The sequence below is a fragment of the Burkholderia sp. PAMC 26561 genome, assembly GCF_001557535.2.
Taxonomy (GTDB): domain Bacteria; phylum Pseudomonadota; class Gammaproteobacteria; order Burkholderiales; family Burkholderiaceae; genus Caballeronia.
Window position 1 is genome coordinate 628577 of record NZ_CP014306.1, and the last position, 55044, is coordinate 683620.

Consider the following 55044-nt stretch of genomic DNA (forward strand, 5'->3'; position numbering starts at 1 on the left):
ACATGATGTCGCGCGCGAATCCGGACGCGCTCTTCATGCATTGCCTGCCGGCCCATCGCGGGGAAGAAGTGAGCGCCGAAGTGATCGACGGTCCGCAAAGCGTGGTCTGGGACGAAGCCGAAAACCGTCTGCACGTTCAAAAGGCGTTGATGGAGTATCTGCTGCTCGGCAAACTCAATCATTGAAACGCCGCATCGTCCCGAAAATGCGGAATGACCGCCATTTAGTGTCAAAATAGCGGTTTTCCGCGCGCTGAAAGCCCGGCGCACACCGTTTTCCAGCCATACGAGTTCACCATGAGCGATATCAAAAAAGTCGTGCTCGCCTACTCGGGCGGCCTCGATACCTCCGTCATCCTGAAGTGGTTGCAAGACAACTACGACGCCGAAGTCGTGACGTTCACCGCTGACATCGGTCAGGGCGAAGAACTCGAACCGGCGCGCAAGAAAGCGCTGCAGCTCGGCATCAAGCAGGACAACATTTTCATTGAAGATCTGCGTGAGGAATTCGTCCGCGACTTCGTGTTCCCGATGTTCCGCGCCAACACGGTCTACGAAGGCGAATATCTGCTCGGAACGTCGATTGCACGTCCGCTGATCGCGAAACGTCAGATCGAAATCGCCCGTGCCGTGGGCGCGCAATCCGTTTCGCACGGCGCGACCGGCAAGGGTAACGATCAGGTGCGTTTCGAACTGGGTTATTACTCGCTCGAGCCAAGCATCAAGGTGATCGCGCCGTGGCGTGAATGGGATCTGCTGTCGCGCGAAAAGCTTTTGGCTTACGCGGAAAAGGCCGGCATTCCTATCGAAATGAAGCATAAGCAAGGCGGCGCGCCCTACTCCATGGACGCCAACCTGCTGCATATTTCATTCGAAGGCCGTCACCTGGAAGATCCGAAGGCCGAAGCCGAAGCCGACATGTGGCGCTGGACGGTCGCGCCGGAAGATGCGCCGGACCAGCCGGAGTATCTGGATATCGAATACGAGAAGGGTGATCCGGTTGCGTTGAACGGCAAGCGTTTGTCGCCGGCGGACATGCTCACCGAACTGAACGCGATTGGCGGCAAGCATGGAATCGGCCGGCTGGATCTGGTCGAGAACCGTTATGTCGGCATGAAGTCGCGCGGTTGCTACGAGACGCCGGGCGGCACGATCATGCTCAAGGCGCACCGCGGGATCGAGTCGATCACGCTGGATCGTGAAGTCGCGCATCTGAAAGACGACCTGATGCCGCGTTATGCCGCGCTGATTTACAACGGCTACTGGTGGAGCCCGGAGCGTCGCGCGCTGCAAGTGCTGATCGATCACACGCAGGACAAGGTGAACGGCTGGACGCGCGTGAAGCTTTACAAGGGCAGTGTGACGGTGGTCGCGCGTGATTCGAAGGAAACACTGTTCGACAAGAACATCGCCACGTTTGACGACGACGGCGGCGCCTACGATCAGGCCGATGCCGGCGGGTTTATCAAGCTGAATGCGCTGCGGATGCGGATTGCGGAAAATGCGCGCCGCAAGCGTGGTGGTTGAGCGGTATCGAAAATGTGAAAAAACCCGCTTCGGCGGGTTTTTTTATGGGGCATCAGTGCCGCGTCAAAGGCATACCGGTTCTGCTTCCAGCTCGACGCCGAAACGCGCGTGGATGTCGCGTTTGATCGCATCGGCGAGTTCGAGGATTTGCGCGCCCGATGCCCCGCCGCGATTGACCAGCACCAACGCCTGCCGGTCGTGCACGGCGGCCGCGCCGATTGAACGGCCTTTCCAGCCGCATCGGTCGATGAGCCAGCCCGCTGCCAGCTTGAATTGCCCGTTCGGCTGTTTGTACGAGACGAGTTCCGGCTCGCGCGCCTTGAGCGCATCGAACTCGGCCGCGCTGATCACCGGGTTCTTGAAAAAGCTTCCGGCGTTTCCAAGCACGCGCCAGTCGGGCAGCTTCGCCTGACGCACGGCGACGACTGCATTGAAGATCGCTTGCGGATTGTCCGACGCGCCGCTTTCCAGCACGCGCGCAATGTCTGCGTATTCCGCACGCGGCGTCCACTTTTTCGGCAGACGAAACGTCACCGAAACGATCACAAAACGTCCGCGCCCTTCCCGCTTGAAATAACTGTCGCGATAACCGAACGCGCACGCGTTGCGATCGAATTCGCGCGTTTCGCCCGTCGATAACTCGATAGCCCGCAAGCGTTCGAAGCGCTCGCCCATTTCCAGCCCATATGCGCCGATGTTCTGGATCGGCGCCGCGCCCACCGTTCCGGGAATCAGCGCGAGGTTTTCGAGTCCCGGGAAGCCTTGCGACAAGGTCCATGCAACGAATTCGTGCCAGTTTTCTCCTGCAGCGGCTTCGACATACACCGCTTCGCCGTCTTGATCGATGACATGACGTCCGCGCAATTCCATCAGCAATGCAACGCCATCGAAATCCTTCGTCAGCACCACATTGCTGCCACCGCCAAGAATTAGCCGTGCCCTGTCTTTGAGACGTTCGTCGTGAGCAAGCGCCACAATCTGTGCTTCTTGCGTCAGCCGAAGCGCGAGTCTGGCGCGGATATCGAAACCGAAGGTGTTGTGCGCGAGCAGCGGGTAGTCGGAGAGGAGTTCGTACTCGGGCATTGAGGCAGCACTAAGGGAGTGGTCTTGGGCAAACCGGGACGGCATCGGTAGAATGACGTTGGTTAGTGATTATAGCGAGTGCGTGCAGGCAGCCTGGCGCCTCGCCTCAACGAAGGGGAATACAAATGCCATCGTTTGACGTCGTCAGCGAAGCAAACATGATCGAGGTGAAAAACGCCATCGAACAGTCGAACAAGGAGATTTCCACGCGCTTTGACTTCAAGGGTTCGGATTCGCGCATCGAGCAAAAGGATCGCGACCTGACGCTTTTTGCCGACGATGATTTCAAGCTCGGCCAGGTCAAGGACGTGATGTTGTCGAAGCTGGCAAAGCGCAATGTGGACGTGCGATTCCTGGATTACGGCAAGATCGAGAAGATCGGCGGCGACAAGCTGAAGCAAGTCGTCGAGATCAAGAAAGGCGTGACCGGCGACCTTGCAAAGAAGATCGTCAAGATGGTCAAGGACAGCAAGATCAAGGTCCAGGCCAGCATTCAGGGCGACGCGGTGCGCATCAACGGCACGAAGCGCGACGATCTGCAAAGCGCGATCGCCATGTTGAAGAAAGACGTGACGGACGCGCCACTTGACTTCAACAACTTCCGGGATTGATGGACCGGTTTCGCAAAGCTTGACGCGTAGAGAAAGAAAGCCGCCTTTCAGGCGGCTTTCTTGTTTTAGCGCGGCCTCTATTGAGGCGTTTGAATCGCCGCCTTCTTCTGCCCGATGCGGCTTTCCTTTCCGTCGAGCAACTTCTTGATATTCGCGCGATGCCGCCAGATCAAAAGCGCGCTCATGGCGGCGACGGCGAGCGATATCCGGCTCGGACCAAACAGGAACACATCGAAGAACGGTGCGAATACCGCCGATACCAACGCGGCCAGTGACGAATACCGGAAGAACACCGCAATGATCACCCACGTCAGCAACGTAGTCAGCCCGAGCACCGGATGAATTGCGAGCAACACGCCCGCCGCCGTTGCAACGCCCTTGCCGCCCTGGAACTTGAAGAATATCGGGTACAGGTGACCGAGAAATACGGCGATGGCCGCAAGCGCGATCGCCGTTGAGTCCAGTCCGAAGCGTGCGCCGAAATGCACCGTGAGCCATACGGCGAGCCAGCCCTTGAAGGCATCGCCAAGCAGTGTCAGAACCGCGGCCAGCTTGTTGCCCGTGCGCAGGACGTTCGTCGCGCCCGGGTTGCCGGAGCCGTACGAGCGCGGATCGGCAAGACCCATGGCCGAACTCACGACGACCGCAAACGAGATCGAGCCGATCAGATAAGCCACCACAGCGACAATCACATTGTTCATTGATTTCTTCTTGTCTTCGGAAACGGAAAGCGGGATTTCAAGACGCGCATTCTAATCGACGCTCGCGCAATTCACGGGCGTGGCCTTCAACAACCCGGTCAATATCTGCGGCCTGATACTCACCAGATACCCGCGCCGCCCGCCGTTCAGATAAATTGTGCCGAGATCGAAAATGCTGGACTCTACGTACACGGGCATCGCCTTTCGGGTACCAAATGGCGACGTGCCGCCAATCAGGAAACCCGAATGCCGGTTCGCCACTTCAGGCTTGCACGGCTCGACGCGCTTGGCTCCGATCTGCCGCGCGAGGTTCTTGGTCGAGACGGTTTTGTCGCCATGCATGAGCACGATCAACGGCTTCGCGTGCTCGTCTTCCATCACGAGCGTCTTGACGACCGAATGCTCGTCTACACCGAGCTGACGCGCCGATTCCTCCGTGCCGCCATGCTCGACATATTCATAAGGATGCTCGCCGAACTCGACTTTGTGCCGGCGCAAAAACTGCGTCGCCGGCGTTTCCGAAATGTGTTTTACCTTGGACATGTCGGCATTGTAGCGGCGCGAAAGCGGGGCCACCATCGGCCAAACGGCCAATTGTGCGAGCCGATTTACTGTGGCACGATCGTTCGGAAATATCGATCAGACCTGCATCACCCGGAGATTCAAAACGTGATTCGCGATTCAGAAACCCAGACGCTGCTCGAGGACGCTATCCGCCGTTTTGTGCGCGAGACGCTCGTGCCGCGCGAAGCCGAGGTCGATGAAACCGACCAGATTCCCGCCGATGTCCTCGCCGCCATGCGCGAGATCGGCCTGTTCGGCTTGACGATACCCGAAGCCTACGGCGGCCTCGGCCTCACCATGGAGGAAGAGGTGCGCGTGGCGTTCGAACTCGGCCAGACATCGCCGGCATTCAGGTCGGTGATCGGGACCAACAACGGGATTGGTTCCATCGGAATCCTGCTCGACGGCAGCGAGGAGCAGAAGCGTCACTATCTGCCGAAGCTTGCCGCGGGCGACTTGATCGGCTCGTTTTGCCTGACGGAGCCGGATTCGGGATCGGATGCGGCATCGCTGAAAACCACTGCAAAAAAGGACGGCGATCATTACGTGCTGAACGGCACGAAGCGCTACATCACGAATGCGCCGGAGGCCGGCATTTATACGGTCATGGCGCGCACGAGCGACGCGAAAGGCGCGAGCGGCATTTCGGCGTTTATCGTGGAGCGCGAATCGCCGGGCGTGTCGCTTGGAAGGCCCGATAAAAAGATGGGCCAGCGCGGCGCACATACATGCGACGTGATCTTCGAAAATTGCCGCATTCCGGCAGGACAGTTGATTGGCGGCGTTGAAGGCGTCGGCTTCAAGACGGCCATGAAAGTGCTCGACAAGGGACGTTTGCACATCGCCGCCGTGGCGATTGGTGCGGCGAAACGAATGCTGCGCGACGCCCTCGCCTACGCAACCGAGCGCAAGCAGTTCGGCCAGCCGATTGTCGAATTCCAGCTCGTCCAGGGCATGCTCGCCGACAGCAAGACCGAGATCTACGCGGCCGAATGCATGGTGCTCGACGCCGCGCGCCGCCGTGACGAAGGCCGCGACGTATCGGTGGAGGCGTCGTGCGCGAAATACTTTGCGACCGAAATGTGCGGGCGCGTAGCGGATCGCGCGGTGCAGATTCACGGTGGCGCGGGATACATCTCGGAGTACGGGATCGAGCGGTTTTATCGCGATGTGCGATTGTTCCGGCTTTACGAAGGCACGTCGCAGATTCAGCAAGTCATCATCGCGCGCGGTTTGATGCGCGGCACGGAGATTTGAGATGGATATCGATGTCGATGCATTGCTTCGCGCGCTGCCCAGGCGCATTTCGGACATCCCCGAACGTCTCGCCGCGCGGGACCCGCAACACGTCGTGCTTATCGAGGACGGTCGGCGTCTGAACGCGGCGGAGTTGCTGCAAGCAGTTGATAAAACCGCTCGTCAGCTCGCCGAACTTCGTGTGAAAGGCGGCGATCGCGTGATGATCGTGAGTGAAAACTGTATCGCGCAGGTCGTACTGATGTTCGCGGCGGCGAAACTCGACGCATGGTGTGTGCTGACCAACGCGCGACTTTCGGCAAGTGAAGTCGATGCCATTCGCGATCACGCAAAACCGCGCGTGGTGGCGCTCACTGTGGAGGCATCGAAGGACGCGGCGAATCATGCAGAACGATTGAACGCGGCGCCGGGCGCTGATGCGTGGCAATTCGTAGTGGACGCGTCAGTCACGCCTGAACCCGTTCACACCGATCCCGCCCGTCAATGCGCCGCGCTGATCTACACCACGGGCACGACGGGTGCGCCGAAAGGCGTGATGCTTTCGCATCGCAATGTGTTGTTCATCGCGGCGATTTCCAGCACGTTGCGGCGCGTGACGCACGAGGACGTGGTTTATGCCGTCTTGCCGATTACGCACGTGTACGGGCTGGCCTCGGTGTGCCTTGGCAGCTTGTATGCGGGCGCCACGCTGAGGCTTGCCCCGCGCTTCGCGCCCGATGCCGTCCGCCACGCGCTGGCCGAAGAAAACATCTCGATCTTCCAGGGCGTGCCGGCCATGCACGCGAAGCTGGTCGAGCACGTGCAGACAAGCAATCAACCCTGGCGCGCACCCCAGTTGCGCTTTGCCTATTCGGGCGGCTCTCCACTCGATCCCGCGTTGAAAGCGCGCGTAGAAGCGCTTTACAACGTACCGCTGCACAACGGCTACGGCATGACGGAAAGCAGCCCGACCATTGCGCAGACCATGCTCGATGCGCCGCGCGAAGACTGCGCGGCCGGACATCCGATACCGGGCATCGAACTGCGTTTTGTCGGGATGGACGGCGTCGATGTGCCGTCGGGCGAAGTCGGCGAATTGTGGGTGCGAGGACCGAACGTGATGCTCGGCTATTACCGCAACGATGCCCAGACGCGCTCGACGGTCACCGAAGACGGCTGGCTTCGAACTGGCGATCTCGCGCGGCTGGAGGCGGATGGCGCGCTGGTAATTGCGGGGAGGAGCAAGGAGCTGATCATCCGCTCGGGCTTCAACGTCTATCCGGCGGAAGTCGAGAACGTGCTGAATGCGCATCCTGGCGTGCTGCAGTCGGCGGTGATCGGGCGAACGGTCGAAGGCAACGAGGAAGTGGTCGCGTTCGTTGAATTGCTGCCGTCGGTGCATGCGCTGCCCGATGACATTGTCCAGTGGTGCGCCGCGCGGCTTGCGCCTTATAAGCGTCCGGCGGAGATCCGCGTGCTCGCGGCGTTACCGGCGGCATCGACGGGAAAGGTGTTGAAGCACAAGCTCAGGGATGAGCTTTAGCTCTTAAGTGAAACATCAACCCCGCGGATGATGCTCCTTGTGCAGCGTCCTCAAGCGTTCACGCGCGACGTGCGTGTAGATCTGCGTGGTCGAGATATCCGTATGCCCGAGCAGCAACTGCACCACGCGCAAGTCCGCGCCGTGATTCAGCAAATGCGTGGCGAACGCGTGCCGCAAGGTATGCGGCGAAAGCGGCGCGCGAACATCGCCAGTCAGTGCGTGGCGCTTGATGATGTTCCAGAATTGCTGACGCGTCATGCCTTCGCCGCGCGTGGTCACGAAAAGCGCATCGGCGGCGCGGGCGCCAAGCAGCGCCGGACGCGATTCCCGCAAATACCGCTCGATCCAGTCATGAGCCACCGCGCCGAACGGGATCAGGCGCTCTTTCGACCCCTTGCCCATCACGCGCACCACACCTTCGTTCAAGCCGACTTCAACGGTCTTCAAGGTCACGAGTTCGGTCACGCGCAATCCGCTTGCGTACATGAGTTCGAGCATCGTGCGATCGCGCAAGCCGAGCGCGGTTTCCACGTCGGGCGCATTCAGCAGGGCTTCGACTTGCGCCTCGTTCAGCGTTTTCGGAAAACGCGGCGCCTGTTTGGCGGAGCGCAGCTTCAGGGTGGGATCGGCCAGCGCGCGATGTTCACGCAGCGCCCACGCGTAGTATCGGCGGAATACGGACAGGCGGCGATTCGCCGATGTCGCCTTGTCTGCACGTCGCGCGGCAAGGTAGCCGTTCATGTCGATTTCGGTGGCGGTATCGATACCACCGCCGCGCGTCTTCGATAACCACTCGGCAAACAACCTCAGGTCGCGCCGGTACGCTTCCAGCGAGTTCTTGGCGAGCCCGTGTTCGAGCCAGAGCGCATCGCAAAACAGGTCGATGGACGCGCTGCTCGACACCATTTCCTGCGCTCGTTCCACCTCGGTCACGTCCATTGATGCTTCCTTTAAGCGTTGCGTCATGCTGCCTGCCGTAGCGCCCATTGCACGTGTTCGCGCACGAGCTCCGATGCATCGCCGGCGCGGGCATGCAACGCGTTGCGTATTTCCGAGCGCGAATCCGCATCGAGCGACGTGGAGCGTAACGCGTTGCCCATGCCCACGGCAATATTGCGCAGCCATCGTTCATGGCCAATACGGCGAATCGCGCTGCCTTGCATGCGCTCATCGAATTCGGCTGCGCTCCAGCCGAACAGCGTCACGAGCGACGCGCGATCGAGCCCATGCCGGACATCGAAATCCGCGACGGGCGCGGCTTGCGCGAATTTGTTCCACGGACACACGAGCTGGCAATCGTCGCAACCATAGACCCGATTGCCGATCAGCGGCCGCATCTCCTCCGGAATACTGCCCTTCAATTCGATGGTGAGATACGAAATGCAGCGCCGCGCATCGAGCCTGTACGGCGCGATGATCGCCTGCGTCGGACATACATCGATACACTTCGTACAGCTTCCGCAATGCGAACCTTCGTGCTCGGGCGCGTGTTCGGGATGGGTCTCGGCGTCGGCAGGAAGCGGAATATCGACCAGAATCTCACCGATAAAAAACAGCGACCCTGCGTCACGTTGCAGCAGCAGCGTGTGTTTGCCGCGCCAGCCGTTCCCGGCTTTCTGCGCCAGCTCAACCTCCAGAACCGGTGCGGAATCCGTGAACACGCGGTACCCGAACGGCCCGATTTCCGCTTCGATGCGATCCGCCAGATGCTGCAAACGGCTGCGCATGACCTTGTGATAATCGCGGCCGCGGGCATAAACGGACACGACAGCCGCGGCCGGATCATCGATACGCGCCCACTCGGCAGCGCGCCAGTCGAGCGGCTCCTCGCCGGCTGTCGAGGTACTTTCGCGCGCCTTGCCATCGAGTGTCGATGCCGGCAGATAGGCCATCCGAACTGTAATAACACGTCGCGTACCGGCCACAAGCTCGGCCGGCCTTGCGCGTTTCATCGCATGTTTGGCCATATAATCCATCTCGCCGTGATAGCCTGCTTCGAGCCACGATGCGAGGCCTTCTTCGGCATCCGTCAAGTCGGCGTCGCTGACGCCGACCGCACCGAACCCCAACTCGCGCCCCCACGCCTTGATGCGCAGCGCGAGTTCAGCCAGCGCAGCTTTGTCATCAATTCTGAAGTGGCGCGGGTTTTCGGCGGCGTCGTCCGACGTGCGCTCGTGTTCCACAGGGTGTTCCGGCAAACGGTTCATCACGACATTTTACGAGAATGCCCGACAGCCTCACTCGATCGATTGCAAATCTGCCCGCCGCGCTCCTCGAACGCCGCTTCGACCTGCCCGGCGAGGACGCAACGCTTGCGTTCGGCGGACAATTCGCACGGGCGATTCTCGCGTTGCTCAGCACGAGCGGCGAACGTTTTCCCGGTTTGCAGGTCCAGTTGATCGGCGACCTGGGTGCCGGAAAAACCACGCTGGTGCGCGCAACGTTGCGCGCACTCGGTCACGCGGGCCGCGTGCGCAGTCCAACTTACACGCTCGTCGAACCGTACTCGCTTGCCACGCAAACAACGCAAACGGGCGCGCTGGAGCTTTATCACTTCGATCTTTATCGCTTCACCGATCCAGCCGAATGGATCGATGCCGGCTTTCGCGAGTACTTCGACTCGGGCGCGATCTGCCTGATCGAATGGCCGCAACGCGCCGGCGGATTGCTGGGTGTGCCGGATCTCGAATTCAAGCTGGAACAGGAAGGCGAAGGCCGCGTGCTGACCGCGCGCGCGTTTAGCGAAACAGGAAAGTCATGTCTCGAAAGTTGTTGATCAAGCCGTTTCATTCGATCGAATCGACCGCCACCGCGTCGCACAACTGGCGCCGGCGCCAGGTGCTGCGCGCAGGGGCATCGACCATTGCGCTTGCATTGCTTGGGCCAAAGCTCGCATACGCGAGTTCGGTGCTCGGCGTGCGCGTGTGGCCCGCTCGCGATTACACCCGCGTGACGATCGAGTCGGATCAACCGCTGCAAAACAATCAGCAATTGCTGCAGGGGCCGGACCGGCTCGTGGTCGACCTGAACGGACTGGATCTCGATCAGGAACTGAAAGACCTGGTCTCGAAGATCACGCCGAACGATCCGCAGATCCAGTCGGTGCGTATCGGGCAATATCAGCCGCATGTCGTGCGCATGGTGTTCGACCTGAAGGGCGCGGTGAAACCGCAGGTGTTCACGCTGACGCCTATTGGCAGCTATAAGTATCGGCTGGTCTTCGATTTGTATCCGGCTGTCGCGCCCGATCCGCTGATGGATCTGCTCGCGCAGTCCGAGCACAAGCAGCAGGCTATCGACCAGAGCAACCCGAATCCAACTCAGCCGCCCGCTACGCTGAGCGGTCCGGCAACGGCGCCCAAGTCGAACGCGCCGGACAACACCGACGAGTTTTTCCAGAAGTACGCGCAGGCCAATGACTTGCCGCGTGCGCCATCGCCCGCGCCGGTCGTGCCCTCAGCGCCGGCCGTCCCTCTCGCCAGGCCGCGACCGACGATCAAACCCGCGCCGCCGACGGCCATCGCCAAAGATGACTCGTCCGACAGCACTACCAGCGACGACTACGGCTTCGCCAATCCGAAAAGCAGCAAAGGCGGCACGACGCGCCTGCTCACGGTTGCGATCGACCCGGGTCATGGCGGCGAGGATCCGGGCGCAATCGGCGGCGGCGGCACGTACGAAAAACATATCGCGCTCGATATCGCCAAGAAACTGCGCGCCAAGATCGATGCCCAGCCGAACATGCGCGCCATGATGACGCGCGACAACGACTTCTTCGTGCCGCTCAACGTGCGTGTGCAGAAGGCGCGCCGCGTGGGCGCGGACCTGTTTGTATCGATTCACGCCGATGCGTTCACCACGCCATCCGCGCGTGGGTCGTCCGTGTTTGCGTTATCCGATCATGGCGCATCGAGCGCGGCTGCACGATGGATGGCGAACAAGGAGAACTCGTCGGATTCCATTGGCGGCATCAACGTGACAACCCAGGATGCAAGCGTCAACCGCGCGCTCTTCGACATGTCCACGACTGCCCAGATCCGCGATTCCATGCGCTATGGCAATTTCGTGCTCAACGAGATCGGCGATATCAACAAGCTGCACAAGGGCTCGGTGGAGCAAGCCGGCTTCGCCGTACTGAAGGCGCCGGATATTCCGTCCATTCTTGTGGAAACCGCGTTCATCAGTAACCCGGAAGAAGAGCAGCGCCTGAACGACGACGCGTATCGCGACAAGATGGCCAACGCGATCATGAAAGGCATCAAGCGATATTTCGCGGCGAACCCGCCCTTGGCGAAGAGCCGGATGACCTGAAGCAATGCACCATGCCGGCGTCTCAGCGCGCCGGCATCAACCGTTGCCTCAACCATCCACCGAACACATTCACGACCAGCCCGGCCATAACCAGGACCGCGCCGACAAACTGCATGGAGCTCAGTCCTTCGTCGAGCAGCAGTGCGGCCGACGCCAGTCCCACAATGGGCACGAGCAGCGAGAACGGCGCCACCTGACTCGCCGGATAACGCCCCAGCAGCTTTCCCCACAGCGTGTAGCCGAGCATCGTCGCGATAAACGCCAGATACACGATCGCGAGAACCGACGTCGTGGAAATGGCCGCGAGGCTTGCCTTGATGCGCGCCGGCCCTTCCATCACCAATGACAAGGCCAGGAACGGCAGCGGCGGCACGAGGCTCGCCCACACGACAAGCGACAGCAAGTCGACCTTGCCCATGCGCTTGGTAATCACGTTTCCGATTCCCCACATTGCCGATGCCGCCACCGTCAGCAGAAAGCCCGCGACGGTCATGGCGTGACCCGCCTGCATGCCGATCACGGCGAGCCCGCACGCGGCAATCAGCAAGCCCAATATGTTCGGCCCGCGAACCTGCTCGCCCAGGATCATGGCCGCGAAGATCAGCGTGAAAAACGCCTGCGCCTGCAAGACGAGCGAGGCGAGACCCGCAGGCATGCCCACGGACATTGCGTAGAAGAGCAGCACGAACTGACCAAGCGAGATGGTCGCGCCGTATGCGAATACCCATAGAAAGGGAACGGCCGGGCGCTTGACGAAAAACACCGCCGGCACCGCCACCAGCGAGAATCGCAACGCCCCAAGCAGCATGGGCGGCACGCCGTGCAAACCGACCTTGATCACGACGAAATTCACGCCCCAGGCAAGAATCACGATCAGCGCGGACAACAAATCCCTTGGCGACACAGCCATCTCCGTTAGTTGTATTCGATCTTCGCCGATCGTCTGGATCGCACGTGAATCGATACTTTAGCGGACGTTTTTGCAACTGCGTTGTACAAACTCACGGCATGGCCCATTCGGACAAGGCCACGCTAACAGTTTTGAACAAAGAAAAAGCGCGTGTACCGGGACCGGCACACGCGCTTCTCAAGATCCCGGGGATTTACTTGCCCTGGCCGTTTTCCACTGCGGCGCTGGCGCCCGTTTCGACCGCCGGCGTTTTGCTCTTGTTAGCCGACAAGCCATTCGACGACTTGTTGGTCCCGTGGCGTTGCATACGATGTTTTTTCATCGGCGCAGAGGCGCCCGACATCGGTGCGGCGGTGGAGTCACCGGCCGTCGAGTTGTCGCTCGATGTCTGCGCGAAAGCGCTGCCGGTAGCAAGAAGTCCAGCCGTAAGGGCGATCAAAAGCGTATTTTTGGTCATTATCAAAACTCCTGTCTTATGCAAAAGGGACGTTCAAGTGCTGCGGTTTTCAGGGATTGCGGTAACCATCGGCGTAACCACGAACCATAGGCCTTACGGCCTATCGCCGGATAACGCATGCATGCTTGAACCCGGCGCCCAGTAGAATTGCAGTTCCGAGCACGCAACCGAGCGTTCACATGTCTTCCACAATCGAAGCGTTTCTCAAGCCACACCAGCACGACGTCGGCAACCTTACAGTGCGGCGCGTGTTGCCCGCGCTAGCTGTCCGCACGGTCGGGCCGTTCATCTTCTTCGACCATATTGGTCCCGCAACGCTCGTGCCCGGCGTGGGGCTCGACGTCCGGCCGCATCCGCACATCGGGCTTGCGACGGTGACGTATCTGTTCGAGGGCGCGATCATGCATCGCGACAGCCTCGGTTCCTTGCAGAAGATCTCGCCCGGGGACGTGAACTGGATGACGGCGGGACGGGGTATCGTGCATTCGGAACGCACGCCGGACGAAGAACGCGCCGCAGGCCAGACCATGCACGGCATCCAGACGTGGATCGGCCTCCCGGTCGATGCCGAAGAGGTGGCGCCCTCGTTCGAGCATCATCCGGCCGCGACCCTTCCGCTAGTCGAACGCAACGGCGTGCGCTTGCGGGTGATCGCGGGCAGCGCTTTCGGCGAAACGGCGCCGACCACCACCTTCTCGCCGACGTTGTACGTCGCAGCAGAATTCACCCCGGACAGCGCCGTGACGCTCGATACAGAGCACGAAGAGCGCGGTGTGTATTTACTGGAAGGCGACCTCACCATCGACGGCGACGAAGTGCCGGCGGGCCAGATGGCCGTGCTGAAGAACGGATTTTCCGCCGACCTGCGCAGTACGAATGGCGCCATCGCCATGTTGCTGGGTGGCGCGCCGCTCGACGGCACGCGCTTCATCGAATGGAATTTCGTCTCGAGTTCGAAGGAGAAGATCGCAGCCGCGAAGCACGCGTGGAGCGAGCAGCGCATGGGGCATGTGCCTGGCGAGACGGAGTTCATTCCGTTGCCAGCACCGCGCCACGAGAACAATGCGCCGGAAGCGTGAAGCCGCGGCGAACTTGACCTCACCCGAATCCACGCTCGACTGTTTCACGCCGCTCGGCCCCGCTGCGCCCCTTGTATCCACAGAAAACCGCACAAGCTTCGACGTAGAATTGTTGAAGTCGCTTCACGCCCTTTTTTGTAAGACGCCTTATGAGGAACACCATGGATACAACACTCGCCACGTTCGAACAGGATGTCATCACCGCGTCCACGCTAGCGCCGGTCCTTGTGGACTTCTGGGCGCCGTGGTGCGGTCCGTGCAAGACGCTCGGACCCATGCTCGAGCGGCTGGAAACCGAAGGCGCGGGAACGTGGAAGCTGGTCAAGGTCAACGTGGATGAAAACCAGGAACTCGCGGCGCACTTCCAGGTTCGCAGCATTCCGCACGTGATCGCGTTCGCGGATGGCCATGCGGTCGATCAGTTCATCGGCGTGCTGCCGGAAGGCCAGTTGCGCGCGTTCATCGAAAAGCTGATGCCGGATGGCGCCGAAGCCGAGCTGCGGGCGGCGCACGCGGCGCTGGAGGCGGGCGACACGGATCTGGCAATCGACCATATCAAGGCGGCGCTCGTGCTCGATCCCAATCACGACGACGCCCGCCTGGACCTGATCGAATGGCTGCTGGCTGCAGGCCGCACGGACGAAGCACGCGAAGAAGACAAGCTGTTGTCGCCGAAAACCACGCAAGGAATCGATGCCCGGTACAACGCGCTGAAAACCGAGCTCGACGCCGCCGAAGCCGCCGCGAGCCTGCCGCCCGCCGACGCGTTGATCGACGCGGTGAACGCGAATCCCGATGATCTTGAAGCTCGGTTCGCTTTGGCAAACCGCCTGATTGCGGGCCGCGACTACAACGGCGCGCTGGAGCATCTGTTCGCGATCTTCACGCGCGACCGCGCTTTCATGGACGACGTTGGCCGCAAGACCATGCTGTCGGTGTTCGGTCTGGCCGCGCATCAGCCTGAGGTGGTCTCGGCCTGGCGTCGCAAGCTCAGCAGCGCAATGAACTGACTTTAATGCGCGTAATTTAATTCTTTCAATTGTATTAAATCAAATCGAGCAGAAGTCTTCTGCAGAACTTTGCTTAATGCTTTTAATGGCCGCTTCACCCGAAATGGTAAAGCGGCCATTCGTTTCTAAAGCGCCTTCTTCGCAAGTTCCCTCAAGACAAAAGAAACCGCGGCGAACCCAAAACTGGCAGTGACACACACGCTCGATCCAAACCCGGCGCAATTCAAACCCGCCGGTCCGGCATATCCTGGCGCGGTTTCGACGTGCTCGGCTTCCTCGCCGATATCGCTGGCCGGCGCTTCCGGGTAGATCAGCGGTTCCTCTGAGTAGACGGCGCTCACCTTGAATCGCGACTTTGGTCCACGCGGAAACCCGTGCGACTTGCGCAACTGGCCGCGCACCTTCGAGAGCAGCGGGTCCTGGATCGTAAGCGCAAGATCATCGATACGAATCCGCGTCGGATCGAGCTGCCCGCCCGCGCCGCCAACCGTGATCAGCGGCTGATCGTGCTCGACGCACCATGCAATTAGCGCCGTTTTCGTACGCACGCTGTCGATTGCATCGATCACGAAGTCAAAACCGCCGCCCAGCACCGAATCGAAGTTCGCAGGCTCCACGAAGTCTTCAACCTCGTTCACACGGCAATCCGGATTGATGAGCCGGATACGCTCGGCCATGGCCGTGACCTTGGCCTTGCCGTAGTTGCCATCGAGCGCGGGCACCTGCCGGTTGGTATTGCTCTCGGCGACGTTGTCCAGGTCGATCAGCGTCAGCCGTCCGATCGCATTACGCGCCAGCGCTTCGACCGCCCACGAGCCCACGCCGCCAATTCCGATCACCGCCACATGCGCATGTTCGAACGCAGCAAGCCCCGCCGGGCCGTACAAGCGCGCCACGCCGCCGAAGCGCCGGGCGCGATCAGGCGCTTCAAACTCCGGCGTCGCGGGGGTAATATTTGAAGCATCGACAGAAGCGGAAATGGCGGTCATAAACGTTTTACGGGCAGGGACACAAGCAAGGAGGCAGAACTGACGCGCTATCACAACGATAGAAGCGCATATGAGCAGGAATTCACCGAATTGCGTATTCTGCCTTATCGAAGATTGGACGTCGGATACCAGCCTCCAGTTTTCTGAAAGCAGAATGAAAATAATCGCTCAGGTCACGTCAAATCCTGTTGCACGGCTTCATGACCTGACTCAATAAAGGTCGTGGAAGCATTAACCGTAAAGCGCACGATTTGCAGACCTTGGCTATACTAATGCGATTGAAGTGCTTGCATAAAAAATGACAACCCTCGCTGACCTTCGAAAGAATTATTCAGTCGGATCGCTGGACACATCCGACGTGGATCCGAATCCCATTCGGCAATTCGAAAGCTGGTTTGCGCAAGCGCAGGACGCACAACTCCCCGAACCCAACACCATGACGCTTGCCACCGTCGACGAACACGGCCGGCCATCGGCGCGTATCCTGCTCATCAAGGGCGTCGACGATCGCGGGTTCGTGTTCTTCACCAACTACCTCAGCCGCAAAGGTCACGAGCTCGCCGGCAACGCCGCCGCGAGCCTGCTGTTTTACTGGATCGAACTCGAGCGCCAGGTGCGCGTCGAGGGCTCCGTCGTCAAGACAAGTCCGCAAGAAAGCGACGCATACTTCGCGTCGCGCCCGCTTGGATCGCGAATAGGCGCGTGGGCGTCGGAGCAAAGTGAAGTGATCGAAAGCCGCGCGGTGCTCGAAGCCCGCGAGCGCGATCTGATCGCAAAATACGGAGACAACCCGCCGCGCCCTCCCCATTGGGGCGGCTACCGGCTCGTTCCCGACACTATCGAATTCTGGCAGGGCCGCCCTTCACGGTTGCACGACCGTGTCGTCTATAAACGTGATGCACGCGAGCAAGCGGATAACGGCCAGCAATGGCGCATCGTCCGACTATCGCCTTAGCGCCTGAAGGCGTCTTTAAGCGTGTCTTAAAGCACCTTCACCGAATTTTTGCTTCGCTTGACCGTATCAGACCTTCGCCCGGTTCAAGGTGAACCGACATGAGCGACCCGCGTTGAATCGCGTCTCGTTGCGGCGTGTCCGAACGGATATGGCGAAAGCAGAAAAACATCACCACGTGACGTACCAATGTGCAGTGCAAGCGACCCGGTTTGGCTTCAATTTCATCTGAGCGCGGAGAACAAGCATGTTTTGGGAGAAAAAGCTGACGCAGTGGGTGCAGGACATCCGGGACCGGGCCAACTTGCCCGCACGCCTTGTCCTGTGGGATGGACAGCAACATGACTTCGGAAGTTTCGCGGCGCCGCAAGTCACGTTGCACGTGAAGAGCGCGACTGCCCTGCCTTACCTGCTCGAACCGAGTCTGGACAATCTCGGTGAAGCGTATGTGAAAGGCAAGATCGACATAGAGGGCAAGCTGTCGGACATCATCAACATCGGGTACGGGCTGGCCAAGAACACGGTCACCAGCGCGGGCAAGCTTGCGCGCGTGCGGCGTTACTTCAATCATACGAAGGCGTCGGACAAGAAAGCCATTCAGTACCACTACGATGTATCAAACGAGTTCTACGCGCTCTGGCTCGACGAGAACATGGTCTACTCGTGCGCGTACTTCGAGAACGGCGACGAAGACCTCGCCACTGCGCAGATCAAAAAGATCGATCACATCCTGACCAAGATCCAGTTGCAGCCGGGCCAGCGCCTGCTCGACATTGGCTGCGGCTGGGGTGCGCTCGTCTTGCGGGCAGCGGAGAAATTCGGCGCGCAATGCGTGGGCGTCACGCTCTCGCAGAACCAGTTCGATCTCGCGACCAAGCGCGTGAAAGACGCAGGACTCGAAGACAAGATCGAAATCCGTCTGCAGGATTACCGCGACGTTCAAGGCCAGTTCGACCGGATCACGAGCGTCGGGATGTTCGAGCACGTCGGCCGCAAGAACCTGCCCGGCTACTTTGCCAAGGTGCGTGACCTGCTGGTCGACGACGGCATCGCGATGAACCACGGCATTACGTCGACCGATTACGACAGCGGCGAAACGGCGCTGGGCGGCGGCGAGTTCATCGACCGTTATGTGTTTCCGGACGGCGAGCTGCCGCATATCGGGCTGGCGCTCGAAGCGCTGCAGGAGGGCGGCTTGGAAGCGGTGGACGTGGAAAGCCTGCGCCGTCACTACGCGCGCACGCTCGACATCTGGGCGGAGAATTTCGAAGCGCACGCGGACAAGGCCAAGTCGCTCGTGGACGATGAAAAATTCCGCATCTGGCGCGTGTACCTTGCAGGATGCGCGTATGCGTTCGAAAATGACGATGTCTCGATCTACCAGATCGTCTGCCGGAAGGCCGGGCGCAGCGCGAAAACGCTGCCGTGGTCGCGCCGGTACATTTACGAAAAATCGCTCTGAGTTCAACGCCCGATTCTGCCGCTCCCCATGAACCCGCGTCCGGTGATGAACCGGACGCGGGTTTTGTCGATGTCGATCTGTTCGGTGAGGTTGTAGAGCCGGAAACCGCGCAACCTCCGAAATCAAAGCCCGCCAAGGCGCCTTCCCCCCGAACGAAATCACGCGGCGGCGTCCTGCCTGCCCTCGCCACGCCCGAACTCCATGCGCTTGCCGAACAGCTTCCGGCGAAGGTTCATATCGGGACATCAACGTGGTCGTTTCCCGGCTGGCGCGACATCGTGTATGGCGACGAATATTCGTCGGCCAAGCTTTCCCGCGATGGCCTCAACGCGCTCGGGGCGCATCCGCTGCTGCGGTGTGTATCGATAGATCGCTCGTTTTACGGGCCACTGTCCGTTGCCGATTACGCCCGCTACGCCGGCCAGGTTCCGGCGCATTTCCGGTTCATCGTCAAGGCGCCTGCCTCGGTGACGGACGCCACCGTCCGCGGCGACAAGGGCATACCCGCCGGCGACAACCCCGCGTTCCTCGACGCGAGCATCGCGATCAGTGAATTCGTGGAGCCCTGCATTGCCGGTCTGGGCGAAAAGGCGGGCGCGCTCGTATTCCAGATTCCGCCGCTTCCAGACGCAATGATCGTCGATCCCAGCCTGTTCCTTGATCGATTGTCCGCGTTCTTGCAGGCTTTACCGGCGCTGCCTGGCGAAAGTTGCTACGCCGTCGAACTGCGCGACGCCATCATGCTCACGCCGCGTTTCATCCGCGTCCTGCGCGATGCCAACGTGCGCTATTGCGTCGGCATTCATGCACGCATGCCCGATCCGCGGCGTCAGGCAAAGGCGCTTGCGCTGCTTGATGAAGGTGGATTGGGTCCGCTGATCGTGCGCTGGAGCCTGCATGGCGGCTTCAAGTACGAACAGGCGAAAGCGAAGTACGAGCCGTTCGACAAACTCGTCGATGAAGACCCCGACACGCACGAAGCACTCGCCGAACTCGCCGTTCGATACGCAATCGCGGGCCAGCCTGTGGTGATTGCGGTGAACAACAAGGCCGAGGGATCTGCGCCGCTGACCTGCTTCAAGATCGCGCGCAACCTCGTTGCCGCGCTGCGGATCTGGCTTGGAAAAAAATAAAACGGGCTTCAGTTTCTCGAAGCCCGTCTGATCTTGCCGGACGCCGGCAGTAATCAACGCTTGAGCCTGCTGGCAAATTTCTGCCTGAACTTCGCTACCTTCGGCGCCACCACGAACGCGCAATATCCCTGGTTCGGATGCTGCTCGAAGTAGTTCTGGTGATAGTCCTCGGCCGGGTAATAGTTGCCGTTCAGTGGCGTCACCTCGGTCACGATCTTGCCGTCGAAGATGCCGCCCTTCTGCAGTTCATCGATCACATCCAGCGCAATCTTCCGTTGTTCGTCGGAGTGCGTGAAGATGCTCGACCGATACTGCGTGCCAACGTCATTACCCTGACGGTTGAGCTGGGTCGGATCGTGCGTCGCGAAGAAAATCTCGAGCACCTCCTTGTAACCGATCACGGCAGGATCGAAGTCGACCTTGATGACTTCGGCATGCCCGGTCGTGCCGTCGCACACTTGTTCGTACGATGGGTCCTTCACCTGCCCGCCGGCGTACCCCGACTCCACCGACACCACCCCTTCCACGCCCAAAAACACCGCTTCCGTACACCAAAAACACCCGCCGCCAATGGTGGCGGTTTCGCGTGTCGCCTGCTCGTCATGTTGCGTCATGCTGGCTCCTGGTTCGTGTTCCGCAGTCACCCAAATGCGTGCGGAAGCCCTCTGAATCAACCCTGCCAGCTTACTGGTTTTCGTGTATCCATGCTGCCGTCGAGGCTTATGACGCGGCAGCTTCATTATTAGCAGCGTAGTCGATTCCGATAGAATCGCAACAACTGCAATCCACCGATGACATCGAAACCGAACCATCCTCAATGAAACGCGCTAATCCGCCGAATTTCGATGCAACCGCTTTTCGAGACGCGCTGAGTCAGTTCGCGACCGGCGTCACCGTCATCACGACGCGCGCCCCGTCAGGCCAATTGATCGGCATCACGGCCAGCTCGTTCAATTCCGTCTCGCTCGATCCGCCGCTCGTGCTTTGGAGCCTTGCGACGAAGTCGGCATCCATGCCCGTGTTCCAGGCCAACAGTCACTACGTGGTCAACGTGCTCGCCGCGACGCAAGTCGATCTGTGCAAGCGCTTTGCGACGGTCAAGGGCGACCGTTTTGCAGGGGTATCGCACGCGGCCGGGGACACAGGCATGCCCGTGCTCGATGGCGCCCTCGCCTGGTTCGAATGCCACAACCGCAGCCGCTATCAGGAAGGCGACCACGTGATCTTCGTGGGCCAGGTCGAACGATGTGGCGTGCACGAAAACGCAGCGGAACTAGCCCCACTGGTTTTCCAGGCGGGGCAGTTTCATACGATCGGGTCGTTGTAGAACGCGTTGCGAAGCTCAGTTCGTGCGATCGATCAGCGCGACCGGTACGCCGGCTTCGTCCTTCATGGTCTGAAGCACGATATTCGAGCGAATGTCGATCACGCCCGGCGCCTTGTAGAGCTTGCTCAGGATAAAGTCTGAGTAATGTTTCAGGTTATGTGCGAGGACGCGAAGCACGTAATGCGTGTCGCCCGTCACCACAAACGCGCCGACCACCTCGGGCCACTCGCGCACCGCCGCCGCAAACTTCTCGTGCCAGTTTTCCTGATCGTTGCGCATGGACACGTGCACGAACGCCTCCAGTTCAACGCCGAGCCGCTCCCGGTCCAGGCATGCGCGATAGCTCGCGATCACCCCTTCTTCCTCAAGCAACCGCATGCGGCGCAAGCATGCCGATGGCGATAGCGAAATTCGTTCGGCCAGATCGAGGTTGCTGATCCGCCCGTCTTCCTGCAGTACCGACAAAATACGGCAATCCGTTGCGTCGAGCGAGAACCCTGTCATTTTTTAGTCTCCCTGCGGCTGTTTCATCGAATTATGTTCTAAGAGCGGCCGCTTTGGGAGGTTTTTTCTAAATCACATTTCAAGGATTTGGACCTTAAACCAGCCGCGCCGCCAGTGCGCGGAGCTTTGGGCCGACGACATCTCGAAAATAAAATTCATCCATCGACGATGCGGGACCGCTGCTGCTCAGCACCAGCCACCGACCGTTGCGGAGATCGCGTACGGGTGCGGCGATCGCATTTACATCGGCGTGCCAGTCACGAAACGAATAGCAACAGCCATCGCGAGCGTAGTCGGAGATCGCATCCCGGGCGGCTTTCACCAATCGCGCGCCGTCTTCGCCGTTTTTCTGCGCCGTTGCTTCAAGTTCGTCCAGCAATGCGGCTTGCAGGTCCGGTTCCTGCACGGCGAGATAAGCGCGGCCCATGGAACTGGTGAGCATCGAAAGGCGCGATCCGGGCGCGAGACCGAGCGTGAGCGCAGTCTCGCTGCGGATGGTTTCTAGATAGATCATGTCGAGTCCATCGCGGCACCCAAGGGATACCGCCGCCCCAATCTCGCGCGCCAGCACGCGCATGTGCGGCCGCGCCAGTTCGAGTGCGTCCGCGCCGGCGAGCAATGCAAAGCCGAGCGACAGCACGCCTGTGTCGAGCGCGTACTTGCCGGCGGGTTCATCGAAGCGAAGGTAGCCGAGCGTTGTCAGCGTGTAGGCAAGACGATTGACGGTAGCCTTGGGAAGCCCCGTCCTTTCGACGAAGTCGCGATTTCCCAACAAGGTTTCGCCCGGGCGGAACGCCCGCAGCAATTCCAGGCCGCGAGCAAGCGCCACAACGAAACGGCGTTCATCGATTCCATTTGATGTGCGCGGCGGATCGGTTATCCCGATGGAACTCTTAGGCATCGGATGCTAGACTCGGTCATTGATTTGCAAAACATTGTTCCGCTTAGCGGAACATTAGTCAAGTCCAAAAACTTGGAATCATAGGAACAGGAGAACACCATGGCCGATGCCGCCCGTTTCAGTTGGGAAGATCCGTTGCTGCTCGACCAGCAACTAAGCGACGAAGAACGCATGATCCGCGATGCCGCGCACGCCTACGCGCAGGACAAGCTGCAGCCGCGCGTGCTCGAAGCGTTCCGCAATGAACGCACGGACGTCGAGATCTTTCGTGAAATGGGCGATCTCGGCCTGCTCGGCCCGACCATCCCCGAACAATATGGCGGCCCCGGGCTGAACTACGTCAGCTACGGCCTGATCGCACGCGAAGTGGAACGCGTGGATTCGGGCTACCGGTCGATGATGTCCGTGCAGTCATCACTGGTCATGGTGCCGATCAACGAATTCGGCACCGACGCGCAAAAGCAAAAGTACCTCCCGAAGCTGGCGACCGGCGAATGGATCGGCTGCTTTGGCCTGACCGAGCCGAATGCGGGCTCCGATCCGGCCGGTATGACCACGCGGGCCAAAAAGGTGGATGGCGGCTTTTCGCTGTCGGGCCAGAAGATGTGGATATCGAATTCGCCTATCGCCGATGTGTTTGTAGTCTGGGCCAAGCTCGAAGAAGACGGCCGCGACCAGATTCGCGGTTTCATCCTCGAGAAAGGATGGAAAGGACTCACCGCGCCCGCGATTCACGGCAAGGTCGGTCTAAGGGCATCGATAACCGGCGAAATCGTGATGGACGAAGTCTTCGTGCCGGAAGAAAACCTGATGCCGAACGTGAGCGGCCTCAAGGGACCGTTCACCTGCCTGAACTCGGCGCGTTACGGGATCGCGTGGGGCGCGCTCGGCGCGGCCGAAGCCTGCTGGCACATGGCGCGGCAATACACGCTGGACCGTAAGCAGTTCGGGCGTCCGCTCGCCGCGAACCAGCTCGTCCAGAAAAAACTTGCGGATATGCAGACCGAAATCACGCTGGGGCTTCAAGGCGTGCTGCGCCTCGGCCGCATGAAAGACGAAGGCACGGCGGCGGTCGAGATCACCTCGATCATGAAGCGCAATTCGTGCGGGAAAGCGCTGGACATTGCGCGCCTTGCGCGTGACATGCTCGGCGGCAACGGCATTTCGGACGAGTTCGGCGTGGCGCGCCATCTGGTGAATCTCGAAGTGGTCAATACGTACGAAGGCACGCACGATATCCACGCGCTGATTCTGGGCCGCGCGCAAACCGGGATCCAGGCGTTTTTCTGACACCGGCAGCCCGGAAAGGCCATGTAAAAAGCCAACGCCTTTTCAGGCGTTGGCTTTTTAAGACTCGTTTTGAACCTGTATTTCGGCAACCAGGTTATTTGTTCGGCTGCGGCGTCAGACGCAGATACGGGCGCACAGCCTTGTATCCCTTCGGGAACTTGCGCTTGATTTCCTCTTCGTCCTTCAGCGACGGCACGATCACCACGTCGTCGCCCTGCTTCCAGTTGCCGGGCGTAGCCACCTGATGGCTGTCCGTCAGTTGCAGTGAATCGATCACGCGCAGGATTTCATCGAAATTGCGACCCGTGCTCGCAGGATACGTGATCGTCAAACGCACCTTCTTTTGCGGATCGATGACAAACAACGACCGCACCGTCAGCGTGGCATTTGCGTTCGGGTGAATCATGTCGTACAGCTCGGACACTTTCCGGTCGCCATCGGCGAGGATCGGGAAACCGACGTTGGCCGCCTGTGTTTCGTTAATGTCCTTGATCCACTCCTTGTGCGATTCCTCGTTATCCACCGACAACGCGATCGCCTTCACATTGCGTTTTTCAAACTCGCCGGCTAGCTTTGCTGTCAGGCCAAGTTCGGTCGTGCAAACCGGCGTGAAGTCGGCCGGATGCGAAAACAGAACGCCCCAGCCATTGCCCAGCCAATCGTGAAACTTGATGCGGCCGACGCTGGAGTCCTGTTCAAAGTCGGGCGCGGTATCGCCAAGACGCAAGCTCATGGTGTATCTCCTGAAGTTGGTAGACCGCGATTCTTGTCTTCGCGGCAACGTCTGCAAACCTGCGTTAGCCAGACCGCTCGTTAAATGAAAAGAGGCGATCCGAACGAAAAATTAAAGCATACGTTACTCGACCTGCACAACGAACGAACATTCCGTCAGATCGTCATGCAGTTTTGTAATTTTTCGAGGCATGGCGGAAACCTGGACGGGAGGATCATCGCGAATTTTTCGTTGCTGAAGGATTCGATCTTCTGCTGAGACAGGCCGGAATGGTTGCCCCAAGGCGTTCATGGTCCACGTTTGCATGCATCGGGAACAAAAACTGCAAGCCATAAGTTTCGGGGCCGGATGGACGCTGGTCACCCACCGCTTCTTTGGTACGATTGGCGTAGCCTCACCCGTTTGGAGCCATCAATGTCAGAAATCAATAAGGAGCGATTCATGTCGGATATCAAAACCGTTCTCGCAGACGCCGAAGACCTGTTGAAGCAGGCCGCGAGTGCAACTGGCGAGCGTGCATCCGAGCTGCGCGAGACCGCTCTGACCCGCTTGAAGCAAGCGAAGGAAAAGGCCGCGGATGCACAGGTCGTGGTGATCGAAAAAGGCAAGAAGGCCGCACGTGCAACTGACGACTTCGTGCACGAGCGCCCGTGGGCATCCATTGGGATCGCCGGGGGCCTTGGCGTGGTCATCGGCTTGCTGATCAATCGCCGTTAAGCGGGTTAATCCTCGATTTATCGCCGTTTCATTGTTATGCCGGTTCGCCGCGTGAATTGCCTTTAGCTCTTCACGCGAGCGGACCCGGCCCGAAGATTGCCTTACAAGCTAGGAGCAGCCGCAGGTTTGCGCCAGCGACTTGCCCGACAGACCGGCTGGATGCTGTTAATCCGCCCGGATATTTTTGCGCCCAAAATAACGCGCTCTTCGCGCTTAAGCCATGACGACAGAAAGGCCATATCAGCACGATACGCAAGGGCCGTTGCGCCGCATTGTCAGCTCCGTGTTTTCGATCTTCGAGACTCGGCTGGAATTGATCGGGATTGAACTCTCGGAAGAAAAGGAACGGCTGCTCGGCGTCCTCTTTCTCGGCCTCGCCGCGATGATGCTGACCATGATGGCGCTCATCACGCTGACAGTGCTCATCGCGATTGCATTCTGGGATACCTACCGGTGGCAATCCCTCGCGGCGATCACCGCCGTGTACGTGCTGGTCGCTGTTGCCTGCGCGATGCGTGCGCGAGCCGGACTGAGTAACGCGCCGAATGTGTTCGAAAGCACTCTCGCCGAATTCAAGAAGGACCGCGACACGTTCAACTGATTTGCAACGCTCGCATAGCGCGTTGCATGTCAGGCACTGTATTAATCGATGACTTTCCACGAGCCAGCCACGCCATGAGTCAAACCGACGACACCTTCAAAGCTCAAAAGCGAGCAAACGCGCACAAGCTGAGCACGCCCCACATGCGCGCGCTGCGCAAGGAACTGCTGATCGCGCGCGCGGACGTCGAGCGCATGGAATTGGCGCAGGCGAGCGCCGATCTGCGCTACAAGGTCAAGCACTTCAGCGTGCTGAACATGATCATGCCCGGGCGTGGCAAGCGTGGGCGCAGCACTGGTGTCGGTGGTTTCATGAACCGCATGACCGGCGGCGCGGGTGGCGGCGGACTGAGTGGACTTGGCAGTTTCTTTAACGCAAGTAACCTAAGCTTGTTGCTGAAGCAGTATCCGGTGGTGGGTTCGCTCGCGTCGCTGATACTTGCGAAACCGGTCCGCACCCGGCTTCTTGCAAGCGCGAAGCCGCTGCTCAAATGGGGTGGCCTGGGACTCGTCGGGTGGGAGGCGTATCGGGTATGGCAACAGATGAAGTCCACTCCGGCCACCACCACGCCGGTCGATCCGGTCGTCGATCCGGACGCCTGATCCTCTTGCTTGTGTTTGGTTGAGCAGCGTCATTTGCCGCTCCAGCACGCCGCCACCTTGGGCGGCGTGAGTTTTTCCGAAGCACGATTCGACTCCACGCCGGTCTCGTCGAGTGCGAATATGCCGCAAGCATCGTTGGGCGCCGAGATTGGCTCGGCTTCGATCGAATAGCCGCCATTCATCTCGGATTCAGCGAGTATCCGCAAGACATAGAACGGTGCGCCTGTGGCGGGCGTCTGGTCGAAACCCGCCGGCAGTCTGAGCGCGGTGTCGTTACCGGACGCGCTTCGCGCGCTCTCCGCATATGCGCAGCCCGGTAAATCGCGGCAACCGCATCCAGTCGATGTCCCTTCATCACCTGCTGCTGATAAACCGGCATCGCGAACATGGCGATGATCGCCGCCACGCCGAGCGTAATCATGAGTTCGAGCAGGCTGAATCCCCTGGGTGTATGTACGGTCGTATTCACGGCGAACTCGTCTGAAAAGGTTTTGCGGCCACGCGCCGCCAGTGCGCAACCGCGCCGCTTTCGGTGATCTCAATCTGTCGATGCAACCACGATTCGATAACCGCACGTCGGACGCCAGGCTCGGCGCACAACGGTTCGTCGCCGTTACCCGATGCCGGCGGCCGCCATTTGACCACCGCGACATGCACGCCGTTGCCACGGTCCAGCACATCGACGCCCCCATCCGGCAATGCCGCTGCAGCTAGCGCGCGCCATTACGCTACGATTGGATCGCGGTCAGCATTGCGGCGGATTCCCTCTGCGACAGAATCCGCAATCGATACCGCCGTCTCACGCATCATCACTGACCGCTCGTTGCGGGCAAGCCACATCTGCGCACCGATGATTCCAAGCGCCGTCACCGCGCTCAGCGAGAGCGCGATCAACACTTCAATCAGCGAATCGCCTCGATCGAACCTGCGCGCGAAGGTCATCATGCGGTGGCTCCGCATGCGCTTTGCGTGAGACGCGCGCGTCCACCGGCAGCAATGCGGGTGCATCGGCGTCCACGTGCGCCGAAAGACGCCAAAGCGCCGTCGCGGGCGCTGAAATCAAAGCTGCTAAACCCGCCGATCATCTGCCCGGAAGGCGGCGTGAACGAAAGCTCGCTCCCGTTTCCAGCCACGGCAACGCCAGCCAAAGCCGGCTGCATGCGCATCAACACGCGCCCGCCGTCGCGCTCGAAAAACAGCGCCCAGCCGCATGCCCAATCGGTGAGTCCGCCGTCGCAGGCCTTCCCTGACAAGAGGCACGCACGCGCGGCGTCGATCCGGCACAAGGTCACGCGGGCGCCGCACCGGATTGCTTCAGAACGCGCCAAAGTGAGCGTGAACAACATGGCGCGCGCTCTTGCATCGACTTGATCGCGCTTGTGCCACATGACAAACGACGGCGCCGAAAATGTCGCGATGACCGCAATCACCGCAAGCACGACAGCGAGTTCGGTCAGCGTAAAACCGGGTGAACATCGGAAATTCATCTGCATCCCTCATCGATTGAACCGGACCAGCGATCAATCTAAAGAGAATTTTCCACGCCCGCCATTAGCCGATTGGCCGAGTATCGGACGTGCTAAAGCCTCGACGTACTGTCGAGACGATTACCGGTCTATAGCGAGGAGGAGATATGCAGGAACGCTCAGCGTTTGCGGGGAGTGGTCTTGCGCGGAGCCGCGCGGCGAAATTCTTCGAGCACGTCTTCAAATTCCGACACGTCTTCAAAGCGCTTGTAGACCGAAGCGAAACGCACGTAAGCAATGGTGTCCAATTGGCGCAACTCGTTCATGACAAGCTCGCCCAGACGGTCGCTGCGAACTTCGCGTTCACCGCTGCCCAGCAATTGATATTCAATGCGCGCAACGGCGGCATCGATAGCGTCGGCCGCAACCGGCCGCTTGCGCAGCGCGAGTTGCATGCTCGCCACGATTTTCGCGCGGTCGAACTCGGTGCGGCTACCGTCCTTTTTAACCACGGACGGCAGTGCAAGTTCTACGCGTTCATATGTAGTGAAACGCTTGTCGCAGGCGGGGCAGCGCCGCCGCCGGCGAATTGCCGCCCCATCTTCCGAGACACGCGAATCGGCCACTTGCGTATCTTCGTGACGGCAGAAGGGGCAGCGCATGGCTTAGCCGTACACCGGGAATTGCTTGGTCAACGCAGCGACCTTTACGCGCACGCGCTCGAGGTTCGCTTCGTCTTCCGGGGCATCCAGCACATCGGCAATCAGATTGCCGACCTGCTCAGCCTCGGCCACGCCAAAACCGCGCGTGGTCATGGCCGGCGAGCCGAGACGCACGCCGCTGGTCACGAACGGCTTTTCCGGATCGTTCGGAATGGCGTTCTTGTTGACGGTGATGTGCGCCTTACCGAGCGCGGCTTCCGCTGCTTTGCCGGTAATGTGCTTGGCGCGCAGATCGACCAGCATCACGTGGCTTTCGGTGCGTCCCGAGACGATCCGCAATCCACGCTTGACCAGCGTTTCAGCCAGGACGCGCGCGTTATCCACGACTTGCTGCTGATACGTCTTGAATTCCGGCGACAGCGCTTCCTTGAACGCGACGGCCTTGCCGGCAATCACGTGCATCAGCGGACCGCCTTGAATGCCCGGGAAGATGGCCGAGTTGATCTGCTTCTCGTACTCGGCCTTCATCAGGATCACGCCGCCGCGCGGGCCGCGCAGGCTCTTGTGCGTCGTGGTCGTGACGAAATCAGCGAATGGGACCGGATTCGGGTACACGCCTGCGGCTATCAGACCGGCGTAGTGCGCCATGTCGACCATGAAATAGGCGCCGACGCTCTTCGCGATCTTCGACAAACGCTCGAAGTCGATCTTCAGCGCGAACGCCGACGCGCCCGCTACGATCAGCTTCGGCTTATGTTCCTTGGCAAGCTCTTCGGTCTTGCCGTAGTCGATGTCTTCAGCTTCGTTCAGGCCGTAGCTGACTACGTTGAACCACTTGCCCGACATGTTCACGGGGGAGCCGTGCGTCAGGTGGCCGCCTTCGGCGAGGCTCATGCCCATGATGGTGTCGCCGGGTTTGAGCATGGCGAAGAACACACCCTGGTTGGCCTGCGAACCGGAATTCGGCTGCACGTTCGCCGCTTCGGCGCCGAACAGTTGCTTCACACGATCGATTGCCAGTTGTTCGACCACGTCGACATACTCGCAGCCGCCGTAATAACGCTTGCCCGGATAACCTTCGGCGTACTTGTTCGTCAGTTGCGAGCCTTGCGCGGCCATGACGGCCGGGCTGGTGTAATTTTCCGACGCGATCAGCTCGATGTGATCTTCCTGACGGGTATTTTCCTTCTCGATCGCTGCAAACAATTCCGGATCGACTTGGGCGATGGTGCTCTTGGCTCTATCAAACATACGTTTTCCGTTGAATGGGTGTCAGTTGACCGGATCGCGCGTGCGCAACATATCTGCGCCGCGAGAGCGCGAAGCACGATGGGTCCAGGCGAGGCGGAAGAAAGACGCTCCGTTGACGCGAGACGGACAGCCACCGGCAACGCAACACATGCGTGCGGATCTTGGCTGCCCAGGCGAACGGCAAAACGACACCCTGCGCTTCCCGGTGGGTTATTCCACCTTGGATCCGAAGATCCTTGTCGCCAGTTACGCAGGGCTGGAGCGCCCTAGTTTAATGGGGCGTTCCGGAATAGGCAACAGCCGCTAAACACTTGAAATTGCTCGGTTCTGAAAGGCCTTACATCCGCGAAAGCAATATCCTTGGATGATCGGGCACTAAAATTTCCGTTCGCGCCCGGCCGGCAAAGGCGTGCGAGAGAGAATGGAGATTCCGGTTGACAACTTGCCGCGCCGCATCATTGGAAGTACGCTGTCCGGCTTTCCCGCACGCGCTCGGGCGTGCGCGACCTCATCCTTTTCTGCAACCTGACCGCAACCTGACAATGGGAATCCGCACATGATCGTATTTGTCACTGGCGCTTCCGCCGGCTTCGGCGCCGCCATCGCCCGTACGTTTGTAAAAGGCGGCCATCGCGTCATTGCCACGGCGCGCCGCAAAGACCGGCTCCTGGAATTATCGAAGGAACTCGGCGACGCCCTTCTGCCCGTTGAACTCGATGTCCGCGACGACGCCGCAATCAAGTCCGTCATAGCCGGTTTGCCGGCTGAATTCGCCGACATCGACGTGCTCGTGAACAACGCCGGACTGGCGCTCGGCCTGGAACCGGCGCAGCGCGCGAGCCTCGACGACTGGAACAACATGATCGATACGAACTGTAAAGGTCTTGTCACGGTCACCCACGCTTTGCTGCCCGGCATGGTCGAGCGCAATCGCGGTCACGTGTTCAACCTGAGTTCGGTCGCGGCCACCTACCCGTACGCCGGCGGCAATGTTTACGGTGCAACAAAGGCGTTCGTGCGCCAGTTCAGCCTGAACTTGCGTGCCGATCTGGCCAGCACGGCGTTGCGCGTGACGGACATCGAGCCGGGATTGTGCGGCGGGACCGAGTTCTCGAACGTGCGCTTCAAGGGCGACGACACGAAAGCGGCCAACGTCTATAAAAACGTGCAGCCGCTGACGGCCGAGGACATCGCCGACGCCATCTACTGGATTGCCACGCTGCCGGCTCATGTGAACATCAATGCCATTGAAATGATGCCGGTCGCGCAATCGTTCGGCGGATTGAGTATTCATCGCGGCTAGATTGGCACGGCTTCCGGGCAGCGACCTCGATGACGCCAATCCTAAGTTGTTGCCTGGAAACAGCAAATTGCACCGCGTTTCGGCGGCCGGATTACAGCTTCCGGTAAAATGCGTAGATGAATATGTCAACCAGCGAGCATCAACCGGCGACCGGCCCTTTGACTTTCGACTGGCCGCTGCGGGTCTACTACGAAGACACCGACGCCGGCGGCATCGTCTTCTACGCGAACTACCTGAAGTTCTTCGAACGGGCGCGCACCGAGTGGCTGCGCGCGTGCGGTATCGATCAACGCAAGCTGTCGGAGTCGGATGGCGTATTGTTCGTCGTCAAGCGGACGGCAGTGGAATACTCGGCGCCTGCGCGGCTCGACGATGTGCTCCACGTGGTGAGCAGAATCGACCGTCTCGGGCGGGCCTCGGTGGATTTTCACCAGGAAGCATGGCGTGACGGCGTGTTGCTGGCGTCCGGCGAAATCCGGGTCGCATCGGTCAGTCTCGCGTCGATTCGTCCGGTGGGAATTCCTGGATCAGTGCTGGCCGGATTGCGCCGCGGTCCGCACGTAGAATGCGCGTCAACCGTGCCGACACCAATATCGTTTAAATAACCTTGTTCAGAAAAATCCTATGTAGACAAAGCATCTTTGACTTCATCAAGACCTGAACTGAATAGAGCCTGCGGGACTTCACGCACGCAAGCACAGCAGCACCGAGCGCGCTCCGGCGACAACGTTGTCTTATCCGGAAGCAGCTCGGACGCCCCCTTTGGGACGTAACAGCGGACATTTATGAACACTACACAAGACCTGTCGATCGTTTCCCTCGTCATTCATGCCAGCCTGTTGGCGCAGGCCGTCATGGCGCTGTTGCTGATTCTGTCGTTGTTGTCCTGGACGTACATCATTCGTAAATGGTTCGCCATCCGGCGTGCCCGCGCTCAGACCCAGCGCTTCGAACGCGATTTCTGGTCGGGCGGCGACCTGCAGGCGCTGTATCAGAGCGCGGCGAACAACCGCCACACCATCGGCGCACTGGAGCGGATTTTCGAGTCCGGCATGCGTGAATTCCTGAAAGGCAAAGAGCGCCGCATGAACGACCCGGCCGCGATTCTCGACGGCTCGCGCCGCGCCATGCGCGCCGCTTTCCAGCGTGAAATGGACGGGCTGGAAGTCAATCTCGCGTTCCTTGCATCGGTCGGTTCGGTCAGCCCGTATATTGGCTTGTTCGGCACGGTCTGGGGGATCATGAACTCCTTCCGCGGCCTCGCGAACGTGCAGCAGGCAACGCTTGCCAACGTCGCGCCGGGCATTGCCGAAGCGCTCGTCGCAACCGCAATCGGTCTCTTTGCCGCCATCCCTGCCGTGGTCGCCTACAACCGCTACGCACACGATATCGACCGCCTCGCGATCCGCTTCGAAACGTTTATCGAAGAGTTCTCGAACATCTTGCAGCGTCAAGCTCACTAAGGAGTTCAGAATGGCCGGAGGTCCAATGCGTTCCAGCATGCGCGGCAGTTCACGGCGCGCCATGTCCGACATCAACGTAGTGCCGTATATCGACGTGATGCTCGTGCTGCTTGTCATTTTCATGGTGACCGCCCCGCTCGTCTCGCCGTCCATCATCAACCTGCCGACGGTCGGCAACGCCGCGCCGCAGGAGCAAACGCCGCCGGTCGTGGTCAATATCAAGGCCGACGGCAGCATGAACGTGCGCTACAAGGAAGACGGCGGTGCTGCGCAACAGCAGAACATGTCGAAGGCGGAACTCAATGACTTCGTGCTGAACCGGCAGGAATCGCATCCGGACCAGCCGGTCGTGATCGCCGCCGACAAGACCGTGAAGTACGAAGTCGTAATGAACGTGATGTCCGATATGAAGGCACGCGGCGTCAAACGGGTCGGATTGTTAGTCAAATCGCAATGATGAATCGGCAGCCCAGCGGGAACCCTGGTGCGCGGATCAGCGCGCGCCCCATCCGTCCGCCGCGTGAACGCGGCACATGGAAGGCGTTCGCGCTCGCCGCGCTGATGCACGTGTTGCTCGGCATCCTGCTGTATCACGGCGTGAACTGGCAGAACAACACGCCAGCCGGCGCGGAAGCAGAGTTGTGGACGGATATTCCGGATTTGTCGGCGCCCACGCCGCGCATCGCTCCACCTCCCGCGCCGCCGGTCAAGGTGCAACCCGCGCCGCCGCCGGCGAAGGACGAAGAAGCCGACATCGCGCTGCAGGAAAAAAAGCGCAAGCAGGAAGCAGCGGCGCGCGCCGCGCAACTCGTCGAGCAACAGCGCGCCCAGCAGCAGGCCGAGCAGGAAGCTGAAGCCAAGCGCCAGCAGCTTGCGGCCCAACAAGCGGCGCAGCAGGCCGCCGCGGCTGCGAAAACCGCTCAGGAAAAGCAAAAACTGGCCGATAAACAGAAGCAGCTCGCCCAGCAGAAGCTCGATCAGCAGAAATCAGCGCAGCAGGCCAAGGAAAAGCAGGCCGAGGCTGACAAGGCCGACCAGCAGAAGGAACAAGCCAACGCCAAGGCGAAGGCGCAAGCAGATGCCAAGGCGCAAGCTGAGAAGGCCCAGGCTGAGGCGAAGGCAAAAGCCAAGGCTCAGGCCGACGCGCAAGCCAAGGCCAAGCTCGACAAGGAACGCAGCGCGCGGCTTGCGGCGCTGCAGGGCCAGGCGGGCGGCGGCACGAATTCGAGCGGCGACGGCCTGGCCAAGAGCGGCACGGGCAGCGGCGCGGGCGGGACGGCGACATCGGCGGGATATGCTGAGAAGGTGCAGCGCCGCGTGCGTCCGAATATCGTGTGGGCCGGGGAGACGGCGGGACTGGAGACCGTGGTCGCGGTGCGTTGTTCGCCGACCGGAACGTTGTTATCGGCGACCATTCGCCGTTCGAGCGGCAACGAGCAATGGGACGAAGCCGCGTTGCGGGCAGTCCAGCGCTCGGACCCAATGCCCGTCGATACCAATGGTCAGGCGCCCTCTGCATTTACGATCACCCTGCGCCCGGCGGGCGGCTGATCGGACTTTAGGCGCCGCGGCTCACTATTTTTGTGATGCTGGCGTCCATCGTGTGAAGATTGGGAACGAATTGTGCGATTGGCGGTCTGTTGTGCAGCCGTCAATAGTTTAAATATTGCTTTTTTGGAAACAGATACATGAGTTTGATGACGAAGCTTGGCCTGAAAACGCTTGTTGCCTCCTGCCTGATCGCTGTGGGAACGTCCGCCGCGCAGGCGCAACTCAACGTGCTCGTGACTGGCGTGGGTTCGACTCAGTTTCCTATCGCCACTGCTACTTTCGCCAACGAAGCGAGTTCGCCGCAGCAGGTCAGCGCGATCATTCGCCAGGATTTGCAGCGCAGCGGCAAGTTCACGAATGTCGATGCGGGCGGCACGCCGGTGTCGGAGACGGATTCCGTTGATCTTGGCAGCTGGAAAGCCAAGGGCGCGGACGCCTTCGTGTCGGGCAGCGTGACCAAGCTGCCGAACGGCCAGTTCGAAGTGCGCTTTCGCCTGTATGACACGGTCAAGCAGGAAAGCCTCGGCGGTCTCTCGCTCGTGAGCCCGGAAAGCGGCTTGCGCATGAGCGCGCACAAGGTTGCCGACTACATCTACGCAAAATTGCTGGGCGGGCGCGGCGTGTTCGCAACGCGGCTTTCGTACGTGATCAAGACCGGCGGCCGTTATCAATTGCAGATTTCCGATTCTGACGGCCAGGACGCACGTATTGCGCTCTCCAGCCCCGAGCCGATAATCTCGCCGGCCTGGTCGCCTGACGGCACCAAGGTGGCGTATGTTTCGTTCGAAAAGAAAAAGCCCGTTGTCTATATTCACGATTTGCCGACAGGCAAACGCGTGATCGTATCGAATCAGAAGGGTAATAACAGTGCACCGGCATGGTCGCCGGACGGCCGCAAGCTCGCGGTCGCCCTGTCCCAGACCGGCAACACGCAGATTTTCCAGGTGAACGCAGACGGCAGCGGTTTGCGCCGCCTGACGACGGGCAGCTCGATTGACACCGAGCCGGCTTACTCTCCCGATGGCAATTTGATTTACTTCACGAGCGACCGAGGCGGCGCGCCCCAGATTTACAAGATGTCGGCGAACGGTGAAAGCGCCGGCAGTGCACAGCGCGTCACATTCACGGGCAGCTACAACACCAGCCCGCGTGTGAGCCCGGACGGCAAGCAAGTCGCGTACATTTCGCGCGTTGGCGGCGGTTTCAAACTGTATCTGCTGGACCTTGCGTCCGGTACGGCAACGGGACTGACCGACACCACGCATGACGAATCGCCCAGCTTCGCGGCGAATGGTCAGTACATCCTCTACGCCACCCAGGTGAACGGGCGTGGCGTGTTGGCAGCCGTGTCGACCGATGGTCGTACGCGGCAAGTCTTGTCGCTTCAGGGGGGCAGCGTACGCGAGCCGTCCTGGGGTCCGTTCATGCAGTAAACCTAATGCAATAACTCAAGCAGCAACACACAAGGAGAGTAACCATGATGTCTAAAATTCGTATCGGCTTTGCAGTGGCGATGGTCGGTGCATTGGCCGCATGTCATTCAGGCGTCAAGCTGGATGAAGGTGCAAACAAAGGCGCGATCGGCACGCAACCCGACGCGAACGCAGTTCAACAGGTCAACGTCGATCCGCTGAACGATCCGAACAGCCCGTTGGCGAAGCGCAGCATTTACTTCGACTTCGACAGCTACGCAGTTCGTGACGACTACCAGCCGCTGCTGCAGCAACACGCACAGTATCTGAAGAGCCATCCGGATCGCCACGTCCTGATCCAGGGCAACACCGACGAACGCGGCACGAGCGAGTACAACCTGGCACTGGGCCAGAAGCGTGCTGAAGCTGTGCGCCGTGCAATGTCGCTGCTGGGTGTGGCCGACACGCAAATGGAAGCCGTGAGTCTGGGCAAGGAAAAGCCGCAGGCTACCGGTCATGACGAGTCGTCGTGGGCGCAAAACCGCCGCGCTGATCTCGCTTATCAACAGTAATAGAACCAGTCACGGGTGATTCGCCGTATGTTGTATCGCTTCCCTTCGCTGCGCGCGGTCGCAGTTGCTTGTTTGCTGGGCTCGGCCGTGGTCGGCGGATCGGCGCATGCAGCATTGTTCGACGACAATGAAGCCCGCAAGGCCGTGCTCGATTTGCGCACGAAAACAGACGGTCTTTCGAGCCAGTTGTCTTCGGCTCAGCGCACTATCCTCGATCAGCAGAACCGTCTCGACCAGTTGAATCAGCAGGTCGCGACGCTTCGTGGCCAGAACGAGGATCTGGCCAACCAGCTGACCACGTTGCAGAAGCAGCAGAAAGACTACTACGCCGACCTCGATGGCCGGTTGAAGAAGCTCGAGCCGCAGCAGCAGACGGTGGATGGCGTGCAGGGTACGGTGCAGCCCGGCGAGACTGATTCGTTCAATGCGGCATCGACGCAGTTTCGCAACGGTGACTTCAAGAATGCGGCGGCGTCGTTCAAGACGTTCGTGGCGAAGTATCCGCAAAGTCCGTATCAGCCGACCGCGCAGTATTGGCTGGGCAACGCGCAGTATGCGTTGCGCGATTACAAGGCATCGACTGCTACCTGGCAGAATCTGGTGAAGAATTTTCCGACGCATCCGCGGGCGCCCGACGCGCTGCTCGCAATCGCGAACAACCAGATCGAGCAGGGTCAGAAACCCGCTGCAAAGAAGACGCTGGAACAAATCATCTCGCAGTATGGTGGAACCGAAGCCGCGCAGTCGGCTGAAAGCAAGATGTCGCAAGTGAAGTAAGCGTCAGGGTCGTTTGGCATTTGTTTTCGACCCCGATTCGCGCCTCTCATGAGAAAGCCCGTAGCGTTGTGCTACGGGCTTTTTCTTTGGGTTTTGCATGTCTTTTCTGCCTCTTTTGTCTGTTTCATCGTGCGATGGATTTTTACGCGCCGTTGACAACAAGTGCTCGCTGTGACTATAATTTCGGCTCTTTGGGTCGTTAGCTCAGCTGGTAGAGCAGCGGACTTTTAATCCGTTGGTCACAGGTTCGAATCCCGTACGGCCTACCAAAGACAAGAAGGGCTCAGCGAAAGCTGAGCCCTTTTTCATTTCCGGCCACGGTTCAAAGGCGGCTCAATGCACCTTGCTCGCCACGCCACCCGCTGATCAAACTGCGGTTTATTCGCCGCCAGCCATTCATCGGCGAGTTTGTTGATCAAGGGTGATGACCCACCGTTTTTGCTGATCGCGTATTCCCAGCCCGATCACGTCTTGCCCGGGAATTTGATCTGCTCGATCAGCGTCTTCACCGCCGGGTTCGCGGCAATAAACTCCTTATTCCCCACCGATCCCTAGCTCTTCACCTTCCGCACGCGGTCCTCGACGTCTTCGATACTGAACCGTTGTCACCCGATTCACGCTTCTGGCACCATCCGGGTGTGAGCGTGCTTCCCCGTATCTCGCCGCCGACGGGTTTCGACATTGCGGCAACGTCACGGGGACATCGCGCAGTTCGACGTAACGAAAAGGTCCTCCGCAGCGTCGATACCGCACGAGCAAGCTCGAAGGAAACGGCGTGATCAAGGCAAGCCGGCTCGTGGTCGAAGTGACGCCCGCCGACCACACCGCGCAGGACATGCGGCGCTTCGAGGAGCGTGTGCTGGCCGCGCCCGAAGTTGCATTGTGTTATGCAACGGGGGGGGCGTGGACTACATGCTGCATGTGGTGTCGCGCGATATCGATCACTATCAGCGGTTCATCGATTCGCTGCTGACAGATGACATCGGGATAACCATGCCCGACAGCGTACCTGACTAGGAGTGAACGTGAACGGGCATTCATCGATCAGCGCCATTACGATTCGAGCTTACGAAGAAACCGAGTATCGGGTCTTTGGCGATCTGCCGATGACCTTGCATATTGGCGTGCATAATGCGCAGCTTGCAGATTTGCATCTGGCGCATGACGTCGATTGCAGCGCGTTTATCACTGCGGCGAATCCGTTAAGTGAACCGACCGACGATGCGAGCAACCTGAGCCACCAGGCGAAACTGGCCGACGATTTAAACCTTCAAGACTTCCAATTCATCAGTGGCACTGGACAACATCCATCCGGCGACTGGCCGGGCGAACCGAGCTTTTTGGTACTTGGTGTCTCGCTGGATGCAGCAAAAGAAGTGGGCGCGCGTTACAAGCAAAACGCAATCGTCTGGTGCGGCGACGACGCTGTGCCTCGACTCATCCTTCTACGATAAACAGACGGCGCGCACTTTAAGCGAGCCGTCCGTCCATCGATCACGATCCTGAATACAGGTTGCAGAAGCTGACCGGGCCGACACACGTTTCATGGCTCGAACCGCCGACATTGGCAATCCGCGATGAACTCGCGCTCGTTCCCGCAGCTACGCCGCCGTATGCATTGGCGCCATCGTTTTTCTGCGCGACTTCGTTCGAATAGATACGGGCGACATCGGGATACGACGCATTGCTGACAAGGCGCGAACCATCTTGCTCGGCCGTCACCAGTTGTTGTTGAACTTCAGCGCGGGTCAGGCCTTGAGCAAAAGCGCTCGACGACACGAGAACAGCGGCGGACATCACGAACAGGGCAATCTTTTTCATTTTCGACTCCAGAGTGTTTAACGGGTTGGTACTAGGGCGAACCCATTTTTTCCCGGTCTATTCCAGAGAATTTGAAAATAGTTTTTGCGGTGGTTCGTTGGGGAGTTTGAAAGCCCTATTCTTGCGAACCATGCTCGATCCCGTGCGCGAAGTAATCCGCGACGGGTATGTGCTGACCGAGGAACTACCCGGCGCGCCGGAACGTTCCTGGAAGGGGCATCAGAAGATTTTGCGGGCTATCGAAAAGCAGCATGCCAAAGCGGCGCGCGCCGCAATGCATGACCATCTGGAAGTGTTCCGCCAGAATCTGGGGGTGTCGCTGGATGCGGAGTACTAAGGCGTTCGTGGGCAAACTTCTTCAGCCCACCGCCTGGTCGTAGACACCCATGCGTGCGCACTCGTGACACCAGCACCGGGCGACATCCGCCGGCAGCGCCGCCCAGGTATGCCCGAACGCGCATTCCCATTCCAGCGGCGCGCCTGCATCGACATAATCCGCCGATACCAACTTTCCCCCACGCTCGGCCGCCAGCGCCCGCAGGCGTTCCAGACGCTGCTCGCGCCGCTGCGACGCGCAGTTCATGCAGCGCACGTTTTGCACGGCGCTGAGCGCGTCGTCCCATGCGTGACCGCGCCCGCATTGCCAGCCAGCTTCGGTTGAACCGGACGACTCCGCCGCCCGTTCCATTCGATAGCGCTCGGCCAGCGCCTGCAGTTCCTCGCGCTCGAGCGCGTGTTTTGATTTTTGCATCGGTTCGACTTGAGTGCGGGTGATGCTCAATGGATGCATCAATTGATGCTCAATGCGCGCCGCCGCCCAGCGCCTCGGATCGCGATGTAGTGGTGACGATGCCATCCGGACCAAAGTGGGCGTTGAACATGGCGTTACGTGTCACGCCGCCCTCCTCCCAATGCCAGCTCCACACGCGCTCTTTCTTGAGCGGATACTCGGCGATGGTCGTGGGCTTTCCCAGAATCCGGCGCACTTCGTCATGCGTCATTCCCGGCCGGATCTTCGCGATGTTCTGCGCCGTCAGGACCTGCGTGACCGACACGAACTTGCCGTTTGCATCGATATCGACAAAATACGTGCTCGTGCCCGCCGGCCCGCGCGGATATTCCAGACGCTTGGAGCCATCGGTGAAATTGCGCGCGGTTTCGGGTTCGCCCATCTGGTCGCGGATATGCGCCTCGGTCGTGACGCCGGGCGTCAGGTCTTTCAGCAACAGCGTGTCCGGTTTGACCGCATTGAACAACGACTTCAACTTGTTCATGGCGTCCTCGCTTTGGCTCTCGTTGCAGCCAGTGAGCAGCAGGGCCGCCGCGCACGTGGCGGCAAGCATGAGTCTTTTCATATCCGCCGACCTCTCATTGGGCGAACGCCGCGTGCGCATCGTGGGCTGCGTTTTGGGCCGCGCTGGTCATCCAGCCTTTTTTAGTGATGGCACCGGATCGACCGCCTGCCCCGACTTGCGCAACTCGAAGTGCAGCAGCGGCTTGTTGCTTGGCCCCGTCCCCATTTCTGCGATCGGCGCGCCCTGACGCACCGTATCGCCCTCTTTCACCAGCAGCTTGCTGTTATGCGCATACGCCGTCAGGTAGTCGCTGCTGTGCTTGACGATGATCATGTTGCCGTAAGCGCGCAAGCCATTGCCCGCGTAGACCACGCGGCCGGCGGCAGCGGCTTTCACCGGCTCGCCAACCTTGCCGCCGATATCGATACCCTTGCTGCCGCTTTCGCCGAACTTCGTGATCACGCTGCCTTCTGCCGGCCACGCAAGCCACGCGCCTTTCGCGCTGACGGCGGGCGTGCTGGTATCGGGCGCTTCAGCCTTGGCCGTCGCGTTGCTGCTGGCGGTCGTGGCAGGAGCCGAAGCCGCTGGAGAAGCTCCGCCGATGATCGGCGGCCCCGACTTCGACGAATTGGCTGCTGCCGCCGATTTGCTCCAGTCATCGGTGCTGCCGGCGGGCGTGCTGCCCGGCGGCGCCACGCGCAACAACTGGTCGATATTCACCTGCTTGCTTTCCGGCAGGTTATTCCACTTCATCAGGTCGGCTGGACGCTGCTTCTGCGCGCGGGCGATGCCATACAACGTATCGCCCGGTTTCACACGATAAAACCCCGGCCCGGCTTCGGCCTGCACCGGCGGCGCGACAGCGGCCGGCCCGGCGACGGGCGTCGTTGCAGGAATGGACGCGGGAGCGCCGGTACCGCCCGTAGACCGGTCGACGATAGGCGCCGGCGTGGTCGCCGTCGAACACCCGGCGACCGTCACCACCACCATGCCAATGGAAACGAGCGCCCCGAGCACGCTCCCCCGGCCGCCAGCGACCAATCTAGAATTACCTGAACGCATTACCGCCATGCTTGCCGTTTTCCCTGACTTCCTGTTGTCGATATTTCCGGGCCGTGCCGGAGCGCCTAGAACCGCATGCCGGCTCCGCACCCGCCGAAAGCCCCACCGTTCGTGGCGCTCCCGCCGCAGCCAAAAATCCCGCAGCCCGCGAGCAGTGCCGTAACACCCAGCACCACCACCGCCAGCTTAAGACGACGCCAATTGTCATTGCACGCCGGTCCCTTTGTATGACTCGTTCTTTCCAACATATGCAACCTGCCTCGCCAACCTTCGCCAGCATAAAACATTTAACGTTTATTCATGAAACACCGGATCTGTTCATCTCGATATTCGATACATCGACCTGACAATTCGGCATTCTAACCTTTTACGTTTTTGCGGCGAAAGAGCACACGGCGGGCAGTGGCGAGGCGTGAAAAACGCGTCCGGGTAATTACGATTTGGCTCTGCGCCGCATCATCTTCCAGAGCGCGCCGAGCGCTATCGGGACAATCGCAGCGCACACGCCGACGATCGCAATCACGTTCAGGTATTGACGGATGAACGGAATATTGCCGAAGAAATAGCCCAGCAGCACGAGCAGCAAGACCCAGATCGCCGCGCCGAGAATGTTGAAAAACTGGAAGCGCGCAGCGTTCATGGCCGACGCACCCGCCACGAACGGCGCAAACGTCCGCACGATCGGCACGAAGCGCGCAAGCACGATTGTCTTGCCGCCGTGACGCTCGTAAAAACCGTGCGTCTTTCGCAGCGCTTCCCGATCAAGGAATCGTTCGAGGATGGGTATGTTGGTATCGAAGACCTTGGGGCCGATTGCGCGCCCGATCCAGTAATTCACCGTATTCCCGAGCACGGCCGCAACCAGCAGCAGGACGATCAGGGGAACGAGGTCCATTGATCCGCTTGCAGCAAACGCGCCGCCGATGAACAACAGCGAGTCGCCAGGCAGGAATGGAAACACCACGAGCCCAGTTTCACAGAACACGATAAGGAACAGGATCGCGTACACCCAGCCGCCGTAATGCTGGATGAACACGCCGAGCGACTTGTCGATGTGGAGGATAAGACTCAGGAATGACAGCAGCGTATCCAAATGGGGCCTCGATCAAGATGGATTTGGCGATGACAACGTGCACGCGCGGTAGCATCGTTGCGAGAAAAACAGTCGCGCCATGATACCGAACTCGTTGCCGGAAAATTCACGAACGGCAGGTTTGGGCACGGGTTTTGGCGTGAATCGGTGCGCTTTCTTGTGCGCAGGCCAATTCGCGGCACAGGGCTACATGGAGACTGGCTGGCCCCGAAATCGTTCACAGGCGCGAAGCTTTATAATTTGGGGATGACCGATACCATCGATTCATCCGACGCAATTTTCTCCGACGCAATGCCGTCCGCACCCGCTTCCACGCGCTTTCAGCGCGCCATCCAGCCCCTGCCCGACCAGTTGATCAGCCAGATCGCGGCCGGCGAAGTGGTCGAACGCCCCGCGTCCGTGGTGAAGGAATTGCTCGAAAACGCGCTCGACGCCGGCGCAACGAGCCTGCGAATCACGCTGGACGAAGGCGGCGTGAAGCGGATCGTGATTGTCGACGATGGTTGCGGCATTCCCCCGGGCGAACTCCCGCTCGCGTTGCTGCGCCACGCCACCAGCAAGATCCGCTCGCTCGCCGAGCTGGAAGCCGTGGCGTCGCTCGGGTTTCGCGGGGAGGCGATTGCATCGATTGCATCGGTTTCCGAGCTGTTCATCACCAGCCGCACGGCCACTTGCCCGCATGCCACACGCATCGATGCCCAGACCGGCGCGATCTCGCCGGCGGCCGGGACTACCGGTACGACGATGGAAGTGCGCGAGCTGTACTTCAACACGCCCGCGCGCCGCAAATTCCTGAAAAGCGAGCAGACCGAACTCGGGCATTGTCTCGAAGTCATCCGGCGCGTGGCGCTGGCGCGACCGGACGTAGCGATATCGGTGATACATAACGGCAAGGCCGTCGAGCACTGGAATGCGTCCGATCCGGCGACGCGCGTGGCCAAGATTCTCGGCGAGGTGTTCGCGACAGCGCATCTTCCCCTCGATGAACGCGCCGGACCGCTCGCCGTATATGGCTGCGCCGGGTTGCCGACCGCGAGCCGCGGCCGTGCCGACCAGCAATACTTCTTCGTCAACGGGCGCTTCGTGCGCGACAAGCTGCTCACGCACGCCGTGCGCGCCGCGTATGAGGATGTGCTGCACGGCAACCGGTATCCGTCGTACGTGCTGTTTCTCGATTTGCCGCCGGAAAGCGTGGATGTGAACGTGCATCCATCGAAGATAGAAGTGCGTTTCCGCGATTCGCGTTCGATACACCAATACGTGTTTCATGCGGTGCAGCGGGCGTTGGCACGCAATGCCGGGGCGTCGCCGGAAACAACGGCGGGTGGACACGCCGCGCAATTGCAGCCGACCGGCATGGCATCGTTCAGCGCGCGGCCTTATGCGGGATCGGGTGAGTTTCAGGCGACGCCAAAGACGGAGAACGGCACGAACTGGTTGCGGCAATCGCGGATGACGCAGGGCAACCTGCCCGTCGCGCAGCCACTGGCGCTGTATGACGCGTTGTTCGGGCGCAGGGATATCGGCGCGGAGACATCTGACGGGACCACCTCGCTGGCGTCGTCGGAGCGCTATTCGCCGGCAGAACCCAGCGCGCCCGTTTATGCCGAGATGCCCGGCGCACCGAATCTGGCCGTCGATGAACAGCCGCTCGGCTTCGCGCTCGGACAGATCCACGGCATCTATGTGCTCGCGCAGAACGCGCAGGGCTTGATCATCGTGGATATGCATGCGGCTCACGAGCGCATTCTTTACGAGCAGTTTAAAAACTCGCTCGCTGACCGGGCGATCGCGGTTCAGCCGATGCTGATCCCGGTGACGATGACTGTCGATGCCGTCGAGATGGGCGTTGTCGAAGAGGAGCGCGAAGTACTGGACGCACTCGGCTTCGACCTCGCGATTTTGTCGCCGGGATCGATTGCGATTCGCGCCGTTCCAGCGTTGCTTAAAGACGCCGATTTGCAGTCGCTGGCGAGAGCCGTCATAGCAGATCTGCAGGCTTATGGCGGCTCGCGCGTGCTCACCGAGCGGCAACACGAATTGCTCGGCACGCTCGCTTGTCATCACGCAGTGCGCGCGAATCGGCGGCTCACACTCGATGAGATGAACGGCCTGCTGCGCCAAATGGAAGCCACCGAGCGCGGCGATCAATGCAATCACGGCCGACCGACGTGGTTTCAATTGACGCTCGGCGATCTCGATCGACTCTTCATGCGCGGTCAATGAACGCGCCGAAAGTTGCTTGTTTACTAGGACCAACGGCATCTGGAAAAACCGCTGCCGCGCTCGCGTTCGCGCGACGGTTTCCAGTGGAGATCATCAGCGTGGATTCGGCGCTGGTTTATCGCGGGATGGATATCGGCACCGCGAAGCCGACCGAAGAAGAACGCGCGATTGCGCCGCATCATTTGATCGATATCATCGATCCGAGCGGGGCTTACTCTGCAGCACAGTTTCGGAACGATGCTCTGAGGCTGGTGGCGGAGATCGAAGAGCGTGGACGCATTCCGCTATTGGTCGGCGGCACGATGCTGTATTACATGGCGTTGACGCGCGGATTGAACGAACTGCCTGAAGCAAATACGGAAGTGCGTGCAGCGCTCGATGAAGAAGCCATGCTCGATGGCTGGCCTGCTTTGCATGCACGACTGGCTGTGGTCGATCCCGAGACCGCGACGCGATTGGCGCCTAACGACTCGCAGCGGATTCAGCGCGCGCTCGAAGTTTTCATGCTGAGCGGCAGGGCTTTATCGGCGATATTGAAAGACCCGAAGAAGAGCCAGGACGGCGAACTGGAGTTCGTGCCAATTGCGCTGGAGCCATCGGATAGAAGCGTGCTGCACAGGCGCATCGAAAAGCGGTTTGATTCGATGCTTGAGAGCGGGTTTCTCGATGAGGTGAAAAGGCTTCGGGCGCGTGGGGATTTATCGCCGGCGATGCCTTCCATGCGATGCGTGGGGTATCGGCAAGCTTGGGAATATCTGGATGGGTTGGTCGACTACACGACCATGCGCGATAAAGGCGTGTTTGCCACGCGGCAGCTGTGCAAGAGGCAGTTGACGTGGTTGAGAGGAATCGAGGGGCGGCGGGTTGTTGATTGTGCCCGCGATGATGCGATGGCAATGGCTGTGGATGAGATTGAGCGGGTGCTTCGGATCTAGCGTGCAATGCGGACATCCGAGGTCGTAGTACTGGATTCATCATCTTTAGTGCGACGCTTGTCGGCCAGTTTGGGGCTCGCGTCGCGAGATCAAACGCCCGTTTCGCGCCGGAGAGAACGATGCAAAAATCAGGACTTCCCGATTCCATGACCAGAGCCGAACTGGAGACGGAAAACGCGCACCTGCGTGCAGCGTTGAAGGAAGCGGGCATCGATCGGGACCGTGTCGCGGATCGGCAGGAGCAGCGACATCTTCAGTCTTTGTCGAATCCGTCTGTCAGCCGACCCGAGAACAATGAGGCCGCGCTTATCAGTCGCGAGGCACGGCACCGCGCCGTTTTCGAGAGCGCGACGGACTTTGCCATCATTGTCACTGACCCGCAGGGCATCGTGACCGACTGGAATCCAGGTGCGCAACGCCTGCTCGGTTGGACCGCCGAGGAGATGCAGGCTTGCGACGCCGAGCGGATTTTCACGCCTGAAGACAGAGCTGGCGGCCGCATCCAGCTCGAAATGCAGCGAGCTCTTGAAGAAGGACGCGCTGCGGACGATCGCTGGCACCTTCGCAAAAGCGGAGAACGGTTCTGGGCGTCGGGCGAGATGATGCCGTTGTTGGGTAGCGACGGCGAGCATCTTGGTTTCGTGAAGATTTTGCGGGACCGCACAGAGGAGCATCTCGCCGGTGCTGCGCTCCAGAAAGCTCAAGAGCGTTTCGAGACGATTCTTGAGACGATCGAGGCGGCCTTCGCTATCGTCGAGGTCAAATTCGACGCCGACGACCACCCCATTGACTATCGCTTTCTTGAAGCCAACCCGGCTTTCGAGCGTCAGGCCGGGGTGAACCTTCGCGGAAAATGGGTGACGGAGTTTGCACCGAACCTGGAGCCATTTTGGTTCGAGACATATGGGCACGTAGCCAAGACTGGCGAGCCGACCATCTTCGAAAACTACGCCGAAGCTTTCCAGCGCTGGTTCGACGTGCGGGCCGTGCGAGTCGGAGACCCGGCTGACCGTCAGATCGCGATCCTCTTCAACGATGTAACCGCGCGCCGGGAGGCGGAGCAGCGTCTGCGTGTCAGCGAAGCATTGGCCCGCCAGAACGCGGAGCGTGTGCAACTCGCCCTCGCCGCTGGTGCAATCATCGGTACCTGGCACTGGGACCTGCTTAGCGACCGGTTCAAGGTCGACGAGGCCTTTGCCCGGGCGTTTGGTCTCGATCCCGCGCTTGGCCGCGATGGCATTCCGCTCGCCCAGATCATCGCAAACGTCCACCCCGACGACCAAGGCGGGTTAGCCGCTGCGATCAACGAGGCAATCGCTCGCGGCGGCCACTATGCCCACCAGTACCGGGTCCGTCGTGTTGATGGGAACTACTACTGGATCGAGGCGAACGGGCGCGTCGATCGCGGGCCAGACGGCACGCCGCTCAGCTTTCCGGGCGTTGTCATCGATGTCGAGGCGAAGCGAAACATTGAAGACGAGCGCGACCGCGCCATTGCGGCGCTGCGCTTTCTCAACGAGAACCTCGAGCAACGTGTTGCTGAACGCTCGGCTGAATTGATGCAAGCCGAAGAAAAGTTGCGTCAGTCCCAGAAGATGGAAGCGGTCGGCCAGCTCACCGGCGGCCTCGCACACGACTTCAATAACCTGCTCGCCGGCATCTCGGGCGCCCTGGAGTTGATGAGGCTGCGGATTGGCCAAGGCCGGGTGACGGATCTCGACAGGTACATGGTCGCGGCGAAAGGCGCGACCGAACGTGCCGCCGCACTCACTCACCGCCTGCTGGCCTTTTCGCGACGCCAGACGCTCGATCCGCGTCCGACCAATGTCGACATGCTGGTGAACGGGATGACAGAGCTCATCCGGCGCACTGTGGGGCCCAGCATCACTATCGAGACCATGAGAGCGCCGGAGCTGTGGCCGGCGCTTGTCGATGCGAGCCAACTCGAGAACGCGCTGTTGAACCTGTGCATCAACGCTCGCGATGCCATGCCCGAAGGTGGACGCATCATCATCGAGACGGCCAACCGGTCCCTCGACCGGCAGGCGGCCCGAGCTTACGACATTCCCGAGGGGCAATACCTTACCCTCAGCGTCAGCGATACCGGCATTGGCATGACGCCGGAAGTGATGGCCCGTGTGTTTGAACCGTTTTTCACCACGAAGCCGATCGGCCAGGGAACCGGCCTTGGCCTTTCGATGATCTATGGCTTCGCGCAGCAGTCCGGTGGCCTGGTGCGTCTTCATTCAAACGTTGGGCAAGGCACGACGGTTGGGCTTTATCTGCCGCGTCATACAGGCGTCGTGGCCGGCGGTGCGGAAGTGGCGACCAAGGTGCCGGCCGCTTTCGCGCACGATGGCGAGACGGTGCTAGTGGTGGACGACGAAGTGACCGTACGTATGCTGGTTGCCGATGTACTCATGGAACTCGGCTACACCGTGGTCGAAGCGGCGGATGGTGTCGCGGGGCTCAAGGCGCTGCGATCCAACAGGAATATCGACCTCATCATTACGGATGTCGGTCTGCCCGGCGGCATGAACGGACGCCAGATGGCGGACGCGGCTCAAGCGTTGAGGCCGGATGTGAAAACATTGTTTATTACGGGGTATGCGGAGGCTGCCGTTATTGGTGACGAGGCACTTGGGCCGGGGATGAAGATACTGACCAAGCCGTTTTCCATCGATGCACTCGCGGCGCGGGTGCGGGAGTTGATGGAAGGGTGAGGCGGGGAGGCCGCGTTGAATCGCACGGTGAGGATTTTTACTCTATCGCGGCCACCTGAAAACAATCAGGAGGTTGAGGCGCCCGCGGGCTTCGGGCGCGCGGGACGTATAGCCGCGAAGCCATGCATGCAATGCGCGGGTAACGGCAAGCCTCGGGATATCTCGAAGGGTTGGTTGACGACAAGACCTTGCTCGATAAAGCGTATTTGCTACGCGGCAGCTATGCGAGAGGCAGTTGACGGGGATTGAGGGGCAAAGGCTTGTTGATCGTGCGTGGGATGGGGCGGACAACGATGGCGGCTGCGGGTGGTTCGGATTTACCTTTCAGACACGGTCCAATGGCGCACACCGAACCCCTCCTACCCGGAGTTAGGCGCATATCGGCCAATTGCGGACCTTCGACTTAAAGGCGAAGATCGTTGACAACTCGCAACTCCGCCTCGGCTTCACTCTCTTAAGCGGCGGCCGAGCCGCGGACCGAGGCCAAGATTAAGGACGATCTGTCGGACATATACGCGAGAATATTTCACGCCAAACTGGCGCTCGATCAATTGCCCGAGTGTGCCGGAGGTCCATCGGGCGCCGGGAAAGCCGTACGCTTGTGGTTCGCCTTGCAGGGCAGCCGCGATCCAATTGAACGCTTCTGGACTCAACGCCGAGGGTCGCCCCCCGACTGACATGTTCTCAAGTGCGGCGAGGCCGCCAGCCGCGAATAGTTCCTGATACCGGTTGGCTGTTTTAACCGATATGCCGACCTCTTCACAGACAGTTGCGATTGACTCCCCGCGCAAGAGCATTTGGCCGGCAGCCATGCGGATCTGAACACTGGGCAACTTAGATTTTTGCGTCGGCATTCTGGTTGGCAGCTAAGATTGGGTCTATTTATCTTAAACCCGCGCAGAGCGTGACGTCTCATGTCGGGCAGGCCTAAGGGTTGTGGCAAGCCGCGTTCGGCAGATCGCTGAAAGACCGAGTCTGTTAAGGATTGTTGGACGCCTGCCCCAAACCGCAGGCGTGTGACAGCCCCAGCGCCGGCGGGCAGGCGTCCAACAATCCTTAACAATAGCTGCCCGTCGCGATGTCCCAACAACTGGCACTGTTAGGTGCTTAAGAACCGGCCGCATTAATCGCATCCCGCGTCCGCTTCGCCGCCTCCCCCGCAGCATTGGCGAAATCCTCGCCTTTCCCCGCGTAGATAATCGCCCGCGAAGAATTGATCAGCATCCCCGCATTCCCGGACTTAACCCGTCCCGCCCGAACCGTAGCCTCAACATCCCCCCCTTGAGCGCCGATCCCAGGAATCAGCAGCGGCATGTCCCCAACAATCGACCGAACGACCTCAATCTCCTTCGGAAACGTAGCGCCCACGACCAACCCCAACTCCCCGCTCGCATTCCACTTCTCGGCCGCCAGCTTTGCCACAACCTGATACAAAGGCGTCCCATCGACATTAAGAAACTGCAGATCCGATCCTCCGGCATTGGACGTCCGGCAAAGCACGATCACGCCCTTCCCTTCATGCTCCAGATACGGCTGAACAGAATCAAACCCCATATAAGGATTGACCGTCACAGCATCAGCCTTATACCGATCAAAAGCCTCAATCGCATACTGCTCGGCCGTACTCCCAATATCCCCGCGCTTGGCATCCAAAATAACCGGCAACCCCGGATGTCGCTCATGAATATGCGCGATCAACTGCTCGAGCTGATCCTCCGCCCGATGCGCCGAAAAGTAAGCAATCTGCGGCTTGAAGGAACAAACAAACGGCGCAGTAGCATCCACGATTTCGCGACAAAAATCGAAGATCGAATCGGCGCGGCCGTTGAACGCGCCCGGGAACCTTGAAGGCTCCGGATCGAGCCCGACGCAGAGCATTGATTGGGTGCGCGACCACGCGGCGTTGAGCGATTCGATGAAAGACATGGGTATCCGTAGCGAGAGCGCAAATTAAGCGATGCCGTATTTTACCGCGCGAGCAAAAGCCGCCAAATGACAGTTACCGAACCACCGCCGCCGTCTTCCGCGCTTTCTGCCCCGCAGGCTGCTTCGGCCTTCCGCGCCGCTCGGCTTCTCCCGACCGCTCGACCGTAAAGCTGAACTCACGCGAGAGACTTTCGCCCGGCGCGAGAACCGTCATGCCGTTCGCCTCGCCGCCGCCTGGCAGATTGACCGCGTTGATCGGATGATCGACAGGTTCAAAGCAGAAAAAGTCTTTCCCGGCCGGCGCGTAGAGCACGTAGTAATCGGTATCGGCGGAAATGGTGAGCGACAAACGCCGGTTCGGCCACATCACGCTCGTGCGGCCGCTCCATCCGGTGAACGCGTTGTTGATCATGGCCGTAGGCATGGGGTACGCCACGCCGAATTGCCACGCGGGCGGCGCCGGAACGTGCCGCACGGGCAGGAAGTCATCGCCGCAAAGCCAGAGGCCATCGGCGGCGGCGGACAATTCGGTATCGGCTTCGCGGGTCAGGAACGGATGCAAACCGAGCCCGAAAGGCAACTTCTCGCGCCCGGTGTTTTCAATCGATAACGTCACCACCAGCGTCGCGCCTTCGAGCATGAACGACTGGCTGGCCTTGTATGAATACGGCTTGCCGTTGCGCCGGTCGAGCGTGAGACGCACGTGCGTGGAACTCTCCGATGCCACATCCCATGCGCCCAGCCAGCCATCGCCGTGAAGGGGCAAGGGTTCGCCGGGACGGTTGCACGGGACATCGATACCACGACCCAGAAACTGAAACCGTCCTCCGCCGATGCGATTCGAATACGGCAGCAGCGGATAACACGCGAGTTCGTTAGGATCGGTGGCGGCGCTGGGTTCGAGGCACGGCCGGAAGATGGGCACGAGCGTGCCTTCGCTGCGCCAGTCGAAGCGCGTGATGCCCCCGCCAAGCGCTGGTGCGATATCCAGACGCAACTGCGCGTTGGCGAGCGTGATGCAGCCATCGCGGCCGGCGCCGCCCATCGCGACAACGGATGTCGATGGACCCGGCCGGATCGGCGGTTCAGTTGCAGCAGCGAGTTTGGAACGGCGGGTGGGCGCGGCGGGACGAGGCGCAACAGGCGGGCTTTTAGGGCTGGATGCGGAACGGGCAACGGTCATGTCCAAGTCTCCGAGAGGCGAACGTTCCCGCGATCCTGGCGCGAAGCCCCAGCATGCCCGGGAGTTTGCGGGCAGCGCGTCGTGCGCGCCGCCTCAGTTTTTTTTGCATCTTGGTGCTGCAAGGCGATCGTCGAAACAATCGACGGCCTTCAGTTTCCGCGAAACACCGGTTCCGCGATACCCCTTGCCGCCGGCGTTGCTATAAATACCCCGCCCGCACGCAAGTCGTTCTGCAGCGCGGCATGGTCAAGGCCAATCCGCGCGCTCGTTATGTACAGCGTGCCGAGTTGCGGCCCGCCGAACGCGACGCAACTTGGCTGAGTGGTAGGCACATCGACGCGCGCCGTTTCCCGGCCATCGGCGCCATACCGCACCACCCGCGCGCCGCCCCATTGGGCATTCCACAAACCACCATCGCGATCGATGGTCGATCCATCCGGCTCGCCGGTAGCATCGGTGAGTTCGGTGAATACGCGCTGGTTCTCGAACGAATCGTAGTCGCAGGCGCGGATCTGGCGCGTCGGGGAATCGCAGTAATACATGGTCGATCCGTCCGGGCTGAACGCAATGCTGTTTGGAATCGCGGCATCGCCGAGCGGCAAACGCTCCAGCGACAAATCCAGATTCAGCCGATAAAACCCACCCACCGTCTCTGCGTTTGCTACATCGTGCTTGGTGCCGAAGACCAAGCGGCCCTGGCGGTCGCATCGGCCATCGTTCAAACGCGTCGGCAAGCCGTCTTCAACCGACATGATGGTTTCGACTACACCGGTCCGCAAATCGAAAAAAGCCAGGCGCGATGCCAGGCCGAGCAACAGCAAATCGGTATCTGAGCACAACGCGAAACACGCCAGGCGCTCCGGCATCTCGAAGCACTCGCGGCGCGCATCACGCGGATCGTAGCGCCACAAACGCTTGCCTTCAATGTCCGTCCAGTAGAACCGCCCGCTCGCGGCGCACCACGTCGCGCCTTCGCCAAGCGCGCTTTTGCTGTCGATCAACAATTGCGCCTTCACGCCCAGCCTCCGTCGATCACGACTTCCTGCGCGGTCATCATGCGGCTATCGTCAGCGGCAAGGAACAATGCGGCGCGTGCAAGATGCTCGGGCAGCAGTTCTGCATCGATACATTGCCCTTCCTTGATCGCACGCTTTCCGGCGTCATCGAGCCACAGGCGCTTCTGCTTGTCCGTCATCACCCAGCCCGGCACGAGCGAATTCACGCGGATATTGAACGGCCCGAGATCGCGTGCGAGGCCGTTCGTCATGCCCTGCACGGCAGCCTTCGCCGTGGTGTAGACCGGGAATCCGCCGTTCTTCAGCATCCAGCTAATCGATCCCAGATTGATGATCGAGCCGCTGCCAAGCTGTTTCATATCGTCTATGACAGCCTGCGCCGCGAAGAACTGATGGCGCACATTCACGGCGATACCTGCGTCATACGACTCGGGCGTCACGTCTTCGATCTTGTGGCGCTTGTCGTTCGCCGCGTTGTTCACGAGCACGCCGATGGGTCCAAGCGTGCTGCGAACATCGGCGATTCCCTGCCGCAACGCAACGATATCCGTCAGGTCCACGCGCAGGAACACGGGCCGGAATTGGCTTTCGTCCAGATCCGCGCCGAGCTGGTCGGCGAGTGCTTCGCCGGCGTTCGTATCGATATCGAAGAACGCGACCTTCGCGCCCTGATCGACGAAATGCTCGACGAACGCCGCGCCAATTCCGGTCGCGCCGCCGGTGATCAGCACCACCTTGCCGGCGAGACTCGGATAGCGCGCGAGGGTTTTATCGACTGAACTGGCCATCGTTTTACAAACCCCTTTTTAATCGCGTGAGCCGCGGTTCTTCAACTGGTCGAGCAGCACGGCGGCGAGCAGGATCGCGCCGCGAACGAGGTACTGATAGAACGCGTCGATGTTCATCAGGTTCATCACGTTCTCGACCGTACCCATGATCAGCACGCCGATCACCACGCCCGAAATGGTCGCACGGCCGCCAAGCAGCGACACGCCGCCGAGCACGCACGCGGAAATCACGTTGAGCTCGAAGCCATCGGCCGCGTTCGGCTGACCCGACGTAATCCGCGATGCCAGGATCACACCGGCAAGCGCTGCGACCGCGCCCTGGATCAGGAAGATCCAGACACGCGTGCGTTCTACATTGATACCCGCCAGACGTGACGCTTCTGCGTTACCGCCGATTGCGAGCGTATTGCGTCCGTACACGGTCTGGTTCAGCAGCACGCCGAACACGATGAAACACGCCAGCGTGACCCAGATCGGCAGTGACACGCCGAACATCGTCAATCCGCCGAGCGCAATAAACGTATCTGACGACACGCCGACCGCCTGACCATGCGACACGATAAACCCAAGCCCGCGCACCACTTCCATGGTGGCGAGCGTGGTGATCAGCGCGTTAATCCGCAAGTAGGCGATCACTGCGCCATTCACGAAGCCGATCGCCGAACCTGCCGCGACTGCCGCGATGATCGCGATGAACGTATTGCCTGTCGCGTTCAGCACCATCGCGCAGAGCACGCCGGCGAAGGCGACTGTGGACCCGACCGACAAGTCGAAATCGCGCGATGCCAGACAGAACATCATCGTGCAGGCGACCATGCCGATCTGCGAAATCGACAGCGCGAGCCCGAGCATGTTTTCGATCGAGAAGAAGTGATCGACCGACAGCGACATGGTGATGAACATCACCACGAAGATCACGATCAAGCTGTATTCGGTGATCTGCTGCCACCACTTCTGCTTGTCGTTTTTCGCCGGCACCAGCGTGTTTGCTATGTTTTCCCTGACTTCCATGATGTCCTCCGTCTCCACTTTTCGCTTCAGGCTGCCTGCGCAGTCGTTTCGGTTTGCACAGGCAGCGCAAGATTCAGCACTGATTGTTCGTTCGCTTGTCCGCGCGGCAATTCGCCCGCGATCCGCCCTTGCCGCATCACCACGATCCGGTCCGATACCCCCAGCACCTCGGGCAATTCGGACGAGATCATCACGATCGCGCAACCGCGTTCGGCGAGCTGATAGATGACGTTGTAGATCTCGTGCTTGGCGCCCACGTCGATACCGCGCGTGGGTTCATCGAGGATCACGACCTTCAGTTCCGGCTCGGCGAGCCAGCGCGACAGAATGGCTTTTTGCTGATTGCCGCCGGAGAGAAAGCGGATCTTTTGCTTGCGGCTCGGCGTCTTGATCTTCAGCAACTGGATAAACCGGTCAGCCGTTGCGGCTTCTTTCTTCCGGTCGAGAAACAAACCCGCGTGCAGATAGTGACGCCGGCACGAGATGTTGATGTTCTCGGAAACCGTCGCCATCGCGATGATGCCCTCTTCCTTCCGGTCTTCCGGACACAGCACGATTCCGTGACGGATCGCTTCGCCCGCGCTGCGGATCTTGATCGGCTTGCCATCGAGCGCGATCGTGCCAGCCTTCTTGCTGTCCGCGCCGTAGACCAGATGCATCAGTTCGCTGCGGCCTGCGCCGACCAGCCCGAAGAAGCCGACGATCTCGCCGCGACGCACTTCGAAACTCGTCGGTTCACGCAGCGCGTGGCCTTCAATGTTCTTCACCGAAAAGCGCACGTCGCCGAGCGGCCGCGCCTTGTAATCGTAAATGTCCGCAATCTCGCGGCCGACCATTTCCTGCACGAGCGTATCGCGCGGGACTTCGCCCAGATTCGCGTGCGACGCGATCTTGCGGCCATCGCGGAAAATCGTGCACGTGTCGCACAACTCGTAGATCTCATCCATCCGGTGCGAGATGTAGATCAGCGCGCGGTTGTCCGCTTTCAGATCGCGCACGAGCTTGAACAGCACTTCCGTCTCGCGATGCGAGAGCGAAGACGTGGGTTCATCGAGCGCAATCACGCGTGCGTTGCGCAGGAGCGCCTTGCAGATTTCCACCATCTGCCGTTGCGCAATCGAAAGCTTCTTCAGCTTCGCGTTCGGATCGAGATCCACGCCCATCTGCCGCAAGCGTTCGCTCACATGCTTTTTCGCTTCGCGCTTGTGCACCCAGCCGAGCGTGCTCGGCAACGCGCCGAGCAACAGGTTCTCGGCCACGGTCAAA

Annotated in this window: 61 protein-coding genes, 1 tRNA gene, 1 pseudogene and 1 riboswitch (2 of these 64 only partly in view); of the genes and pseudogenes, 32 read left to right on the forward strand and 31 right to left on the reverse strand. The window is 60.3% G+C overall.

Annotated features, from left to right (window positions below; translation table 11 throughout):
• Positions 1-185: the 3' end of an ornithine carbamoyltransferase gene (argF, locus tag AXG89_RS02845; RefSeq protein ID WP_062167831.1), read on the forward strand. It extends 745 nt beyond the left edge of the window; the window shows 185 of its 930 coding nt (coding positions 746-930); its start codon lies beyond the left edge, outside the window; the stop codon is at positions 183-185.
• 111 nt (positions 186-296) lie between these two features.
• Positions 297-1526 (forward strand): argininosuccinate synthase, encoded by a 1230-nt coding sequence (locus AXG89_RS02850; protein WP_062167832.1) that lies wholly within the window; start codon positions 297-299, stop codon positions 1524-1526.
• Between the two features lie 63 nt (positions 1527-1589).
• Here AXG89_RS02850 and murB read toward each other — a convergent pair whose 3' ends face one another.
• Positions 1590-2609: a UDP-N-acetylmuramate dehydrogenase gene (gene murB / locus AXG89_RS02855; RefSeq protein ID WP_062167834.1), complete on the reverse strand. Its 1020-nt coding sequence runs from the start codon at positions 2607-2609 to the stop codon at positions 1590-1592.
• A gap of 125 nt (positions 2610-2734) precedes the next feature.
• On the opposite strand from murB, the gene AXG89_RS02860 reads away from it, so the two are divergent.
• On the forward strand, positions 2735-3220 hold the full coding sequence (locus AXG89_RS02860; RefSeq protein ID WP_062167836.1) for a YajQ family cyclic di-GMP-binding protein: 486 nt from the start codon (positions 2735-2737) through the stop codon (positions 3218-3220).
• A 77-nt stretch (positions 3221-3297) separates the two neighbouring features.
• On the opposite strand, the gene plsY is transcribed toward AXG89_RS02860, so the two are convergent.
• The gene (gene plsY, locus AXG89_RS02865) at positions 3298-3921 is read right to left on the reverse strand and encodes a glycerol-3-phosphate 1-O-acyltransferase PlsY (protein ID WP_062167839.1); all 624 of its coding nucleotides are present in this window, start codon (positions 3919-3921) and stop codon (positions 3298-3300) included.
• Positions 3922-3972: 51 nt separating this feature from the next.
• On the reverse strand, positions 3973-4464 hold the full coding sequence (locus tag AXG89_RS02870) for an aminoacyl-tRNA deacylase (protein WP_062000970.1): 492 nt from the start codon (positions 4462-4464) through the stop codon (positions 3973-3975).
• A 126-nt stretch (positions 4465-4590) separates the two neighbouring features.
• On the opposite strand from AXG89_RS02870, the gene AXG89_RS02875 reads away from it, so the two are divergent.
• Both AXG89_RS02875 and AXG89_RS02880 read left to right on the forward strand, forming a co-directional pair.
• Positions 4591-5742, forward strand: a complete 1152-nt coding sequence (locus AXG89_RS02875) for an acyl-CoA dehydrogenase family protein (protein ID WP_062167841.1) — start codon at positions 4591-4593, stop codon at positions 5740-5742.
• 1 nt (position 5743) lies between these two features.
• The gene (locus AXG89_RS02880) at positions 5744-7264 is read left to right on the forward strand and encodes a class I adenylate-forming enzyme family protein (RefSeq protein ID WP_062167843.1); all 1521 of its coding nucleotides are present in this window, start codon (positions 5744-5746) and stop codon (positions 7262-7264) included.
• A gap of 15 nt (positions 7265-7279) precedes the next feature.
• Here the strand turns inward: AXG89_RS02880 and xerD are convergent, their stop codons facing one another.
• Both xerD and queG read right to left on the reverse strand, forming a co-directional pair.
• Complete coding sequence (gene xerD / locus AXG89_RS02885) at positions 7280-8203, reverse strand: site-specific tyrosine recombinase XerD (protein WP_119024617.1); 924 nt, start codon at positions 8201-8203, stop codon at positions 7280-7282.
• A gap of 23 nt (positions 8204-8226) precedes the next feature.
• On the reverse strand, positions 8227-9471 hold the full coding sequence (gene queG, locus AXG89_RS02890; protein WP_062167847.1) for a tRNA epoxyqueuosine(34) reductase QueG: 1245 nt from the start codon (positions 9469-9471) through the stop codon (positions 8227-8229).
• Positions 9472-9488: 17 nt separating this feature from the next.
• Between queG and tsaE the strand changes: the two genes are divergently transcribed.
• Together tsaE and AXG89_RS02900 are read left to right on the forward strand one after the other, a co-directional pair.
• On the forward strand, positions 9489-10040 hold the full coding sequence (gene tsaE, locus AXG89_RS02895) for a tRNA (adenosine(37)-N6)-threonylcarbamoyltransferase complex ATPase subunit type 1 TsaE (protein ID WP_062167848.1): 552 nt from the start codon (positions 9489-9491) through the stop codon (positions 10038-10040).
• Positions 10022-11575, forward strand: a complete 1554-nt coding sequence (locus tag AXG89_RS02900; RefSeq protein WP_062167850.1) for an N-acetylmuramoyl-L-alanine amidase — start codon at positions 10022-10024, stop codon at positions 11573-11575. Before tsaE ends, AXG89_RS02900 begins: the two co-directional genes overlap by 19 nt.
• Positions 11576-11597: 22 nt before the next feature.
• Here the strand turns inward: AXG89_RS02900 and AXG89_RS02905 are convergent, their stop codons facing one another.
• Positions 11598-12479, reverse strand: coding sequence for an EamA family transporter (locus tag AXG89_RS02905; RefSeq protein ID WP_062170234.1), 882 nt, complete (start codon positions 12477-12479; stop codon positions 11598-11600).
• 199 nt (positions 12480-12678) lie between these two features.
• A complete protein-coding gene (locus tag AXG89_RS02910; protein ID WP_062167853.1) occupies positions 12679-12942 on the reverse strand; it encodes a hypothetical protein in 264 nt (87 codons plus the stop codon).
• 179 nt (positions 12943-13121) lie between these two features.
• Between AXG89_RS02910 and AXG89_RS02915 the strand changes: the two genes are divergently transcribed.
• On the forward strand, positions 13122-14021 hold the full coding sequence (locus AXG89_RS02915) for a pirin family protein (protein WP_062000220.1): 900 nt from the start codon (positions 13122-13124) through the stop codon (positions 14019-14021).
• A 161-nt stretch (positions 14022-14182) separates the two neighbouring features.
• Positions 14183-15031 (forward strand): thioredoxin, encoded by an 849-nt coding sequence (gene trxA, locus AXG89_RS02920; protein WP_062167855.1) that lies wholly within the window; start codon positions 14183-14185, stop codon positions 15029-15031.
• Between the two features lie 125 nt (positions 15032-15156).
• Here the strand turns inward: trxA and AXG89_RS02925 are convergent, their stop codons facing one another.
• Entirely contained in the window at positions 15157-16020 is an 864-nt protein-coding gene (locus AXG89_RS02925) for a tRNA threonylcarbamoyladenosine dehydratase (protein WP_062167856.1), read from the reverse strand.
• 298 nt (positions 16021-16318) lie between these two features.
• Between AXG89_RS02925 and pdxH the strand changes: the two genes are divergently transcribed.
• The 3 genes from pdxH to AXG89_RS02940 all read left to right on the forward strand — a co-directional run bounded on the left by pdxH (position 16319) and on the right by AXG89_RS02940 (position 19567).
• Positions 16319-16975 carry a pyridoxamine 5'-phosphate oxidase gene (gene pdxH / locus AXG89_RS02930; protein ID WP_062167858.1) on the forward strand — a complete coding sequence of 219 codons (657 nt, stop codon included), beginning with the start codon at positions 16319-16321 and terminating at the stop codon, positions 16973-16975.
• A gap of 244 nt (positions 16976-17219) precedes the next feature.
• Entirely contained in the window at positions 17220-18434 is a 1215-nt protein-coding gene (locus AXG89_RS02935; RefSeq protein WP_062167860.1) for an SAM-dependent methyltransferase, read from the forward strand.
• Positions 18435-18511: 77 nt separating this feature from the next.
• On the forward strand, positions 18512-19567 hold the full coding sequence (locus tag AXG89_RS02940) for a DUF72 domain-containing protein (RefSeq protein WP_236873401.1): 1056 nt from the start codon (positions 18512-18514) through the stop codon (positions 19565-19567).
• 53 nt (positions 19568-19620) lie between these two features.
• Here AXG89_RS02940 and msrA read toward each other — a convergent pair whose 3' ends face one another.
• The gene (msrA, locus tag AXG89_RS02945; protein WP_062167862.1) at positions 19621-20181 is read right to left on the reverse strand and encodes a peptide-methionine (S)-S-oxide reductase MsrA; all 561 of its coding nucleotides are present in this window, start codon (positions 20179-20181) and stop codon (positions 19621-19623) included.
• Between the two features lie 203 nt (positions 20182-20384).
• Between msrA and AXG89_RS02950 the strand changes: the two genes are divergently transcribed.
• The gene (locus AXG89_RS02950; protein ID WP_062167864.1) at positions 20385-20894 is read left to right on the forward strand and encodes a flavin reductase family protein; all 510 of its coding nucleotides are present in this window, start codon (positions 20385-20387) and stop codon (positions 20892-20894) included.
• Between the two features lie 15 nt (positions 20895-20909).
• Here the strand turns inward: AXG89_RS02950 and AXG89_RS02955 are convergent, their stop codons facing one another.
• Together AXG89_RS02955 and AXG89_RS02960 are read right to left on the reverse strand one after the other, a co-directional pair.
• Complete coding sequence (locus tag AXG89_RS02955; protein WP_062000227.1) at positions 20910-21398, reverse strand: Lrp/AsnC family transcriptional regulator; 489 nt, start codon at positions 21396-21398, stop codon at positions 20910-20912.
• A gap of 94 nt (positions 21399-21492) precedes the next feature.
• A complete protein-coding gene (locus AXG89_RS02960) occupies positions 21493-22299 on the reverse strand; it encodes an IclR family transcriptional regulator (protein WP_062167866.1) in 807 nt (268 codons plus the stop codon).
• Positions 22300-22398: 99 nt separating this feature from the next.
• On the opposite strand from AXG89_RS02960, the gene AXG89_RS02965 reads away from it, so the two are divergent.
• Positions 22399-23589 carry an acyl-CoA dehydrogenase gene (locus AXG89_RS02965; RefSeq protein ID WP_062167869.1) on the forward strand — a complete coding sequence of 397 codons (1191 nt, stop codon included), beginning with the start codon at positions 22399-22401 and terminating at the stop codon, positions 23587-23589.
• A 94-nt stretch (positions 23590-23683) separates the two neighbouring features.
• Here AXG89_RS02965 and AXG89_RS02970 read toward each other — a convergent pair whose 3' ends face one another.
• Positions 23684-24322, reverse strand: coding sequence for a peroxiredoxin (locus AXG89_RS02970; RefSeq protein ID WP_062167871.1), 639 nt, complete (start codon positions 24320-24322; stop codon positions 23684-23686).
• Positions 24323-24736: 414 nt separating this feature from the next.
• Between AXG89_RS02970 and AXG89_RS02975 the strand changes: the two genes are divergently transcribed.
• The 3 genes from AXG89_RS02975 to AXG89_RS02985 all read left to right on the forward strand — a co-directional run bounded on the left by AXG89_RS02975 (position 24737) and on the right by AXG89_RS02985 (position 26242).
• Positions 24737-25039: a DUF883 family protein gene (locus AXG89_RS02975; protein ID WP_062167873.1), complete on the forward strand. Its 303-nt coding sequence runs from the start codon at positions 24737-24739 to the stop codon at positions 25037-25039.
• 220 nt (positions 25040-25259) lie between these two features.
• The gene (locus AXG89_RS02980) at positions 25260-25640 is read left to right on the forward strand and encodes a phage holin family protein (protein ID WP_062167875.1); all 381 of its coding nucleotides are present in this window, start codon (positions 25260-25262) and stop codon (positions 25638-25640) included.
• A gap of 74 nt (positions 25641-25714) precedes the next feature.
• Positions 25715-26242: a DUF3318 domain-containing protein gene (locus AXG89_RS02985; RefSeq protein ID WP_062167877.1), complete on the forward strand. Its 528-nt coding sequence runs from the start codon at positions 25715-25717 to the stop codon at positions 26240-26242.
• A 29-nt stretch (positions 26243-26271) separates the two neighbouring features.
• Here AXG89_RS02985 and AXG89_RS44310 read toward each other — a convergent pair whose 3' ends face one another.
• From AXG89_RS44310 to glyA, 7 genes are all read right to left on the reverse strand, one after another.
• Entirely contained in the window at positions 26272-26424 is a 153-nt protein-coding gene (locus AXG89_RS44310; protein WP_335671956.1) for a hypothetical protein, read from the reverse strand.
• The gene (locus AXG89_RS44315) at positions 26421-26711 is read right to left on the reverse strand and encodes a type IV pilin protein (RefSeq protein ID WP_335671957.1); all 291 of its coding nucleotides are present in this window, start codon (positions 26709-26711) and stop codon (positions 26421-26423) included. The genes AXG89_RS44310 and AXG89_RS44315 overlap by 4 nt, the downstream gene beginning before the upstream one ends.
• A complete protein-coding gene (locus AXG89_RS02995) occupies positions 26708-26941 on the reverse strand; it encodes a hypothetical protein (RefSeq protein WP_062167879.1) in 234 nt (77 codons plus the stop codon). The genes AXG89_RS44315 and AXG89_RS02995 overlap by 4 nt, the downstream gene beginning before the upstream one ends.
• Before the next feature lie 24 nt (positions 26942-26965).
• A complete protein-coding gene (locus tag AXG89_RS03000; protein WP_062167881.1) occupies positions 26966-27187 on the reverse strand; it encodes a type IV pilus modification PilV family protein in 222 nt (73 codons plus the stop codon).
• Positions 27184-27735, reverse strand: coding sequence for a GspH/FimT family pseudopilin (locus AXG89_RS03005; protein WP_062167883.1), 552 nt, complete (start codon positions 27733-27735; stop codon positions 27184-27186). Before AXG89_RS03005 ends, AXG89_RS03000 begins: the two co-directional genes overlap by 4 nt.
• Positions 27736-27887: 152 nt before the next feature.
• Positions 27888-28370 (reverse strand): transcriptional regulator NrdR, encoded by a 483-nt coding sequence (gene nrdR / locus AXG89_RS03010; protein ID WP_062000234.1) that lies wholly within the window; start codon positions 28368-28370, stop codon positions 27888-27890.
• Between the two features lie 3 nt (positions 28371-28373).
• Complete coding sequence (gene glyA / locus AXG89_RS03015; protein WP_062167885.1) at positions 28374-29621, reverse strand: serine hydroxymethyltransferase; 1248 nt, start codon at positions 29619-29621, stop codon at positions 28374-28376.
• Between the two features lie 160 nt (positions 29622-29781).
• Positions 29782-29881: riboswitch (ZMP/ZTP riboswitch) on the reverse strand.
• Between the two features lie 296 nt (positions 29882-30177).
• Here glyA and ydfG point away from each other — a divergent pair.
• The 11 genes and pseudogenes from ydfG (at position 30178) to AXG89_RS03085 (ending at position 38153) form a co-directional block, all read left to right on the forward strand.
• Positions 30178-30924 (forward strand): bifunctional NADP-dependent 3-hydroxy acid dehydrogenase/3-hydroxypropionate dehydrogenase YdfG, encoded by a 747-nt coding sequence (ydfG, locus tag AXG89_RS03025; RefSeq protein ID WP_062167888.1) that lies wholly within the window; start codon positions 30178-30180, stop codon positions 30922-30924.
• A 122-nt stretch (positions 30925-31046) separates the two neighbouring features.
• The gene (gene ybgC, locus AXG89_RS03030; RefSeq protein ID WP_231941386.1) at positions 31047-31529 is read left to right on the forward strand and encodes a tol-pal system-associated acyl-CoA thioesterase; all 483 of its coding nucleotides are present in this window, start codon (positions 31047-31049) and stop codon (positions 31527-31529) included.
• Positions 31530-31709: 180 nt separating this feature from the next.
• A complete protein-coding gene (gene tolQ / locus AXG89_RS03035; RefSeq protein WP_062167890.1) occupies positions 31710-32387 on the forward strand; it encodes a protein TolQ in 678 nt (225 codons plus the stop codon).
• A 10-nt stretch (positions 32388-32397) separates the two neighbouring features.
• Complete coding sequence (tolR, locus tag AXG89_RS03040; RefSeq protein ID WP_062167892.1) at positions 32398-32844, forward strand: protein TolR; 447 nt, start codon at positions 32398-32400, stop codon at positions 32842-32844.
• A complete protein-coding gene (gene tolA / locus AXG89_RS03045) occupies positions 32844-33938 on the forward strand; it encodes a cell envelope integrity protein TolA (RefSeq protein ID WP_062170238.1) in 1095 nt (364 codons plus the stop codon). The genes tolR and tolA overlap by 1 nt, the downstream gene beginning before the upstream one ends.
• A 137-nt stretch (positions 33939-34075) precedes the next feature.
• Positions 34076-35371: a Tol-Pal system beta propeller repeat protein TolB gene (gene tolB, locus AXG89_RS03050; RefSeq protein WP_062167894.1), complete on the forward strand. Its 1296-nt coding sequence runs from the start codon at positions 34076-34078 to the stop codon at positions 35369-35371.
• 44 nt (positions 35372-35415) lie between these two features.
• Positions 35416-35922, forward strand: coding sequence for a peptidoglycan-associated lipoprotein Pal (gene pal / locus AXG89_RS03055; protein WP_047845194.1), 507 nt, complete (start codon positions 35416-35418; stop codon positions 35920-35922).
• Positions 35923-35949: 27 nt separating this feature from the next.
• Positions 35950-36699 (forward strand): tol-pal system protein YbgF, encoded by a 750-nt coding sequence (gene ybgF / locus AXG89_RS03060; RefSeq protein ID WP_062167896.1) that lies wholly within the window; start codon positions 35950-35952, stop codon positions 36697-36699.
• A 193-nt stretch (positions 36700-36892) separates the two neighbouring features.
• Positions 36893-36968 (forward strand) — tRNA-Lys (locus AXG89_RS03065).
• Between the two features lie 479 nt (positions 36969-37447).
• A pseudogene (locus AXG89_RS03080) lies at positions 37448-37716 on the forward strand (Lrp/AsnC family transcriptional regulator); the annotation flags it as partial.
• Positions 37717-37724: 8 nt separating this feature from the next.
• The gene (locus AXG89_RS03085) at positions 37725-38153 is read left to right on the forward strand and encodes a DUF3293 domain-containing protein (RefSeq protein ID WP_062167898.1); all 429 of its coding nucleotides are present in this window, start codon (positions 37725-37727) and stop codon (positions 38151-38153) included.
• A gap of 40 nt (positions 38154-38193) precedes the next feature.
• Here AXG89_RS03085 and AXG89_RS03090 read toward each other — a convergent pair whose 3' ends face one another.
• Complete coding sequence (locus AXG89_RS03090) at positions 38194-38520, reverse strand: DUF4148 domain-containing protein (protein ID WP_062167900.1); 327 nt, start codon at positions 38518-38520, stop codon at positions 38194-38196.
• Between the two features lie 130 nt (positions 38521-38650).
• On the opposite strand from AXG89_RS03090, the gene AXG89_RS03095 reads away from it, so the two are divergent.
• The gene (locus AXG89_RS03095; protein ID WP_062167902.1) at positions 38651-38857 is read left to right on the forward strand and encodes an FCD domain-containing protein; all 207 of its coding nucleotides are present in this window, start codon (positions 38651-38653) and stop codon (positions 38855-38857) included.
• 21 nt (positions 38858-38878) lie between these two features.
• Here AXG89_RS03095 and AXG89_RS03100 read toward each other — a convergent pair whose 3' ends face one another.
• The 4 genes from AXG89_RS03100 to AXG89_RS03120 all read right to left on the reverse strand — a co-directional run bounded on the left by AXG89_RS03100 (position 38879) and on the right by AXG89_RS03120 (position 41970).
• Entirely contained in the window at positions 38879-39271 is a 393-nt protein-coding gene (locus tag AXG89_RS03100; RefSeq protein ID WP_062170240.1) for a hypothetical protein, read from the reverse strand.
• A 49-nt stretch (positions 39272-39320) separates the two neighbouring features.
• Positions 39321-39875 (reverse strand): outer membrane protein assembly factor BamE domain-containing protein, encoded by a 555-nt coding sequence (gene bamE, locus AXG89_RS03105; RefSeq protein ID WP_062170242.1) that lies wholly within the window; start codon positions 39873-39875, stop codon positions 39321-39323.
• Between the two features lie 66 nt (positions 39876-39941).
• On the reverse strand, positions 39942-40877 hold the full coding sequence (locus AXG89_RS03110; protein ID WP_082771445.1) for a peptidoglycan DD-metalloendopeptidase family protein: 936 nt from the start codon (positions 40875-40877) through the stop codon (positions 39942-39944).
• 433 nt (positions 40878-41310) lie between these two features.
• Positions 41311-41970 (reverse strand): VTT domain-containing protein, encoded by a 660-nt coding sequence (locus AXG89_RS03120; protein ID WP_062000252.1) that lies wholly within the window; start codon positions 41968-41970, stop codon positions 41311-41313.
• Between the two features lie 291 nt (positions 41971-42261).
• Between AXG89_RS03120 and mutL the strand changes: the two genes are divergently transcribed.
• From mutL to AXG89_RS03135, 3 genes are all read left to right on the forward strand, one after another.
• Positions 42262-44196 (forward strand): DNA mismatch repair endonuclease MutL, encoded by a 1935-nt coding sequence (gene mutL / locus AXG89_RS03125; RefSeq protein WP_236873402.1) that lies wholly within the window; start codon positions 42262-42264, stop codon positions 44194-44196.
• The gene (gene miaA, locus AXG89_RS03130; protein ID WP_062167906.1) at positions 44193-45131 is read left to right on the forward strand and encodes a tRNA (adenosine(37)-N6)-dimethylallyltransferase MiaA; all 939 of its coding nucleotides are present in this window, start codon (positions 44193-44195) and stop codon (positions 45129-45131) included. Before mutL ends, miaA begins: the two co-directional genes overlap by 4 nt.
• 119 nt (positions 45132-45250) lie before the next feature.
• Entirely contained in the window at positions 45251-47854 is a 2604-nt protein-coding gene (locus AXG89_RS03135) for a PAS domain S-box protein (protein WP_062167908.1), read from the forward strand.
• A 446-nt stretch (positions 47855-48300) separates the two neighbouring features.
• On the opposite strand, the gene AXG89_RS03140 is transcribed toward AXG89_RS03135, so the two are convergent.
• The 7 genes from AXG89_RS03140 to araG form a co-directional block, all read right to left on the reverse strand.
• Complete coding sequence (locus AXG89_RS03140; RefSeq protein WP_062000255.1) at positions 48301-48708, reverse strand: helix-turn-helix domain-containing protein; 408 nt, start codon at positions 48706-48708, stop codon at positions 48301-48303.
• Positions 48709-48961: 253 nt separating this feature from the next.
• Positions 48962-49780, reverse strand: a complete 819-nt coding sequence (gene pyrF, locus AXG89_RS03145) for an orotidine-5'-phosphate decarboxylase (RefSeq protein ID WP_062167910.1) — start codon at positions 49778-49780, stop codon at positions 48962-48964.
• 73 nt (positions 49781-49853) lie between these two features.
• On the reverse strand, positions 49854-50963 hold the full coding sequence (locus AXG89_RS03150) for an aldose 1-epimerase (protein ID WP_062167912.1): 1110 nt from the start codon (positions 50961-50963) through the stop codon (positions 49854-49856).
• A gap of 149 nt (positions 50964-51112) precedes the next feature.
• Positions 51113-51979 (reverse strand): SMP-30/gluconolactonase/LRE family protein, encoded by an 867-nt coding sequence (locus AXG89_RS03155; RefSeq protein WP_236873369.1) that lies wholly within the window; start codon positions 51977-51979, stop codon positions 51113-51115.
• Positions 51976-52767 (reverse strand): SDR family NAD(P)-dependent oxidoreductase, encoded by a 792-nt coding sequence (locus tag AXG89_RS03160; protein WP_062167916.1) that lies wholly within the window; start codon positions 52765-52767, stop codon positions 51976-51978. Before AXG89_RS03160 ends, AXG89_RS03155 begins: the two co-directional genes overlap by 4 nt.
• A gap of 18 nt (positions 52768-52785) precedes the next feature.
• The gene (araH, locus tag AXG89_RS03165) at positions 52786-53778 is read right to left on the reverse strand and encodes an L-arabinose ABC transporter permease AraH (RefSeq protein WP_056355316.1); all 993 of its coding nucleotides are present in this window, start codon (positions 53776-53778) and stop codon (positions 52786-52788) included.
• Between the two features lie 26 nt (positions 53779-53804).
• On the reverse strand, positions 53805-55044 hold the 3' portion of the coding sequence (araG, locus tag AXG89_RS03170; RefSeq protein ID WP_062000260.1) for an L-arabinose ABC transporter ATP-binding protein AraG. The gene runs 278 nt beyond the window's last position; 1240 of the gene's 1518 nt are visible here — the last part of the coding sequence; its start codon lies beyond the right edge, outside the window; it ends in the stop codon at positions 53805-53807.

Excerpts from the sequence above, each read along its gene's own strand:
- AXG89_RS02850 (WP_062167832.1), top strand. The coding sequence starts at position 297 with ATGAGCGATATCAAAAAAGTCGTGCTCGCCTACTCGGGCGGCCTCGAT.
- plsY (WP_062167839.1), bottom strand. The coding sequence starts at position 3,921 with ATGAACAATGTGATTGTCGCTGTGGTGGCTTATCTGATCGGCTCGATC.
- pdxH (WP_062167858.1), top strand. The coding sequence starts at position 16,319 with ATGACAACCCTCGCTGACCTTCGAAAGAATTATTCAGTCGGATCGCTG.
- AXG89_RS03005 (WP_062167883.1), bottom strand. The coding sequence starts at position 27,735 with ATGCAGATGAATTTCCGATGTTCACCCGGTTTTACGCTGACCGAACTC.
- AXG89_RS02965 (WP_062167869.1), top strand. The coding sequence starts at position 22,399 with ATGGCCGATGCCGCCCGTTTCAGTTGGGAAGATCCGTTGCTGCTCGAC.
- AXG89_RS02950 (WP_062167864.1), top strand. The coding sequence starts at position 20,385 with ATGAAACGCGCTAATCCGCCGAATTTCGATGCAACCGCTTTTCGAGAC.
- AXG89_RS02970 (WP_062167871.1), bottom strand. The coding sequence starts at position 24,322 with ATGAGCTTGCGTCTTGGCGATACCGCGCCCGACTTTGAACAGGACTCC.
- AXG89_RS03140 (WP_062000255.1), bottom strand. The coding sequence starts at position 48,708 with ATGCCGACGCAAAAATCTAAGTTGCCCAGTGTTCAGATCCGCATGGCT.
- AXG89_RS03150 (WP_062167912.1), bottom strand. The coding sequence starts at position 50,963 with ATGACCGTTGCCCGTTCCGCATCCAGCCCTAAAAGCCCGCCTGTTGCG.
- pyrF (WP_062167910.1), bottom strand. The coding sequence starts at position 49,780 with ATGTCTTTCATCGAATCGCTCAACGCCGCGTGGTCGCGCACCCAATCA.
- AXG89_RS02910 (WP_062167853.1), bottom strand. The coding sequence starts at position 12,942 with ATGACCAAAAATACGCTTTTGATCGCCCTTACGGCTGGACTTCTTGCT.
- AXG89_RS02975 (WP_062167873.1), top strand. The coding sequence starts at position 24,737 with ATGTCAGAAATCAATAAGGAGCGATTCATGTCGGATATCAAAACCGTT.
- xerD (WP_119024617.1), bottom strand. The coding sequence starts at position 8,203 with ATGGACGTGACCGAGGTGGAACGAGCGCAGGAAATGGTGTCGAGCAGC.
- AXG89_RS02860 (WP_062167836.1), top strand. The coding sequence starts at position 2,735 with ATGCCATCGTTTGACGTCGTCAGCGAAGCAAACATGATCGAGGTGAAA.
- glyA (WP_062167885.1), bottom strand. The coding sequence starts at position 29,621 with ATGTTTGATAGAGCCAAGAGCACCATCGCCCAAGTCGATCCGGAATTG.
- AXG89_RS03000 (WP_062167881.1), bottom strand. The coding sequence starts at position 27,187 with ATGATGACCTTCGCGCGCAGGTTCGATCGAGGCGATTCGCTGATTGAA.
- AXG89_RS02985 (WP_062167877.1), top strand. The coding sequence starts at position 25,715 with ATGAGTCAAACCGACGACACCTTCAAAGCTCAAAAGCGAGCAAACGCG.
- tolB (WP_062167894.1), top strand. The coding sequence starts at position 34,076 with ATGAGTTTGATGACGAAGCTTGGCCTGAAAACGCTTGTTGCCTCCTGC.
- tsaE (WP_062167848.1), top strand. The coding sequence starts at position 9,489 with ATGCCCGACAGCCTCACTCGATCGATTGCAAATCTGCCCGCCGCGCTC.
- AXG89_RS02935 (WP_062167860.1), top strand. The coding sequence starts at position 17,220 with ATGTTTTGGGAGAAAAAGCTGACGCAGTGGGTGCAGGACATCCGGGAC.
- AXG89_RS03100 (WP_062170240.1), bottom strand. The coding sequence starts at position 39,271 with ATGCAAAAATCAAAACACGCGCTCGAGCGCGAGGAACTGCAGGCGCTG.
- tolQ (WP_062167890.1), top strand. The coding sequence starts at position 31,710 with ATGAACACTACACAAGACCTGTCGATCGTTTCCCTCGTCATTCATGCC.
- msrA (WP_062167862.1), bottom strand. The coding sequence starts at position 20,181 with ATGACGCAACATGACGAGCAGGCGACACGCGAAACCGCCACCATTGGC.
- AXG89_RS02915 (WP_062000220.1), top strand. The coding sequence starts at position 13,122 with ATGTCTTCCACAATCGAAGCGTTTCTCAAGCCACACCAGCACGACGTC.
- AXG89_RS44310 (WP_335671956.1), bottom strand. The coding sequence starts at position 26,424 with ATGAATGGCGGCTATTCGATCGAAGCCGAGCCAATCTCGGCGCCCAAC.
- AXG89_RS03135 (WP_062167908.1), top strand. The coding sequence starts at position 45,251 with ATGCAAAAATCAGGACTTCCCGATTCCATGACCAGAGCCGAACTGGAG.
- AXG89_RS02955 (WP_062000227.1), bottom strand. The coding sequence starts at position 21,398 with ATGACAGGGTTCTCGCTCGACGCAACGGATTGCCGTATTTTGTCGGTA.
- miaA (WP_062167906.1), top strand. The coding sequence starts at position 44,193 with ATGAACGCGCCGAAAGTTGCTTGTTTACTAGGACCAACGGCATCTGGA.
- AXG89_RS02870 (WP_062000970.1), bottom strand. The coding sequence starts at position 4,464 with ATGTCCAAGGTAAAACACATTTCGGAAACGCCGGCGACGCAGTTTTTG.
- ybgC (WP_231941386.1), top strand. The coding sequence starts at position 31,047 with ATGTCAACCAGCGAGCATCAACCGGCGACCGGCCCTTTGACTTTCGAC.
- nrdR (WP_062000234.1), bottom strand. The coding sequence starts at position 28,370 with ATGCGCTGCCCCTTCTGCCGTCACGAAGATACGCAAGTGGCCGATTCG.
- AXG89_RS03095 (WP_062167902.1), top strand. The coding sequence starts at position 38,651 with ATGCTCGATCCCGTGCGCGAAGTAATCCGCGACGGGTATGTGCTGACC.
- ydfG (WP_062167888.1), top strand. The coding sequence starts at position 30,178 with ATGATCGTATTTGTCACTGGCGCTTCCGCCGGCTTCGGCGCCGCCATC.
- AXG89_RS02880 (WP_062167843.1), top strand. The coding sequence starts at position 5,744 with ATGGATATCGATGTCGATGCATTGCTTCGCGCGCTGCCCAGGCGCATT.
- murB (WP_062167834.1), bottom strand. The coding sequence starts at position 2,609 with ATGCCCGAGTACGAACTCCTCTCCGACTACCCGCTGCTCGCGCACAAC.
- ybgF (WP_062167896.1), top strand. The coding sequence starts at position 35,950 with ATGTTGTATCGCTTCCCTTCGCTGCGCGCGGTCGCAGTTGCTTGTTTG.
- AXG89_RS03090 (WP_062167900.1), bottom strand. The coding sequence starts at position 38,520 with ATGAAAAAGATTGCCCTGTTCGTGATGTCCGCCGCTGTTCTCGTGTCG.
- AXG89_RS02960 (WP_062167866.1), bottom strand. The coding sequence starts at position 22,299 with ATGCCTAAGAGTTCCATCGGGATAACCGATCCGCCGCGCACATCAAAT.
- tolR (WP_062167892.1), top strand. The coding sequence starts at position 32,398 with ATGGCCGGAGGTCCAATGCGTTCCAGCATGCGCGGCAGTTCACGGCGC.
- araH (WP_056355316.1), bottom strand. The coding sequence starts at position 53,778 with ATGGAAGTCAGGGAAAACATAGCAAACACGCTGGTGCCGGCGAAAAAC.
- tolA (WP_062170238.1), top strand. The coding sequence starts at position 32,844 with ATGAATCGGCAGCCCAGCGGGAACCCTGGTGCGCGGATCAGCGCGCGC.
- mutL (WP_236873402.1), top strand. The coding sequence starts at position 42,262 with ATGCCGTCCGCACCCGCTTCCACGCGCTTTCAGCGCGCCATCCAGCCC.
- AXG89_RS03160 (WP_062167916.1), bottom strand. The coding sequence starts at position 52,767 with ATGGCCAGTTCAGTCGATAAAACCCTCGCGCGCTATCCGAGTCTCGCC.
- pal (WP_047845194.1), top strand. The coding sequence starts at position 35,416 with ATGATGTCTAAAATTCGTATCGGCTTTGCAGTGGCGATGGTCGGTGCA.
- AXG89_RS02900 (WP_062167850.1), top strand. The coding sequence starts at position 10,022 with ATGTCTCGAAAGTTGTTGATCAAGCCGTTTCATTCGATCGAATCGACC.
- AXG89_RS02980 (WP_062167875.1), top strand. The coding sequence starts at position 25,260 with ATGACGACAGAAAGGCCATATCAGCACGATACGCAAGGGCCGTTGCGC.
- bamE (WP_062170242.1), bottom strand. The coding sequence starts at position 39,875 with ATGAAAAGACTCATGCTTGCCGCCACGTGCGCGGCGGCCCTGCTGCTC.
- queG (WP_062167847.1), bottom strand. The coding sequence starts at position 9,471 with ATGAACCGTTTGCCGGAACACCCTGTGGAACACGAGCGCACGTCGGAC.
- AXG89_RS02925 (WP_062167856.1), bottom strand. The coding sequence starts at position 16,020 with ATGACCGCCATTTCCGCTTCTGTCGATGCTTCAAATATTACCCCCGCG.
- AXG89_RS03110 (WP_082771445.1), bottom strand. The coding sequence starts at position 40,877 with ATGCGTTCAGGTAATTCTAGATTGGTCGCTGGCGGCCGGGGGAGCGTG.
- trxA (WP_062167855.1), top strand. The coding sequence starts at position 14,183 with ATGGATACAACACTCGCCACGTTCGAACAGGATGTCATCACCGCGTCC.